Annotated in this window: 56 protein-coding genes, 1 tRNA gene, 1 other RNA gene and 1 riboswitch; of the genes, 37 read left to right on the plus strand and 21 right to left on the minus strand. The window is 57.3% G+C overall.

Annotation, left to right across the window (positions count from 1 at the left end; genetic code table 11):
* Positions 1-30: 30 nt before the first annotated feature.
* The 19 genes from acrH (at position 31) to ascL (ending at position 13,153) form a co-directional block, all read left to right on the plus strand.
* A complete protein-coding gene (gene acrH / locus AB5Y92_RS17455) occupies positions 31-531 on the plus strand; it encodes a SycD/LcrH family type III secretion system chaperone AcrH (protein WP_368227258.1) in 501 nt (166 codons plus the stop codon).
* A complete protein-coding gene (gene aopB, locus AB5Y92_RS17460) occupies positions 515-1,687 on the plus strand; it encodes a type III secretion system translocon subunit AopB (protein ID WP_368227259.1) in 1,173 nt (390 codons plus the stop codon). Before acrH ends, aopB begins: the two co-directional genes overlap by 17 nt.
* A 12-nt stretch (positions 1,688-1,699) precedes the next feature.
* Complete coding sequence (gene aopD / locus AB5Y92_RS17465) at positions 1,700-2,596, plus strand: type III secretion system translocon subunit AopD (protein WP_368227260.1); 897 nt, start codon at positions 1,700-1,702, stop codon at positions 2,594-2,596.
* A gap of 135 nt (positions 2,597-2,731) precedes the next feature.
* Entirely contained in the window at positions 2,732-3,175 is a 444-nt protein-coding gene (locus tag AB5Y92_RS17470; protein ID WP_021229946.1) for a type III secretion system chaperone, read from the plus strand.
* A gap of 2 nt (positions 3,176-3,177) precedes the next feature.
* Positions 3,178-3,411, plus strand: a complete 234-nt coding sequence (locus tag AB5Y92_RS17475; RefSeq protein ID WP_164536377.1) for a T3SS regulon translocated regulator ExsE family protein — start codon at positions 3,178-3,180, stop codon at positions 3,409-3,411.
* Positions 3,408-3,809 (plus strand): YscW family type III secretion system pilotin, encoded by a 402-nt coding sequence (locus AB5Y92_RS17480; RefSeq protein ID WP_164536378.1) that lies wholly within the window; start codon positions 3,408-3,410, stop codon positions 3,807-3,809. The genes AB5Y92_RS17475 and AB5Y92_RS17480 overlap by 4 nt, the downstream gene beginning before the upstream one ends.
* A gap of 344 nt (positions 3,810-4,153) precedes the next feature.
* Positions 4,154-4,969 carry an AraC family transcriptional regulator gene (locus AB5Y92_RS17485; RefSeq protein ID WP_164536379.1) on the plus strand — a complete coding sequence of 272 codons (816 nt, stop codon included), beginning with the start codon at positions 4,154-4,156 and terminating at the stop codon, positions 4,967-4,969.
* 119 nt (positions 4,970-5,088) lie between these two features.
* A complete protein-coding gene (gene exsD, locus AB5Y92_RS17490) occupies positions 5,089-5,904 on the plus strand; it encodes a type III secretion system negative regulator ExsD (RefSeq protein WP_005334544.1) in 816 nt (271 codons plus the stop codon).
* A gap of 15 nt (positions 5,905-5,919) precedes the next feature.
* Positions 5,920-6,345: a YscB family type III secretion system chaperone AscB gene (gene ascB / locus AB5Y92_RS17495; RefSeq protein ID WP_017411838.1), complete on the plus strand. Its 426-nt coding sequence runs from the start codon at positions 5,920-5,922 to the stop codon at positions 6,343-6,345.
* On the plus strand, positions 6,318-8,171 hold the full coding sequence (gene ascC, locus AB5Y92_RS17500) for a SctC family type III secretion system outer membrane ring subunit AscC (RefSeq protein ID WP_368227261.1): 1,854 nt from the start codon (positions 6,318-6,320) through the stop codon (positions 8,169-8,171). The genes ascB and ascC overlap by 28 nt, the downstream gene beginning before the upstream one ends.
* The gene (gene ascD, locus AB5Y92_RS17505) at positions 8,168-9,472 is read left to right on the plus strand and encodes a SctD family type III secretion system inner membrane ring subunit AscD (protein ID WP_111900816.1); all 1,305 of its coding nucleotides are present in this window, start codon (positions 8,168-8,170) and stop codon (positions 9,470-9,472) included. The genes ascC and ascD overlap by 4 nt, the downstream gene beginning before the upstream one ends.
* The gene (locus AB5Y92_RS17510) at positions 9,435-9,647 is read left to right on the plus strand and encodes an EscE/YscE/SsaE family type III secretion system needle protein co-chaperone (RefSeq protein WP_005334536.1); all 213 of its coding nucleotides are present in this window, start codon (positions 9,435-9,437) and stop codon (positions 9,645-9,647) included. Before ascD ends, AB5Y92_RS17510 begins: the two co-directional genes overlap by 38 nt.
* Positions 9,640-9,897 (plus strand): type III secretion system needle filament protein AscF, encoded by a 258-nt coding sequence (gene ascF / locus AB5Y92_RS17515; RefSeq protein ID WP_021229954.1) that lies wholly within the window; start codon positions 9,640-9,642, stop codon positions 9,895-9,897. Before AB5Y92_RS17510 ends, ascF begins: the two co-directional genes overlap by 8 nt.
* Positions 9,897-10,250, plus strand: a complete 354-nt coding sequence (locus AB5Y92_RS17520; RefSeq protein ID WP_164536384.1) for a YscG family type III secretion system chaperone — start codon at positions 9,897-9,899, stop codon at positions 10,248-10,250. The genes ascF and AB5Y92_RS17520 overlap by 1 nt, the downstream gene beginning before the upstream one ends.
* On the plus strand, positions 10,247-10,801 hold the full coding sequence (locus AB5Y92_RS17525) for a YopR family T3SS polymerization control protein (protein WP_040065222.1): 555 nt from the start codon (positions 10,247-10,249) through the stop codon (positions 10,799-10,801). The genes AB5Y92_RS17520 and AB5Y92_RS17525 overlap by 4 nt, the downstream gene beginning before the upstream one ends.
* Positions 10,801-11,139, plus strand: a complete 339-nt coding sequence (gene ascI, locus AB5Y92_RS17530) for a SctI family type III secretion system inner rod subunit AscI (RefSeq protein WP_005334527.1) — start codon at positions 10,801-10,803, stop codon at positions 11,137-11,139. The genes AB5Y92_RS17525 and ascI overlap by 1 nt, the downstream gene beginning before the upstream one ends.
* Positions 11,140-11,145: 6 nt before the next feature.
* A complete protein-coding gene (ascJ, locus tag AB5Y92_RS17535) occupies positions 11,146-11,886 on the plus strand; it encodes a SctJ family type III secretion inner membrane ring lipoprotein AscJ (RefSeq protein ID WP_179831119.1) in 741 nt (246 codons plus the stop codon).
* Positions 11,883-12,509, plus strand: a complete 627-nt coding sequence (locus tag AB5Y92_RS17540) for a Yop proteins translocation protein K (protein ID WP_368227262.1) — start codon at positions 11,883-11,885, stop codon at positions 12,507-12,509. Before ascJ ends, AB5Y92_RS17540 begins: the two co-directional genes overlap by 4 nt.
* Entirely contained in the window at positions 12,488-13,153 is a 666-nt protein-coding gene (ascL, locus tag AB5Y92_RS17545) for a SctL family type III secretion system stator protein AscL (protein ID WP_368227263.1), read from the plus strand. The genes AB5Y92_RS17540 and ascL overlap by 22 nt, the downstream gene beginning before the upstream one ends.
* 151 nt (positions 13,154-13,304) lie before the next feature.
* On the opposite strand, the gene ruvC is transcribed toward ascL, so the two are convergent.
* From ruvC to AB5Y92_RS17570, 5 genes are all read right to left on the minus strand, one after another.
* A complete protein-coding gene (gene ruvC, locus AB5Y92_RS17550) occupies positions 13,305-13,826 on the minus strand; it encodes a crossover junction endodeoxyribonuclease RuvC (RefSeq protein ID WP_005334512.1) in 522 nt (173 codons plus the stop codon).
* A 115-nt stretch (positions 13,827-13,941) separates the two neighbouring features.
* The gene (locus AB5Y92_RS17555) at positions 13,942-14,991 is read right to left on the minus strand and encodes an efflux RND transporter periplasmic adaptor subunit (protein WP_368227264.1); all 1,050 of its coding nucleotides are present in this window, start codon (positions 14,989-14,991) and stop codon (positions 13,942-13,944) included.
* 15 nt (positions 14,992-15,006) lie between these two features.
* Positions 15,007-18,069 carry an efflux RND transporter permease subunit gene (locus tag AB5Y92_RS17560; protein WP_368227265.1) on the minus strand — a complete coding sequence of 1,021 codons (3,063 nt, stop codon included), beginning with the start codon at positions 18,067-18,069 and terminating at the stop codon, positions 15,007-15,009.
* A 167-nt stretch (positions 18,070-18,236) separates the two neighbouring features.
* Positions 18,237-20,564, minus strand: coding sequence for an acyl-CoA dehydrogenase (locus tag AB5Y92_RS17565; RefSeq protein WP_368227266.1), 2,328 nt, complete (start codon positions 20,562-20,564; stop codon positions 18,237-18,239).
* A gap of 48 nt (positions 20,565-20,612) precedes the next feature.
* Positions 20,613-21,266 carry a TetR/AcrR family transcriptional regulator gene (locus AB5Y92_RS17570; RefSeq protein WP_005334507.1) on the minus strand — a complete coding sequence of 218 codons (654 nt, stop codon included), beginning with the start codon at positions 21,264-21,266 and terminating at the stop codon, positions 20,613-20,615.
* Between the two features lie 468 nt (positions 21,267-21,734).
* On the opposite strand from AB5Y92_RS17570, the gene AB5Y92_RS17575 reads away from it, so the two are divergent.
* From AB5Y92_RS17575 to AB5Y92_RS17585, 3 genes are all read left to right on the plus strand, one after another.
* Complete coding sequence (locus AB5Y92_RS17575; protein ID WP_368227285.1) at positions 21,735-22,475, plus strand: phosphatase; 741 nt, start codon at positions 21,735-21,737, stop codon at positions 22,473-22,475.
* A gap of 89 nt (positions 22,476-22,564) precedes the next feature.
* Positions 22,565-22,640 (plus strand) — tRNA-Thr (locus tag AB5Y92_RS17580).
* Positions 22,641-23,329: 689 nt separating this feature from the next.
* A complete protein-coding gene (locus AB5Y92_RS17585) occupies positions 23,330-23,596 on the plus strand; it encodes a superinfection immunity protein (protein ID WP_368227267.1) in 267 nt (88 codons plus the stop codon).
* A 194-nt stretch (positions 23,597-23,790) separates the two neighbouring features.
* Here the strand turns inward: AB5Y92_RS17585 and AB5Y92_RS17590 are convergent, their stop codons facing one another.
* The 6 genes from AB5Y92_RS17590 to AB5Y92_RS17615 form a co-directional block, all read right to left on the minus strand.
* A complete protein-coding gene (locus AB5Y92_RS17590) occupies positions 23,791-24,150 on the minus strand; it encodes a hypothetical protein (RefSeq protein WP_368227268.1) in 360 nt (119 codons plus the stop codon).
* 427 nt (positions 24,151-24,577) lie between these two features.
* A complete protein-coding gene (locus AB5Y92_RS17595) occupies positions 24,578-25,882 on the minus strand; it encodes a VapE domain-containing protein (protein WP_368227269.1) in 1,305 nt (434 codons plus the stop codon).
* The gene (locus tag AB5Y92_RS17600; protein ID WP_368227270.1) at positions 25,879-26,898 is read right to left on the minus strand and encodes a hypothetical protein; all 1,020 of its coding nucleotides are present in this window, start codon (positions 26,896-26,898) and stop codon (positions 25,879-25,881) included. Before AB5Y92_RS17600 ends, AB5Y92_RS17595 begins: the two co-directional genes overlap by 4 nt.
* 35 nt (positions 26,899-26,933) lie before the next feature.
* Positions 26,934-27,137, minus strand: a complete 204-nt coding sequence (locus AB5Y92_RS17605; protein WP_368227271.1) for a helix-turn-helix transcriptional regulator — start codon at positions 27,135-27,137, stop codon at positions 26,934-26,936.
* A gap of 74 nt (positions 27,138-27,211) precedes the next feature.
* Complete coding sequence (locus tag AB5Y92_RS17610) at positions 27,212-27,736, minus strand: hypothetical protein (protein ID WP_368227272.1); 525 nt, start codon at positions 27,734-27,736, stop codon at positions 27,212-27,214.
* Entirely contained in the window at positions 27,733-29,046 is a 1,314-nt protein-coding gene (locus AB5Y92_RS17615; RefSeq protein ID WP_368227273.1) for a tyrosine-type recombinase/integrase, read from the minus strand. The genes AB5Y92_RS17610 and AB5Y92_RS17615 overlap by 4 nt, the downstream gene beginning before the upstream one ends.
* 743 nt (positions 29,047-29,789) lie before the next feature.
* Here AB5Y92_RS17615 and AB5Y92_RS17620 point away from each other — a divergent pair.
* From AB5Y92_RS17620 to AB5Y92_RS17650, 7 genes are all read left to right on the plus strand, one after another.
* Entirely contained in the window at positions 29,790-30,890 is a 1,101-nt protein-coding gene (locus AB5Y92_RS17620; protein ID WP_368227274.1) for a type II toxin-antitoxin system RnlA family toxin, read from the plus strand.
* A gap of 5 nt (positions 30,891-30,895) precedes the next feature.
* Positions 30,896-31,198: a type II toxin-antitoxin system RnlB family antitoxin gene (locus AB5Y92_RS17625; protein WP_368227275.1), complete on the plus strand. Its 303-nt coding sequence runs from the start codon at positions 30,896-30,898 to the stop codon at positions 31,196-31,198.
* Between the two features lie 462 nt (positions 31,199-31,660).
* The gene (locus tag AB5Y92_RS17630; RefSeq protein ID WP_368227276.1) at positions 31,661-32,218 is read left to right on the plus strand and encodes a recombinase family protein; all 558 of its coding nucleotides are present in this window, start codon (positions 31,661-31,663) and stop codon (positions 32,216-32,218) included.
* A gap of 154 nt (positions 32,219-32,372) precedes the next feature.
* Positions 32,373-32,678: a hypothetical protein gene (locus AB5Y92_RS17635; RefSeq protein WP_158654839.1), complete on the plus strand. Its 306-nt coding sequence runs from the start codon at positions 32,373-32,375 to the stop codon at positions 32,676-32,678.
* Entirely contained in the window at positions 32,675-33,166 is a 492-nt protein-coding gene (locus AB5Y92_RS17640) for a hypothetical protein (RefSeq protein ID WP_069651784.1), read from the plus strand. Before AB5Y92_RS17635 ends, AB5Y92_RS17640 begins: the two co-directional genes overlap by 4 nt.
* Before the next feature lie 168 nt (positions 33,167-33,334).
* The gene (locus AB5Y92_RS17645; RefSeq protein WP_167824804.1) at positions 33,335-33,859 is read left to right on the plus strand and encodes a helix-turn-helix domain-containing protein; all 525 of its coding nucleotides are present in this window, start codon (positions 33,335-33,337) and stop codon (positions 33,857-33,859) included.
* 272 nt (positions 33,860-34,131) lie between these two features.
* Positions 34,132-35,463 carry a hypothetical protein gene (locus tag AB5Y92_RS17650; protein WP_368227277.1) on the plus strand — a complete coding sequence of 444 codons (1,332 nt, stop codon included), beginning with the start codon at positions 34,132-34,134 and terminating at the stop codon, positions 35,461-35,463.
* A 227-nt stretch (positions 35,464-35,690) separates the two neighbouring features.
* On the opposite strand, the gene AB5Y92_RS17655 is transcribed toward AB5Y92_RS17650, so the two are convergent.
* The 4 genes from AB5Y92_RS17655 to smpB form a co-directional block, all read right to left on the minus strand.
* Positions 35,691-36,047, minus strand: a complete 357-nt coding sequence (locus AB5Y92_RS17655) for a hypothetical protein (RefSeq protein ID WP_368227278.1) — start codon at positions 36,045-36,047, stop codon at positions 35,691-35,693.
* Positions 36,044-37,777, minus strand: coding sequence for a tyrosine-type recombinase/integrase (locus AB5Y92_RS17660; protein WP_368227279.1), 1,734 nt, complete (start codon positions 37,775-37,777; stop codon positions 36,044-36,046). Before AB5Y92_RS17660 ends, AB5Y92_RS17655 begins: the two co-directional genes overlap by 4 nt.
* Positions 37,778-37,850: 73 nt before the next feature.
* Positions 37,851-38,210: a transfer-messenger RNA gene (gene ssrA, locus AB5Y92_RS17665) on the minus strand.
* Between the two features lie 166 nt (positions 38,211-38,376).
* Complete coding sequence (smpB, locus tag AB5Y92_RS17670) at positions 38,377-38,865, minus strand: SsrA-binding protein SmpB (RefSeq protein WP_005334498.1); 489 nt, start codon at positions 38,863-38,865, stop codon at positions 38,377-38,379.
* Between the two features lie 169 nt (positions 38,866-39,034).
* Here smpB and AB5Y92_RS17675 point away from each other — a divergent pair, with 169 nt between their 5' ends.
* Both AB5Y92_RS17675 and AB5Y92_RS17680 read left to right on the plus strand, forming a co-directional pair.
* On the plus strand, positions 39,035-39,469 hold the full coding sequence (locus AB5Y92_RS17675; RefSeq protein WP_005334496.1) for an SRPBCC family protein: 435 nt from the start codon (positions 39,035-39,037) through the stop codon (positions 39,467-39,469).
* On the plus strand, positions 39,462-39,824 hold the full coding sequence (locus AB5Y92_RS17680) for an RnfH family protein (RefSeq protein WP_368227280.1): 363 nt from the start codon (positions 39,462-39,464) through the stop codon (positions 39,822-39,824). Before AB5Y92_RS17675 ends, AB5Y92_RS17680 begins: the two co-directional genes overlap by 8 nt.
* 97 nt (positions 39,825-39,921) lie before the next feature.
* Here the strand turns inward: AB5Y92_RS17680 and AB5Y92_RS17685 are convergent, their stop codons facing one another.
* Complete coding sequence (locus tag AB5Y92_RS17685) at positions 39,922-41,196, minus strand: amidohydrolase (protein ID WP_368227281.1); 1,275 nt, start codon at positions 41,194-41,196, stop codon at positions 39,922-39,924.
* Between the two features lie 156 nt (positions 41,197-41,352).
* Complete coding sequence (gene fadE, locus AB5Y92_RS17690) at positions 41,353-43,809, minus strand: acyl-CoA dehydrogenase FadE (RefSeq protein ID WP_368227282.1); 2,457 nt, start codon at positions 43,807-43,809, stop codon at positions 41,353-41,355.
* A gap of 256 nt (positions 43,810-44,065) precedes the next feature.
* Between fadE and lpcA the strand changes: the two genes are divergently transcribed.
* The 3 genes from lpcA (at position 44,066) to AB5Y92_RS17705 (ending at position 46,245) form a co-directional block, all read left to right on the plus strand.
* Complete coding sequence (gene lpcA, locus AB5Y92_RS17695) at positions 44,066-44,644, plus strand: D-sedoheptulose 7-phosphate isomerase (RefSeq protein WP_005334485.1); 579 nt, start codon at positions 44,066-44,068, stop codon at positions 44,642-44,644.
* Positions 44,645-44,808: 164 nt separating this feature from the next.
* A complete protein-coding gene (locus AB5Y92_RS17700; RefSeq protein ID WP_245095408.1) occupies positions 44,809-45,618 on the plus strand; it encodes a class II glutamine amidotransferase in 810 nt (269 codons plus the stop codon).
* A 291-nt stretch (positions 45,619-45,909) separates the two neighbouring features.
* Positions 45,910-46,245, plus strand: coding sequence for an Hpt domain-containing protein (locus tag AB5Y92_RS17705; RefSeq protein WP_021229360.1), 336 nt, complete (start codon positions 45,910-45,912; stop codon positions 46,243-46,245).
* A gap of 39 nt (positions 46,246-46,284) precedes the next feature.
* Here AB5Y92_RS17705 and yvcK read toward each other — a convergent pair whose 3' ends face one another.
* Positions 46,285-47,199 carry a uridine diphosphate-N-acetylglucosamine-binding protein YvcK gene (yvcK, locus tag AB5Y92_RS17710; protein ID WP_047438497.1) on the minus strand — a complete coding sequence of 305 codons (915 nt, stop codon included), beginning with the start codon at positions 47,197-47,199 and terminating at the stop codon, positions 46,285-46,287.
* A gap of 113 nt (positions 47,200-47,312) precedes the next feature.
* Here yvcK and AB5Y92_RS17715 point away from each other — a divergent pair, with 113 nt between their 5' ends.
* Complete coding sequence (locus tag AB5Y92_RS17715) at positions 47,313-48,497, plus strand: FIST signal transduction protein (RefSeq protein ID WP_368227283.1); 1,185 nt, start codon at positions 47,313-47,315, stop codon at positions 48,495-48,497.
* 31 nt (positions 48,498-48,528) lie between these two features.
* On the plus strand, positions 48,529-50,625 hold the full coding sequence (locus AB5Y92_RS17720) for an ATP-binding protein (RefSeq protein WP_368227284.1): 2,097 nt from the start codon (positions 48,529-48,531) through the stop codon (positions 50,623-50,625).
* Positions 50,626-50,873: 248 nt separating this feature from the next.
* Here AB5Y92_RS17720 and AB5Y92_RS17725 read toward each other — a convergent pair whose 3' ends face one another.
* From AB5Y92_RS17725 to narQ, 3 genes are all read right to left on the minus strand, one after another.
* Positions 50,874-51,449, minus strand: coding sequence for an LON peptidase substrate-binding domain-containing protein (locus AB5Y92_RS17725; protein WP_005334473.1), 576 nt, complete (start codon positions 51,447-51,449; stop codon positions 50,874-50,876).
* A 103-nt stretch (positions 51,450-51,552) separates the two neighbouring features.
* On the minus strand, positions 51,553-52,191 hold the full coding sequence (gene narL, locus AB5Y92_RS17730; RefSeq protein ID WP_005334471.1) for a two-component system response regulator NarL: 639 nt from the start codon (positions 52,189-52,191) through the stop codon (positions 51,553-51,555).
* Complete coding sequence (gene narQ / locus AB5Y92_RS17735) at positions 52,191-53,903, minus strand: nitrate/nitrite two-component system sensor histidine kinase NarQ (RefSeq protein WP_005334468.1); 1,713 nt, start codon at positions 53,901-53,903, stop codon at positions 52,191-52,193. Before narQ ends, narL begins: the two co-directional genes overlap by 1 nt.
* A gap of 78 nt (positions 53,904-53,981) precedes the next feature.
* A riboswitch (molybdenum cofactor riboswitch) is annotated at positions 53,982-54,122 on the plus strand.
* Between narQ and moaA the strand changes: the two genes are divergently transcribed.
* Positions 54,110-55,105: a GTP 3',8-cyclase MoaA gene (moaA, locus tag AB5Y92_RS17740; protein WP_100653337.1), complete on the plus strand. Its 996-nt coding sequence runs from the start codon at positions 54,110-54,112 to the stop codon at positions 55,103-55,105. (Overlaps the previous riboswitch by 13 nt.)
* The last annotated feature ends 315 nt before the right edge of the window (positions 55,106-55,420 follow it).

A 55,420-nucleotide genomic window follows, 5' to 3' on the forward strand; every position in this document is an offset into this window, starting at 1 on the left:
GACATTCTTGGCGCAATTTGAGGAGAGATCATGCAGACCGACACCACCCTGACCCCGGAATATGAAGCAGAGCTGGAAGCCTTTATGGCTGACGGTGGCACCCTGGCCATGCTGCAGGATATCTCGGGCGACACCCTGGAGCAGCTCTATGCCCTGGCCTTTGGCCAGTATCAGGCCGGCAAGTGGGAGGATGCTCACAAGATCTTCCAGGCCCTCTGCATGCTGGATCACTATGAGCCGCGCTATTTCCTTGGGCTGGGTGCCTGCCGTCAGGCGATGGGGGAGTTTGAAACGGCGGTTCAAAGCTACAGCTTTGGCGCCATGCTCGACCTGAACGATCCCCGTTTCCCGTTTCATGCTGCCGAGTGCCGGCTGCAACAAGGTGATTTGAACGGGGCCGAGAGTGGCTTCCACTCGGCCCGACTGCTGGCGGACACAGATCCCCGGCAGGCAGACCTGGCGGCAAGCGCCAAGGTCATGTTGGAAGCCATCGCAATCAGAAGGGATCTGCAAGATGAACCCGATCAGTAATGAAAGACAGGTTTCCCCGCTGGGAAACACAGGTGATGTTGCGGGCCTGGCGCCCGTAACCCAACCTCGCAGTGAAACACGGCTCGATGCCGCCACGGTGCAAGTCGCCGGTCAGGCCCGCAAGTCAGGGGTCTCGCTAAACGCACCACTGGCGGTAAGCAATAGCCAGGTCAGTGCGCAGCAACTTGGTGAAATCGGCAAGTTGGTGGCTTCGGTGAAAGAGAACACCCGCTTGATTCTGCCGCACACCACCGGGTTGGTGACAGCAGCCTTTACCTCGCCCGAAGCGTTCGAGATTGAGCTGGGCAAGCTCACCAGCGATCTGGAGAAGACCCAGACCAAGCTGAAGCTTGATGATATCCGACAAGCTCGCACGCTGAACGAGAAGAAGATCGGCGAGAACCAGGCGAAGATCAAAGAGGCAGAAGAGAGTGCCCAGGAGGCCAAGAAGGCCGGTATCTTTGGCAAGATTTTTGGCTGGATCAGTGCCATCGCCTCGCTGGTGATCGGTGCCATCATGGTGGCAACCGGGATTGGTGCTGCCGCCGGTGCCCTGATGATCGCAGCTGGCGTCGTTGGCGTGGTCAACATGGCTGTGCAGCAGGCTGCCGCTGATGGCCTTATCTCCAAGGAGGTGATGGAGAAGCTGGGGCCAGCCCTGATGGGGATAGAGATTGCATTGGCAGTGATTTCGGCCGCAGTCAGTTTCGGTGCGACCATTGGCGGTGCGATTGCCAAACTGGGCGCCAAGATTGGTGGCAAGGTTGCGGATGTTACCGCCAAAATCGTTGCCAAAGCGGGTGAAATGGCCGCCAAATTTGGTGCCAGAGCAACCGTTGAGGCGGTGAAGGTGAGTGACAAGGTGGCGAAAGTGGCCAAACTGGCCACCCAGGGTGCCGATATCCTCATTGATGTGAGCAGTGGCGTGGCCAAAACGGTCCAGTCGGCGAAAGAGTCCGAGTCGCTCGATGCCCAAGCTGATCTTGCCTTGAGCAAGAGCGAGATGACCGAACTGCAAGGGGTCATCGACAAGCTCAAGGAGGCGATAGCCCAGATGATCGAGGCGTTCCAGCAGACCATGGAGATGATCTTCCTGATGATCAATGCCAAGGGCGACATGATGAACAACCTGGCCCGCAGACCTGCCGCTATCTAAGGAGTACCGACCATGATTAACAGTGATTATGCAAATGGTGTGACCCGTACCGCCCCGCTGACCGAGGTGCAAGCCGGTGAGCCGCAGCAGGTTCGCAGTGCGACCACTGCCCATGAGGCTGCCGTTTCGACCCGTTCGCAAGGGGCAGAGAACAAGAGCGTTCCTACTCTGCCACGCCCCTCCATCCCCTTCGATACCAAAGGGGTGACCCAGATGGTTGCGCAGCTGGACAGTGCGATGGATATGATGTCCTTGCTGTTCAAGCTGGCCCGCCAGGCCCGTGAGGAGGGGTTGCAGGTTCGGGACATCGAAAACAAGCTGGTCATCAGTAGCCAGCAGGCGCAGGTTGACGAGATGCGCCACGGCGCCAAGCTGATGATCGTCATGGCGGTGGTCTCCGGCGTGATGGCGGGGTTCTCTGCCATTATGGGCGGGATCAGCCTGGGCAAGGGCGCCAAGACTATCAAGCAGCAACAATCCCTTGATGGCAAGATTGCCGGTCGCGAGGCCTTGATTGACGCCAAGGTTGATAGCTTGAGCAAGCAGGGCCAGCAGGTTGACCGTGCTGATGTGGGCAAAGTCTGGAAACAGGATCAAGTTGCAGACAGTAATGCGAGCCGATTGTTGGACAAGAAATTTGCTCGCACTTCCGAACGGGGTCAGGTGTTCAACACCGTAACCCAGTCTGTGGGGCAAATGAGCAACTCTGCGGTGCAGGTGGCGCAGGGTGATAGCCAGGCCAATGCGAAAGAAGACGAGGTCGAGGCGACCATCAGTCAGAGCGAGAAGCAGAAGGCCGAGGACAATATGTCCTTCAATGCCAATTTTATGAAAGATCTGCTGCAACTGATGCAGCAGTATTCCCAGAGCCAGAATCAGGCCTGGAAAGCGGCATTCGGCGTGGCATAAACGTCATGGCAATCAAGGCGCCCACTGGGGCGCCTTTTTGTTTTTCCGACCATTTTTCTTAAAAGTGCCGCCCTTGAGTGACAGCCCGCATGTCGGTGGCAGGCTAACATCTCTTCCTCTCTGCTGGAGGAAATCATGGATGTAACTGTCATCATCAATCGACTGCTCGCTGAATTTGCCACCAAATATGGTTTGCCATCCCTGGCTCTGAATCAGGAGGGGGTTGCGGCGCTCTGCTTTGACGAGCAGTTGCAACTCAGCCTGATCCTGGTGCCAGAGCGGGATCAGCTGGTGTTGCAGGCTGACGTGGCCGAGCTGCATCAGGTGGGCGAGGGGATTTTCCGTCAGTTGGCCAGCTTCAATCGTCACTGGTATCAGTTCAATCTTCACTTCGGTTTCGATGAAGAGAGTCTGACGGTGCAACTCTATCGCCAGATGGCGGCAAGCCGGTTGACCCTGGCGTACCTTGAAGAGAGTCTCGCCAGCATGCTGGAGCATGCCGAGTTCTGGCAGGAGTTGCTGCAACCCGGTACTCGGGAGGCAGGCAGCAGTGATCAGGTGATGGGAGTGCGGGTATAACCATGAAGATTCAGGAATCACAAGGCGCGCTGGCCCTGCATGGGGCAGGGGCGGGCAAGGTAGGGGCATTTGCAGGCAGAACCGTGAGTGCCCGGTCAGCCAGTGCGAGCCAGGTTCCCCTGTCGGCACTGCTGCGACGCTCCATTACCCTCAATCAGGTCCAGGAGCTGGCGTTGCAGCGACTGCAGCAGGGCGAGCACACTCCGCTGAGTGAACGGCGGATCCGGGTGTTATGAGAGGTCTGCTGCTACTGATGCTGTTGGCCATGCTGGCCGGTTGTGTCACCACCCCGGAGCTGAAGCCATCGCAACAGCAACTCAAGGGCGAGGTGCGCTTCCCGCAAGCCTTGCCACGTCCGGCGACGGTGGAGGTGGCGGTGCTCAGCGTGATCGGGGGGCGTCCGTTGCAAGTGGCAGCCACCCGTTATGAGGTGACCATGCTGCCATTGCTGTTTGATCTGCGTTTGACCCCTCTGCAACTGGCGGAAGGGGAGATCTATCTGCGGGCCCGCTTGCGATTTATAGATGGCTCCGCGGTACAGGCTATGAGTCAGCAGAAAGTTTTTAAGATTTTTAATGACAAAAAAATGGTTATTCAATTGCAGCCAAAAGCTTGTTATCCACAATGTCAGTAATGATTGTGTTTAAATAAAAAGCATCAAATCAATCATTTATTAATTTGTCAGTTAAGATTGAAGGTTTCTTTTTGTAACGAAGTATTTTTTGCTGTAAGCACACCATTAAGTATGAGTCGTTGCACTGGATAAATAGTGTGTTAGCTCTAATTTTAGGCTGGTTTTTCTGCTTGTGACTGTTGTAGGATCCCCCTTCATTTCAATGGTGATTAATTTTTGAATTCACCAGCGAATGACTTGATTACAAAATAATAAATAAAAATAACAGCAATAATAAAGCACCCGAGAGCGACCCGCTTCCGGAGGTGTTACTGGTACTACACGCAGATTCAGGAAAATAAAACATGAAAGGCATTACTACCACAGAGAAGGGCGATATGGCCCTGCTCCAGTGGTGCATGTCTGCTTTTAACGTTATCGAACATCCGCAAGAGGGAATTTATATTCTCCTGGAAGGATCGATGAAGTGGCAGGACTGTACCGATACCTATGAATTATCCTCCAACGAACTTCTGTTCGTGCGCCGTGGCAACTACGCGGTCTGTACCGGTGACGGCCCCTGCCGCCTGCTTTGGCTACCTCTGTCAAACTCCTTTTTGCAAGGCTTCTTGCAACGTTTTGGTTCACTATTGAGTGAAGTCCCCCGGCTGGAGGGGATGGCCCCCACGCTGTTGCCGTTTCACTCATCCCCTTTGCTGACCCAATGTATTCAGGGGCTGCGCGGGTTGACCGAACATGAACATCCCCCCGCACTGGCCCAATTACGCACCGAAGAGTTGTTGTTTCTGCTCGCGTTTGGTGAACAGGGGCCTCAACTGATGTCTATTTTGCGCCAGCTGAGCAATCGCCAGGTCGAGCGGTTGCAACAGTTTATGGAAAAGCACTATCTGATGGAGTGGAAGCTCAGCGAATTCGCCAAAGAGTTCGGTATGGGATTGACCACTTTCAAGGAGCTGTTTGGCTCGATATATGGTGTTTCTCCACGCGCCTGGATCAGTGAAAGGCGGATCCTTTTCGCTCATCAGTTATTACTCAATAGTGAAATGAGCATCGTCGATATTGCGATGGAGGCCGGCTTCTCCAGCCAATCCTATTTTACCCAGAGTTATCGTCGTCGTTTTGGCTGTACGCCAAGCCGTGCCCGACACGGCACAGATTAACGCCGGACTAAAATAATCTGACGTTTTTTATAAGCCGCGGAGCGAGGCAATGGATAGAATAGCCAGCATATCGAAACATCATTCCATTATTGCCCGCAGCAAGATGATCAAGGCATAGCATGAGTCAGCAAGATCACCATTCACCTAACCAGGGCCTGTTTGCAGGTCGTCGGGTTACCGTTGTCCAGCCAGATACCCTGAGTCGGGATCGTCTGGTCGGCCAGCTGTCCGTGCTCCGTTATCAGGATGCCGGCGTGATCACCTCGCAGCAGATGGCCCTGTTGCAACGACTGTTGCCAAGAACTCGACTGGAGAGTCTGTTGGGCTCCATCTGGTTTCAGCGCCGTCTCGATGCCGCGCTGGCCGTCTCGCGTGAGGAGCTGCAACAGATCTTGCGTCTGGCAGGCAGTGAGCGTTGTGACTGGATGCAGCAGCTGGGGGACCGCATCAATCTGGCGGATCGTCCCTTGCTGTGGCACTGGGTGCTCTATCCCTTGCACCGCTGGTGGGTTCAGCGTCTTGAACCACTTTACGGCGCCTGGCTTAACGAACTGGAGCAGTTGCAGGTGATGCGCCGCCAGCTCAATGCCCAGGCTGTGTTCTGGCAGACCGTGGTCGATGTACCGGCGGATCTGGAGAGCCGGATCGCCGATCAGCTTGAGCAGTTGAACCAGCGCGAGCAGGAGCTCACCCGGCTGCAGACTGATTGTGAGACACGTCTCCAGCTGGCCTGGCCTGCCTGGTATGCACAAACGAGCAAGGAGGGAGACCCGGTTCACCTGATGCCGGTACCGCTTGAGCTCGGCACATTCTGGCATGCCCTGCAGGCTCTGCCCCATCAGGATGAGGCAGCCCTAACCCTGCATGAGTGGCTGGCTGGCCGGGGCATTGCCCTGGGTCAGGATCACTTCTACTGGCAGCCTCCTGCGCCCTAGATAGCCCGAGGAACTATGCAAACGCTACTGAATCGATTGGCCGCAAACCTTGGCCAAGGGCCTTTTATTGCCGACGCACAGGGAAAGTACCATCTGCGGATCGATGGTTATCCCCTCTTTCTGACCCCCAGAAACGGTGAATTGCTGCTGAGTACCCCGCTTGCAAGCAGCCAGAGGAATGACGCTGAGGCCCATGATCCGGCGCTGCTAAAGCGTCTGTTGCAACAGGTGGTGGCCTGGGGGCGTCATGCCCCCCATGCCCTGGTGCTGGACGATCTTGGCAATTTGCAGCTGGAGGCGCGGCTCGCGCTGGAGTGGCTCGATGAGGCGCTGCTGGCGGAGCGCCTGAGCCAGCACATCGCCCTGCTGGAGCGCTTGGAACCCCAATTGACCGAGGCCGCCTTGGCCCCCCAATGGAGACAGATGATATGGCACCCTTGAGTGTGCAACCCCTGCTGCGTCCCCTGTTGTGGATCTGCCTCGCCGTGATGGCGTGGCAGCGTCCCGCCATGGCACAGGAGCTGGACTGGGTGCCCATGCCTTACAGCTATGTGGCTGAAGGGGAGAGTCTGCGCGACGTGCTGGTCAACTTCGGTGCCAACTACGAGGTCTCCGTGGTGGTCAGCGACAAGGTCAACGATCAGGTCAACGGTCAGTTTGAGCATGACGAGCCGCTCGCCTTTTTGCAGCAGCTCTCCTCCCTCTACAACCTGGTCTGGTACTACGACGGCAATGTGCTCTACGTCTTCAAGAACAGCGAAGTGCAGTCCCGTCTCATCAATCTTGAGCAGACTGGCGCTGCAGAACTCAAGCAGGCGCTGCAACGAGCCGGGATCTGGGAGCCCCGCTTTGGCTGGCGCCCCGATGCGGATAACCGGCTGGTCTATGTCTCCGGCCCGCCCCGTTACCTTGAACTGATCGAGCAGACCGCGCTGGCATTGGAGCAACAGTCTCAGCTGCGCAGCGAGAAGACCGGGCCGCTGGCCATCGAGATCTTCCCCCTCAAGTACGCCTCGGCGACTGACCGATCCATCCAGTACCGCGATACCGATGTGGCGGCGCCCGGTGTGGCGACCATTCTGGCCAAACTGCTGAGCGATGCTGGCGTGCAGATGGTCAACGGCGAGGGCAATAAAGGCGCCGCAGCCACCTCCGGTCAGGCCATCGTGCAGGCCGATCCTTCCCTCAATGCGGTGATCGTGCGCGATGCTCCGGAGCGGATGGCGATGTACGGCAAGCTGATCGCCGCGCTCGACAAACCGGCGGCCCGCATTGAGGTGGCGCTCTCCATCATCGACATCAATGCCGAGGATCTCTCCCAGCTGGGGGTGGATTGGCGAGTGGGGATCCGCACCGGTTCCAACCAGCAGGTGATTATCAAGACCACCGGCGATCGCAAAGGAATTGAAGGGGGCGCTGCGCTCGGCAGTCTGGTGGACTCCAAGGGACTCGACTATCTGCTGGCCCGGGTCAACTTGCTGGAAAACGAAGGCAATGCCCAGGTGGTCTCCCGCCCGACCTTGCTGACCCAGGAAAACACCCAGGCGGTGATCGACCACAGCGAGACCTATTACGTGAAGATCAGCGGCGAGCGGGTGGCCGAGCTGCAGGGGATCACTTACGGCACCATGTTGCGGATGACGCCCCGGGTGATCCAGATGGGTGACAGACCCGAGATCAGCCTGAGCCTCCACATCGAGGATGGCAACCAGAAACCCAACAGTGCGGGGGCCGATGGCATTCCCACCATCAGTCGCACCGTGGTCGATACCATCGCTCGGGTCGGCCATGGCCAGAGTCTGCTGATAGGCGGTATCTACCGCGACGAGATGAGCGAGAACCTGAGCAAGGTGCCCTTCCTTGGTGACATCCCCTATCTGGGGGCGCTGTTCCGTAGCAAGGACACCCAGACCCGTCGTTCGGTGCGGCTCTTTATCATCGAGCCTCGTCTGATTGATGACGGTATTGCCCACTATCTGGCCCTCGGCAATGGTCAGGATCTGCGAGCCGGGGTGCTCGCTGCTGATGAGATCTCCAATCAGAGTCTCTCCCTTGGCAAGGTGCTGGGGGGCGCGCAATGCCAGCCGCTGGCTGCAGCCCGTGATGTGCAGCAACTGCTGCGTCAGGGGGGCAAGAGCTCGTCCCTCACCCAGTGCCGGATGGGCAATGAGCTGGGGTGGCGTCTGGTCGAAATGAACAAGGATCAAAAATGTACACCGGCCGCCAGCTGGTGCGTGCAGGCGGGCAATGAGGGCGCTACCCGATGAGCTGGAAGTGCCGCGTATATCGCGGGCTCAACCGCGGGGTAGAAGTTCCACTGCCGGAGGGGCGTCTGGTCATCGGTTCCGATCCCCTCAAGGCTGATCTGGTGCTGGTGGATGAGGGGATGGCCCCCGAGCATCTGGTACTGCTGGTGAATGGGGAAGGGATCACCCTGCAAGCCTGGGCGGACGGTATTACCCCGACTCAGGACGGTGTCGCCCTGACCGCGGGAGAGACGCTCAGGGCGGGGACTCGACTGGAGGCAGGCCCGCTGCTCTGGAGCTTCTGTGACAACAGTCGTTCGCTACCCGAACAGCTGGAGGCTCTGGCGGCGGTGGTTGCTCCTTCTCGTGCGCCGCGGCGGCGGGCAGCGGGCGCCGACGTCTGGATGGGCGCCCTCTGCCTGAGTCTGGTGGTCGCCGTGGTCTTGCTGCTCGGCACGGGCTGGTGGCATGGCGCCGACGAGAACGAATCCGCCCGCAGTGAGCAGGCATTGAAGCGCTTTCTGGCCGCACCAAACTACCGTCAGGTGGTGCTGAACAGTAGTGACCCCGAGCTGTGGCAGCTCTCGGGTTATGTCGATGAGAACAGCGCGCGTCTTGCTTTGCAACAGTACCTCGACAGCAAAGGTTTCAGCTACCGGCTGGAGCTGCGCACCATGGAAGATCTGCGGCAGGGTGCCGGCTTTATCTTGCAGAAGCTGGGTTATGAACAGCTGCAGATCCGCAATGGCAAGGAGCCCGGCTGGCTCAAGCTCAGCGGTGAAATTCAGGGGCAGGATGGCAAATGGAGCACCATTGAATCTCTGCTCAAGCAGGAGGTCCCCGGCCTGCTGGGGGTTGAGAATCAGGTACAGATTGCCGGGGCTTATCGCAAGCGCCTCGATGCCTTGCTGCAGGAGCAGGGGCTGGCTGGTGCATTACGGGTGCGTGAGGCGGGTGGGCGACTCGAACTCTCCGGCCAGCTGGATGAGCGCCAACTTGGCCAGTTTCAGCAGGTCAATCAGCAGTTTCGCCGGGAGTTCGGTACACACCCGACGCTGGAGCTGATCAACCAGACCAGAACGCCGCGTCAGGATGAGCTGGAGTTCGACGTGCGCAGCGTCTCGTTTGGTCGGGTGCCTTATGTGGTATTGGCAGACAACCAGCGCTATCCGGTTGGGGGCGCAACCTCCAGCGGGGTGCGGGTGCTGGCCATTCGCCCCGATGCGGTGGTGGTGAGCAAAGGCAAGCAGCAATACATCGTCAAATTAAAAGGAGCCGAGCGGCATGATGACCAGTTTGGAAGCGCGACTGTCCGGCGCTGATCCCGCCTTTGCCCGTGAGCTGCATGAGCAGCTTGTTCAGGCGCAGGGTGAAGTGAAACGGCAACTGCTGCGCGGGGGAACCCCGCAACAGTATCGGGAGTGGCAACAACAGGCCGACGCCATTGAGGCGGGGCTCACGATCATTGGCAAGATAAAGGAGCACAACCATGGCTGATTACTTTACCTATACGGACAAGAACAGTAACACCCTCGATCAAGTGGCAGAAAACCTTTCTGGTCAGGCCAACACCGCCAACACCGAGGTCAACAAGGCCATTGAGGCGATGAAAACCAATCCGGATAACCCGGCGCTGTTGGCCGAGTTGCAGCACAAGATCAACAAATGGTCGGTGATCTACAACATCAACTCCACCGTGACTCGGGCCATGAAAGACCTGATGCAGGGTATTTTGCAGAAGATTTGATGATGAACCCTGAACTCAAGCGACAACTGGCCGAACTTGCGCTGGCTGGTACCGGCCACCATTGTCACCAGGAGGCGGCTACTATTGCCGACTGGCTGGCGGGTGCGCCGGAGATGACCGAGTGTGTAACGCTCATTCGCCTCTCCTCCCTGATGAACCGGGGGGATTACCAGGCCGCTTTGCAGCTTGGTGGCGAGCACTGCACACCGGATATCGAACCCTGGCTGGCCCTGTGCGAGTGGCGGCTTGGTCAGCAGGAGGCGCTGACTGCACGGTTGCTCCGACTGGAGCAGAGCGGTCAGCCAACCTTGCAACAGTTTGCCGCCGGCCTGCGTGAGCAGATGGCCTCATGAAAATTGAAGGCAGCGATCAGCTGGGGGGAGAGCAGCCGTTGCGTCAGCCGCCCCCGCCCGAATCCATGGCCCAACGCCAGTTCGAGCGACTGCTGGCCAAGACCCCCGAGCCGGATCTGTTCGAACGCTGGCAACAGGGGACACCCCTTGAGGGTTTGCTGGCCGGTGTAACACCAGCCGCCAAGCGTGAACTGCTCTGGCAGATCTACCAACAGGGCGACAAACCGGCGCCTGAGATTGGCAAGCAGCTGTTTGCCCCGGTCACCGACAAGCTGATCGCGCGGTTTGGCGAGCGTCAGTCGCCGGTGGTGGATGCCATCGATCTGCCGGAGTTGCGAGCCACCATGCGGGAGTTTGACCCCCTAGCGTCGCGGCGGGAGAAGGTGTTGCTGAACTTGTTGAGCGAGCTCAGGGACGGGCAGGGCGCTGTGCCCGCGGGGCATCAATTTCTCGATGCGCTGGCCCGGCGCGAGCTGATGACCCTGATCCCGCTCAACGGCATGGTAGACAATCTGATGCGCAATTCGCACAAACTTGATCTGGAGGCGTGATGGAAATTACACAGTCTGCCCAGGCGGTGGTCACCAGCCTGGATGAGTTGAAAGCGGTGGATCTCTCCTCGCCCCATGTCGCCAGTTTTGAACAGGCGATGGGGAGCACATCCCAGGGGATGGGGAGCTCCCTGCTGGGGGAGCTGGGGGAGTTGAAGCAGCAGTTTGTCGAGGCCAAACAGAGCCTGCAAGCCGAGCTGGCGACCCCGGGGGATGATCCCAACAGCCTGATGCAGATGCAGTGGTCGTTGATGCGGATCACCATGCAGGAGGAGCTGATTGCCAAGACAGTGGGCAAGATGAGCCAGAACGTAGAAACCCTGTTGAAGACCCAGTGAGGTAGTGTGAAGAGATCGATGCTGATGGGGGTGCTCGGCGCCTCGTTGCTGCTCAGTGGCTGCAAAGTGGAGCTCTATACCGGGGTCACTCAGAAAGAGGGCAACGAGATGCTGGCGTTGCTGCAAACCGAGGGGATCGCCTCGGACAAGCAGCCGGACAAGGATGGCCGCATCAAGCTGCTGGTGGAGGAGTCCGACGTGGCGCAGGCCATCGAGACCCTCAAACGCAAGGGCTATCCAAAAGAGAGCTTCTCCACTCTGCAGGATGTGTTTCCCAAGGATGGCCTCATCTCCTCGCCCACCGAGGAGCGGGCTCGCCTCACCTATGCCAAGGCGCAGGAGATCTCCAATACTCTGTCGGAAATAGACGGCGTGCTGGTGGCTCGTGTCCATGTGGTGCTGCCGGAGGGCAATGAGGGGATCAGCAAGAAACCCTCTCCGGCCTCGGCCTCGGTCTTTATCAAGCATGCGGCGGATATCCAGCTCGATACTTACATTCCGCAGATCAAACAACTGGTCAACAACAGTATCGAGGGGCTCGCCTACGACCGGATCAGCGTGGTGCTGGTGCCCTCGGCCGATGTGCGCCAGAGCCCGTTGATGCCGCGCAATACCTCGCTGTTCTCCATTGAAGTGAGCGAAGGTTCAAAATGGCGGCTGGGTGGCTTGATTGCCCTGTTGCTGGCGCTGGTGGTGACCAGCAACCTGGCGCAATACATGTGGCACCGGAGCCGGAGTCGCGGATGACGGTCGGTTTGACCCCCTATCAGCTGCGCTTTTGCCCGGCCAGTTACCTCCATGAGGCGCATCTGCCCTCATCCTGGGCTCAGGTGCCCAAACTCTTGCCCGAGTGGCGGACGCTGCCAGCCAGTAACGGCGCCCTGCTCGAGGCGCTGGCGCTGGGGATTGGCTATGAGATGCCCGCGCCTCTGGGGGGATTGGCGCTCTTTCCCCAAAGTGAGTTGATGCTGTTGTTGCGCCGTCTGGGGGCCGTGCTGCACGGTGAGGCGATCCGCCACTGCTTGCTGGCACCGAAGCTGCGCCAGATCATCGCCCTGCTGGGGGAGGAGGGGCACAGAGCTGTACTCTCCCAGCTCGACTTGTTGATCGGCCCCTGGCCTGCGGGTTGGCAGCGTCCGCTGCCCACTCAGTTTGATGAAGGCTTGCTGGAAGAGGCGGGCTTGCAGTTCTGGCTGGCTGCGGCCGGAGAGGGCCCCCCTGACTGGGCTCGCCGTCTCGCGCTGCGACTTCCCCTAGCGCCACCCGGACCATCATGGCCTTTGGCGGCTGACCAGCTGCCACTGGCCCGGGCGCTTTGTCTCAAGATTGCCAAACAGGTAACCCCCCAATGCTGCCATTTGTTGAAATAAAGAGTGACCATCTGCAACTGGCGCCAAGCCAGCGTATTTTGCGTAGCCAGGATTACCTCTCCTACCTGAGCGCGCAGGAGCTGGTAGAGGCTGCCCGGGCCCAGGCGGCCGATATTGTGGCGGAGGCCCGCGCCGTCTATGAAGAGCAGAAGAGCCTTGGCTGGCAAGCCGGGATTGACGAAGCCCGGCGCGAACAGGCGGTGCTGATCCACCAGACCCAGTTGCAGTGCCAGGGGTACTATCGCACCGTGGAGCAGCAGATGAGCGAGGTGGTGCTGCAGGCGGTGCGCAAGATCCTGCACGATTACGATCAGGTGGCGCTCACCCTCAAGGTGGTGCGGGAGGCGCTCTCGCTGGTGAGCAACCAGAAGCAGGTGACGATACGGGTTCATCCCGAGCAGGTGCAGGCGGTGCGTGACCAGATCGCCCGGGTGCACAAGGATTTCCCCGAAATCGGCTATCTCGAGATCTCCGCCGATGCCCGCCTCGATCAGGGAGGCTGCATTCTCGAGACCGAGGTGGGGATCATCGACGCCAGCCTCGACGGCCAGCTGGAGGCGCTCTCCCTCGCCATGAACTCGGTGCTGGAAAAGCGCGGTGAACAGCAGGCCCGACTCGCCGGGGCGAATGCCGCGGTTGAATAAGGCGGCTGAATATATGGCCGGCTACGTGAGAGAACATTTATCTGACAAGTCCCGCCGGTTGTTACCTGCCCAAAACAAAACCGCCCCGGATATCCGAGGCGGTTTTTTATTTAGCGATACCGAGATGAGCCGTGGGGGGGGGCACAAGGGCTCAGCGATAGCGGCCACGTACCGAGCTGCTGGCGCGGCCGGCCATCTTGATCAGACTCTGGCGGGTGTGCAGGTGGCAGAGCGCGACGCCGAGGGCATCTGCTGCATCCGCCTGCGGGGTGGCGGAGAGTTTCAGCAGATGGGTCACCATATGCTGCACCTGCTCCTTGGCGGCGCCACCGGTGCCGACCACCGCCTGCTTGATCTGGGTGGCGGAGTACTCGCTCACCGGCAGATAGGCGTTGACTGCGGCGACGATGGCGCTGCCACGGGCCTGCCCCAGCTTCAGGGCCGAGTCGGCGTTGCGGGCCATAAAGACCCGCTCGATGGCAAACTCGGTGGGCTTGAACTGGGTGATGATCTCGCATACCCCGTCATAAACCTGCTTGAGGCGCTCCGGCAGCTCGCCGCAATCGGTGCGGATGCAGCCAGAGCCCAAGTATTCGGCCTTGCCGCCCACGACCCGGATAACCCCGTATCCGGTGATCCGCGAACCCGGATCGATGCCCAAAATAATGCTCATGGGTGTTGATTGCTCTAAACACGAGTGATGGCCGCCAAGATAGCAAACTGTGGCCCGTTTGGCTGTATGTCCCGGGTCAAGCGGGCAAAGATTGGACAGCCTGCGTCGGGCGTGGCTACCCCTTGAACAATTCTATGGTGTCGCCATCCTGCAGGCTGCCCGCGCCACGCACCACCACCCGATCCCCCTGCTTGAGGGCGCCGCTCACCGCTACCTGCTGGCTGTCGCCAAACAGCACGGTGACCGGCACCCGATTTACCTTGAGCGCCTTGCCACTCTGCGCCACCTGATAGACCACGCTGCCATCGGTGCCGAGCACCAGGGCATCTCGGGGCAGCAGCATGCTCTGCTGATCCCCCAGTGGCAGGGCAACCCGTACCGGCGAGCCGATGATGAAGGTGCCCGCTTCCGGTTTGAGGCGCAGCTCGATGAGGCGCGACTTGGGATCGGCGCTGGCGGCTCGCTGGTAATAGACGCCATGACCGCTCAGCTGTTCCCCCTCCACCCGCAGCCGGGTTTGCGGCGCCAGCTGCTGGGCCCAGAGAATGGGGGCCTGCAGGCGGATATCCGGCTGATCCGGGTTGACCAGCTCCAGCGCCTGCTCGCCCGCGTCCACATGCTCGCCGGGCTGGATGAAGTGGTTGTTCACCACCCCGTCGAACGGGGCATAGATGTGGCTGCGGCGCAGCTGTTCTTCAATCTGGTTCACTTGTATGGCGGCCAGCCGCTCGGCCAGCGCGGCCTGCTCCACATCGTAACTGGCCTTGTCGTACTGGCTCTGGGAGGCGCTCTTTTGTTGATGCAGCCGGGTGATCCGCTGGGATTCGGCGCGAGCGAAGCGCAAGTTGCTCTGCCATTTCGCCTGCTCGGCGCGGGCCTGCTCCAGCGAGAGGCGCAGTGCCGCGCTGTCGAGGCGCAGCAGATCGTCCCCTTTTTTGACCCGGCTGCCAAATTCGGCGATCCACTCCACCCGGCCGCTCACTTCGGCGCTTAGCGCCGCCTGCTGGCGACTCGCCACCGTGCCGCTGACCCAGATATTGGCGGCCGCATCCCCTTGGGTCACATCCGCCAGGGTCACCATCTTGCCCTGATCGGCTAATACCGGTAGCGCACTGCCTGCAATCAGCACCGCGCCAGCCAACATTCGGGTAATCATATGTGTCATCGATGAGCTCCTTGCTCAGGCCCGCTGGCGCAGGGGTTGTGGGATCGCCACCTGCTCCCCGAGACGCAGGAAGGCAGGCAACAGGATCAGGGTAAACAGGGTGCTGCAACTCATGCCGCCGACAATGACGGTGGCGAGCCCGCGGTAAATTTCACTCCCCTCGCTCGGACTCAGCATCAGCGGCAGCATGCCGAAGATGCTGGTGAGGCTGGTCATGGCGATGGGACGCATCCGGCTTTGCAGGGCATCGGCCACCGCCAGCTGACGGCTCATGCCGTCCCGCTCGGCGGTGCGGGTCTGATGCACCAGCAGGATGGCGTTGTTGACCACCAGTCCCAGCAGGATGACAAAGCCGATGATGGTGAGCAGGTCCATCGGCAGCGGCACCAGCAGCCCGCTCAGTTGCAGCGCCAGCACGCCGCCAACCGAGGCAAGGGGCAGGGTGAGCAACACCAGCAGGGCATCCTTGAGGGAGGCAAACACTCCCCACAGCAGCACCAGCAGGATCACCACGGCGAACAGGAAGATGGTCCCCAGATTGTCGAGCGCCTGTTGCAGGCTGTCGGCGTTGCCGGCAATGCGCAGCTCGCCACCAGCGGGCAGCAGGGGGCGGATGGCGGCAAAACTGCGGTTTTTCAGGGTGTCGAGCACCTGCTCCATGGTCATGCCCGCCGGGGGCGCTATCTGCAGGCTGATGCTGCGCCGCCCATCGGCCCGGAAGATGCTGGCCGGGCCCATGTCATGCTCCACCCGCAGCAGCTCGCCAAGGGGAACGATGCGCCCGGAGGGGGTGGCCAGCGGCACTGCCTTCAGTTCGTCCGGATTGGCGGAGCTCTGCCCCATCAGCATGATGTCGAGCCGATCCTCGCCATCGAAATACTCGCCGACCCGCAAGCCGTCGCCAAAGGTCTGGATGATGGTGGGCAGGGGTGTGCGATCCCAACCCACTTCGGCGAGACGTCGATCTTGCGGCACCAGTTTGAGCTCGGGAGCGGTGAAGTCGAGACTCGGTTCGGGCCGGACCTGTGCTCCCGGCAGGTCCTTGCTGAGGATCCCCATGCTGGTACGGGCCGCCTGATAGAGCTCGGGCAGGTTGCCCCCCTGCAGCAGCAGGGAGACGCCGTTCTCGCTGTCAAAGCCGCCAAACAGCGACCCCTGACCGCCGAACACCCGGGTGTCGGGAATGCCTACCAGCAGCTGTTTCATCAACAGGCTCTCCAGCTCCTTGATGCGGGTCTCGTCCTTGGGGCGCACGCCAATCTGGGCGCCCCCCGGGTAGCGCAAGATGTAGTAGTTCTTGAGGGCAGGCTCTTTCTCCCCCTTCATGTAGGGGGCGAGGCGGGCGATCAGGGTATCGATCACCTCTTCGCGCTGGGCCTTGAGATTGACCCCGGGGGTGAAGTTCATCCAGACATCCACCGCGTCCCGTTTCACGTCCGGCAGATAGTCCATCTTGGGCAGCAGCGCCCAGGTGGCCAGGGCCGGCAGGCTCATCATCAGGGTGATGACCGTCCAGCGCTGGCGTGAGGTCGAGGTCCAGCGGATCACATGACGGGTAGTGCGCTGCCACAGCGACTCATAGGGATCGGTCAGCGTTTCACGCCCCATCCAGCGCGCCGCCACCGCAGGCAGCACGATGACGGCGACCAGCATGGAGACCGTCACGGCGCAGGCGATGGTCAGCGCCAGATCGGCAAACAGCTGACCCTCCACATCGTTGAGCAGCAACACCGGCAGGAAGATAGCAACCGTGGTGAGGGTGGAGGCGACCAGCGCCGTCCACACCTGACGGGTGCCTTCGAGCGCCGCCTCCGCCTTGCTCAAATCCCCCCGCTCGTGGCGCCGATAGATGCTCTCCAGCACCACGATGGCGGCGTCGAGCACCATGCCGACGGCAAAGGCGATGCCCGCCAGCGAGATGATATTGAGGGTGCGATCCATCACCTTGAGCAGGCAGAAGGTGAGCATGATGCTGATGGGGATGGCGAGGGCAATCATCAGGGTCGCCTTGAGCTGGCGCAGGAAGAGCCAGAGGATGGCGCAGGAGAGCAGCACCCCGAGCCCCAGGTTGGCGGTGACCATGCTGACGGCACGATTGATGTAGAGGGAGGCATCGAACGACTGCTCCATGTGCAGCCCGACCGGCTCCAGCACCTCGCGGTTGAGCTCGTTCACCCGGGCCTTGATCGCCTCAAGGGAGGCCAGGGCATTGGCACCGCTCTCCTTGAAGATCTGGGCGGCGATGGCGGTATTGCCGTTCTGGATCCGCAGCACTGGGTTCTCTTCCCTGGCCACCCTTACTTCCGCCACATCCCGCAGATAGATGGGCAGGCCATCGCGCCAGTCCACCACCTTGTCCCCCAGCGTCTCGACATCATAGCGACCGGCGAAGCGCAGCTTGTACTCCCAGCGCCCGATGTCGAGGGTACCGGCCGACACGTCCCAGCCGGTGGTGGCCCGGCTGGCCAGCACCGGGATCTCCACCCCCAGCTCGGCGGCGCGATAGGGGTCGAAGCGGATCTGGATCTGGCGCTCGTTGATCCCCTCGACTGCGACTGTCGAGACCCCTTCGATGCGTTCCAGCTCGGGTTTGACCCGCGCCTCGATCAACGCCTGATGATCATCGATCACCCCTTTGGCGCCGGGCAGCTGCTGGATGAAGAAGAAGGTGAGGGTGTCGTTGCTGCTGTAGTTGTTGACGTAGGGGCCGCCAATCTTGTCCGGCAATCCCGAGACCCGGTTCAGCCGCGAAATCACATCGAGCTGGGCCCGCTGCATGTCGGTGCCGAGGGCAAACTCCATGTCGATTTCGGTAAAGCCGGGATAGCTGTTGCTGACAAGACTCTTGAGCCCCTGAACCCCCTGCATCTCCTGCTCGATGGGGTCAGTGATCTCCGACTCCATCTCTTGGGGCGAGGCTGAACGCCAGCTCACCGAGATGTTGAGGTGTGGACGGTCGATGTCGGGGAACAGCTGGATCGGCAGTCCCCGGATGCTGAGCAGGCCCAGCAGGAAAATCAGCACGATCGAGACCGCCACCCAGATGGGGCGTTCGATCGCCGTTTTGGCGAGGTTCATTCACTCTTCCTGAGTTGTTGTTATCGGCCATTCCGCTGGCCTTGCTTCCAAAGTCCCTGCAACAGGGACTCAAGCATTTAACTGGAATTCTCCCGGCTTGTAAATGCATGGTTAACAAACAAAAAAACCGGCCACGAGGGCCGGTTTGGTACAGGGTTGCCAGGGGATCAGGCGGCGTGTTCGACCTTGTTTGCTTGCTGGGAGAAGCCTTCCAGCTCGCCCGGGGCGAAGTTGTCTACCTGAATCGCTTCGTAGCGCAGGGCATCGGCGGCCAGCAGCTTGTCCGCTTCGTCCTTGCTCAGGATGGAACCGGCTAGTGCGGCGGCAACCAGCTCCGGCAGCGCCAGTTTGCGAGGCAATTTGCCCTCTTTCTGTGCCTGCACCAGCTTCTTCTCGTAGGGCTGCACGGCGATCATGGCCTGGAAGGCACGCTCCATCAGACCGACCGGATCCGCCTCATCCTTGCCCACATAGCAGAGGGCGGTCAGACGGTCGCGGAACTCGCCAGGCTTCATCATGGCCAGACAGATGGCATGGCAGCGATCGTCTGCCGGCATCTTGTAACCGACGCCGAACGGGAACACCACCCGCTTGAGCACGGCACCCACCACCTTGTTCGGGAAGTTCTGGAAGAAGCCCTCGAACGCCTTGCCAATCAGGTAGAGGTTGCGCTCCACCGCGTACTGTACGAACGGCAGATCGGAGACCATACGGCCCTGATCCTCGTAGTGCTTGAGGGTGGCGGAGGCCAGATAGAGGTGGCTCAGCACGTCACCCAAACGGGCGGAGATCATCTCCTTGCGCTTGAGATCTCCGCCCAGCATCAGCATGGAGACGTCGGCGCACAGAGCCAACCCTTTACTCATGCGAGAGAGCTGCTTGTAGTAGCGGGCGGTTTCACCGGCCACCGGCGCACTGTTGAACTGGCCCAGAGTCAGCCCCTGGAACAGGGAGCCGAAGAAGTTGCCGGCGCCGAAGGCGATGTGCTTCATCAGCAGGGCGTCAAACTTCTCGAGACCGCGCTCCACGTCGGTATCAGCCGCCGCTTCCAGCTCGGCAAAGACATACGGGTGGCAGCGGGTGGCACCCTGCCCGAAGATCATCAGGTTGCGGGTCAGGATGTTGGCCCCTTCCACCGTGATGGCCACCGGAATGCCCATGTAGGCGTAGCCGGTGTAGTTCTTGGGCCCGAGCTGGATGGCACGACCGGCGTGGATGTCCATGGAGTCATCCATGATCTGGCGCGCCATTTCGGTCATGTGGTACTTGGAAATCGCGGTGACGATGGCCGGTGCCTGACCCAAATCCAGCGAACCGGCGGTCATGCGACGGGCCCCTTCCAGCTGATAGGTGAGGCCGCCGATGCGGGCCAGCGCTTCCTGCACCCCTTCAAACTTGCCGATGGACATGCCGAACTGCTTGCGTACGTAGGAGTAGGCGCCCACGGTGCGGCTCGCCATGTGACCACAGGCGGTGCCAAGGGCAGGCAGCGAGATGCCGCGACCGGCTGAGAGGCACTCCACCAGCATGCGCCAGCCGCGACCGGCGTAATCCGGGCCGCCGATGATCCAGTCGAGCGGAATGAACACATCCTTGCCGAAGGTCGGGCCGTTCAGGAACGCCAGACCCATGGGGTAGTGGCGATCGCCGACACGCACGCCCGGGTGGCTGGTGGGGATGAGGGCGCAGGTGATGCCGAGCTCTTCCTTGTCACCCAGCAGTTTTTCCGGGTCATAGAGTTTGAACGCCAGCCCCAGCACGGTGGCGCGGGGCGCCAGGGTGATGTAACGCTTGTTCCAGTTGAGGCGAATACCCAGCACCTCTTCACCCTTGTGCATCCCTTTGCAGACGATCCCCTTGTCAGGAATGGCGCCCGCATCGGAGCCCGCTTCCGGCCCGGTCAGGGCGAAGCAGGGCACTTCCTTGCCATTGGCCAGCCCCGGCAGCCAGAAATCTTTCTGGGCCAGGGTGCCGTAGTGCATCAGCAGCTCACCCGGGCCGAGAGAGTTCGGCACCATGACGGTGACCGCCACGCTCAGGCTCTTGGTCGCGATACGGGTGACGATGGTGGAGTTGGCAATCGCCGAGAATTCGCGGCCGCCGTAGGATTTCGGGATGATCAGGGAGAAGAAGCCTTCCTTCTTCAGATAGTCCCACACCGGTTCCGGCAGGTCTTTGGTTTCGTTGACGATCTTGAAGTCGTCAACCATGGCGAGCAGGGTTTCGACCTGATTGTCGATAAAAGCCTGCTCCTCTGCGGTCAGCTCGGCCTTGCCGTAGCCGTGCAGTTTTTTCCAGTCGGGGTTGCCGCGAAACAACTCGCCATCCCACCAGACGGAGCCAGCTTCCATGGCTTCCCGCTCGGTAGTTGACAAGGGCGGCAATATTTTTTTGAAGATGCCGAACACCGGACGGGTTACCACCTTTTTACGGATGGAGGGTACGCCGAGCACAACGGCTATCGCCAGCACCAGCAGGACAAGCAATGTGATCATACCGAAGTTCCTTCTATTTCACTGTTTCCGTTGATTTATTGTTGGTTGTTACACGGCCAGGGAGAGCCTGGTCGACTCCACGGGCGCCCCGACTCCGGACGCCAGATAAGGAATAACGTTGCGCACCAGCCCTTCCACATCGAGCTGCTGGCCAAAGTCGGCCAGGGCGATGTCGCGCAGCGCATCGGCAGAGGCCATGGTGAATACGACGGTGCCCAGGGTGAAGTGCAGGCGCCAGAACAGATCCGCTGGCGACAGGGCCGGATTGGCCTTGGAGATGGCCTGGGTGATCCGCTGCAAAATGGGGCCATAGTGGGCGGTGATAAAGCGGCGCAGGTGGCCCTGGCTGTCGATATAGCCGCGCCCCAGCAGCTGCATGAAGATGGCCGGGCCGTTGGCCCGCACCGCTGATAGCTTCATCAGCGGCTCGACAAAGCTTTCAAACAGTTGCAGCAAGGTCAGCTGCTCCTGCTCCATCAGTACCCGCAGGCGAGCATCGAGATCGGGCATAAACAGGCTCAGATAGCGGTCGAGCACTGCCTGGATCAGCTCCTTCTTGGAGCCGAAGTGATAGTTCACGGAAGCCAGATTGACGTCGGCCTCGCTGGTGATCAGACGCAAAGAGGTATCGGCGAATCCCCGCTCGGCAAACAGCACTTCAGCGGCGTCGAGAATACGGTTTTTGGTATCGATTTTACTCACTGGACACCTCACTTAAACGAATGTTTAAAAAGTACGTTTCATAACGTGAAGTGTCAAGAGAATGTGAATGAGTGTTAGCGGAATGTTTTTCGATGAAAAAAGCAAAGTGGGCGGAACTTAGTCAAAAAGCAGGACTCTATATCTATGCCACTGCAATTAAACATTAAGTCTCGCCCAACCTGCTCCATGCTAGTTGGGCCTTTTTTTGCGCGTTTGTTACCAGTTTGCGGCTTGCAGGCAAAAAAAACCGCCGCAGGGCGCGACGGTGGGGAAAGTGAGTTCGCGTCATCCTGACGGCAAACTGTCGATGCGAGTTCAGGCATGTATCGACGGGGACAGTATGCCAGCCAGAGCCCCTCAGACTATGTCAGCTTCGCGGCATTTTGTGACAAAGTGTGGCAAGCACTGGCGTGGCCCAAGCTGCCGCTCTTTGCTATGCTGCCCTTTCAAAATATGAGGGGAGAGAAGATGAAGTACCCGGTCGATACCCACACTCACACCATTGCCAGCACCCATGCCTACAGCACCATCCACGACTATCTGCCGATAGCCAGGGCCAAGGGGATCAAGCTGTTCGCCACCACGGATCATGGCCCCGAGATGGCCGATGCCCCTCATGTCTGGCACTTTGCCAACTTGCCGATATTGCCAAGAGTGGTGGATGGGGTAGGGATCCTGCGGGGTATCGAGGCAAACATCAAAAACCTGGAGGGGGAGATCGATTTTCCCGAGCGCTATGAGTCGCGCCTCGACATGATCATGGCGGGTTTTCATGAGCAGGTATTCCCTCCCTGCGATCAGGCCACCCACACCCAGGCGATGATCAACGCCATCAAGAGCGGCCGGGTCGACATGATCAGCCACCCTGGCAACCCCGCATTTCCAATCGATATTCAGGCGGTGGTCAAGGCGGCGGCCGACTATCGGGTGGCGCTGGAGGTCAACAACTCCTCCTTCATTCATTCCCGCCCGGGGAGCGAAGGCAACTGCCGTGCCATCATCGAAGCAGCGCGAGATCTGGGGGCCTATCTCACTTTCGGCTCCGATTCCCACGTGGCATTTACTCTTGGCGATTTTGACCATTGCTACCGTCTGGTGACCGAAGCGGGCTTCCCGCAAGAGCGGATCCTGGTGCGCTCCCCCCGCGCCCTGCTCGAATTTCTCGAAAGCCGCGGCCGGGCCCATATCCCCGAGTTTGTCGATCTGTAAATCGGGCTCTAACACCATGAGCTAACTCATAAAATCGAGCTGGCTTAATTGACTTGCCGGTCATTTATTATGAATGTGGAGAGCAACAAGCCGGTATAGCTCAGTTGGTAGAGCAGCGCATTCGTAATGCGAAGGTCAGGAGTTCGATTCCCCTTATCGGCACCATATAAAACAATGGGTTAGCTTCTCATCGAAGCTAACCATTTGTGCTCTTTGGTGAATTGGCCCAACACTGGGCCCAACAGATTGCAACCTATAGCCTGTTAGGGCATATCTCCCAAGGCACAGGATTTGTCAGGATCGCCCCCGTAACCTACCCGTAATCTTGCCGTTCAGATGCCTCGATGTTTGGTGTTACGTTGAGATTGCGACCACTCTGCATTGAGAGACTGGTAGCTAATCGTTTAAACTTCGCACTTTGCAAGGTTCAATGAAATTTTAATGTAGGGTAATAATGGTATGAATCGAGGCATGGAAGATGGTCAAAATTCTCAAATGAAGATATTGCAGTTTATCATCTGTACTTTGTTTGCTCTTCTTTCCGCAGCTGTGATAGCCGCGCCTTCATGTGATGCGTCAAAAGTTAGAGACCTATACAAATCATACGCTGATAATGGACGCATTTGTCTTGATATCGCAAATACATGGGGAGTTCAACGAGCTCAAGAGATTCGCCGTGACGAGTGCCGAGCTATGAATCGTGAGTATACAGAGATATTGAACGAACTACGTCGTTTGGCAAGTGATGGGTGTTACCCCACGAACTGGACGAACGGACCACGTTCTGAAGATTTAAAATACGCTGAGTGGATGCATGGTGAGATTAAGCGTCTCGCAGCGAGGGGGTGGTGAACATGAAAAAAGTTATATTGTTAATGATTCTTCTACCATTCTTATCTTTTGCTGGTGAGTATAGCGGAGGTGCTGGAGGTGGTGCACTACAATTTTTGATGTTCGGAATTATTTTTTTGTGCCTATATTTAATTCCAACAACCGTAGCAGCTAAACGCAATCATCATAATATGCTTGCTATATTTATGCTTAACTTACTGGGAGGGTGGACATTTATTGGTTGGGCTGCCGCTTTAATATGGGCGTGTACAGCGGTGAAAAGTAAGTGATCATTTCTTATTAACTGCTTATTTCTCTATTGAATGGGGGGATATGGCCACCAAATACAGCAAGGCTGTAGCAGGTAAGTAAACCGCTACGCCTTTTTCTTATCTGGCATGTTTGGGGCTTTTAAGGTGAGGCTACCAATTATAACAGGCACAGGATTGCCCCCGTAATGTTGCCGTTCAGATTGTGGCGATCTTCATTTAGTGCCCAGTCGAACCATTTCATCAGCTAGCCATTTAATGTAGCGCATTTGCCCCTCAGTTGGTCCATTTTTTAAGTCATTAAACGTGCACCCTTGCTCTTGTAGCGAAAGCCACTCTACGCTTACCTCTTGCACACCTTTTATCATTGTTAAACACTCGTCGAAATAAGTATCGGAGGCATGGTTCCATCCAAATCTATTTACGATATCTATGCACATCATCCCATTCTTGTTTGTCGTTTGTACTGTATCAGCTAGGTTAGTTCCATCACAGCGGCCCTTAGGACGACCACCAGCAGCTTGCACATAAGCACCATTTACAAGTAACGCGAGAACCACAAGATACTTAATCATCAAATTCCCCAAGTTATGTATATTGCTTCAATGCTAAAAAGACAGGCTTGTAGATAATAGTCTGATATTTATACCAAATCAGAAGTGCGCTAGATAGCCCATTCGAGGCTCGATGAGGTTCCGGTGAGGTGGCAAATTTTTACCTCACCACGCGCAAAGCCAGTACTGGTGCGGCTTTCAGCTATTGGTGAGGATGGTGAGGTAACTTTGCATACTTCTAGGATTTACGGCGAGCGGCTGGAGTTATTAGCCGTTGCTTTGCTGTTCACTGTACTTTGATCTGAATGTTTGAAAGTTACCTCACCAACCTCACCACCTCACCAACCCGCGCCAGCACTGGCTTCAAGTGATGAGGTGAGCAATTTTTCACCTCACCCGCAAAAAAAGCCCTGCACATATTTGGCAGGGCTCATCATCAAAGCAGAGGCTATAGTTTGCTCAGCAAAGCGAGATCGGCAAACGTCACACCGATTTGATATTCTTGGCTCCTTCCTCTCGCCGCACGGCGTTTGATCAATCCCTCATCGGCGATCAGTCTTAGCGCCTTTCCGTATTGCGAAGTCAGCCCAGTTCTTTCGTCGTGCAGCTTACAGACGGCGCTCGGGGTCAACCATACGGTTGTGTGTGCAGGGCGGCTAATGTGACGCTCAACAATCGCCGCATAATATGGCCCCTTGTCGGTGTGGCCTTCATTCACAGTTGCAGCTTGCTGGCTGGTGGCATTATCAAGAAACCAGCTTTCGCCAGCGTCATACAGCGTTTTAACCTGCAACCAAAACTGGCGCAGTTGCTCCGGTTGTTCCAGCGTGATACGGCCAGCTTTCCAGTCCCACCCGAGAAACCAGTTCAAATTATCGATCATGGCTGGTTCGGCCATCTCGATAACAGCAAAGCGAGCGTTCCCAGTTTGATCTTTCAGAAACTCGGTTCCGTTCACGGTTCCGATGAAGCAGGTCTGACGAGGCTTTATTGTAAAGTCACGAGCGTAAGGGACTCTGAATTTGTCCTCATAGCGTGTGATAAACGCTTTGAGGCTTCCCGCTTCATGTCTCGTAGTGCTCTCAAGTTCTGCAAGTTCGTTCACCCAGTGGCTGCAAACCCGCCGCACGTCATCCGCATTTGCAGGGTTTAGGCTGCCATCCCCTACAGCTCCGGCTATTACGCCACAAACCCGATTGATCCACGCCGATTTCCTGAATGATTGGGCACCCTGCAACACAGGAACGAGTTTTGAGCTGAATCGCTTTTCATAAAGCGCCGCCACACACCCCACCAGCCAAGGCTTCATCACCTGCTGGGCATAATGGGGATCACTCGCTCGCAGTGTTTGGATCACCCCCGTTACCCTGTCTTGGCCATCCCATACTTCACCAGCATCCAGCCATTCACGGACAGGGTGATAACTGTGGTTCTCGCAAAGGGCGGTCAGATGATCGTCAATTGCTTGATCCGGTAAGCCGAACCGTTGGCAAGCATCGATCAACATCGAGTGTTGTTGTGCTGCACTGCCGCCTAGCCGTTGCTGATTGTCAGTGCTGCTAACTTCCGGCTCCGCTGTCATCAGGTTGTAGCGGCCTGAATAGTTGCAATACGTCATCAGCGCCTTCAGATTATCGGACGTCCTCAGCACCTTGCCTTTGTCGGGATGGCGGTCGGGAAATCTCGGCCCTTGCAATGTTGTAGGTTCAGGCAGCGATACGATTACAGGGCCTTTTGGCATTGGAACACTCATTTAAACACCTCCGCCGCCCTCTGGTTTGCCTGTGTTGTGCGCCACTCCTTCAGGTTGTGATGGTGGGCCTCTGGGAACACGTCACGAGCGATGGTCTCTAATGCTTTGCGATAATCGCCGCCAAAACTGCGAATGGTGATCAGGTCGAATTTGTCACACAAGCGCCCACCAGCCGGATCGCTTTCATGGTGTGAATAGATCCGCTCCTTGCCATCGGTTGAACTGGTCAGGATATGAACCCCCGTCGTTCCGCTGGTGGACTCCGGCGCTATCCATGCGTTGCGGCCTTTCTGCTTGTAGCCGTAGTCCGCCAACAACTCGGGCCACCAGTAATGAGAGTTCACAAGTTCGATGATCGACACCTGATTACCCATCAACCGTTCGGTAAATGGCCTCGGCGTTGGCGCTATTACAGTGTGAGCCGTAGCACTGGCGTTTGCTTGGTGTCGGGCTGCTGACTCCATCGCGTTCAACCAGAAGGGGCTAGAGGTACTCAATGCTTCACCCTCGCCAACCAAATATTGATAGTGTTCGGCGGTGGCTTCGATCAGCGTGGGCAAAATCATGAATTGGGCTGCCCGATTCACACAGGGATCGGACTCCAACAATTCAGCCAGCGCCAGTTGCAGATCCGCCCACTTGATGAACGAGACAGGGGCGGCGAGTTCCACAAACACCCGATAACGGGGCTCGTTCGGCTGGTGGCTCAGGGTTGAATAGATAGCGAAAGAGCCTACCCCCTGTTCCCGCAAAGCATCGGCTATGGTCTGGGGCGTTTGTCCCTTCGCATCATCCAGATCGGCACGTAGCAAACCGAACCCGCCAGCCTCTGCTTCTGCTTTGATGCGACTCTTAACGTTATGTGCAGCCACCAACGGCGAAAGCTGCTTGGCTGTTTCGGACGTTTTAGCGCGGCACTTGTGCGGGGTACGGCATAGCGCCACCAGTTCCGGCCATGTGATTACGTTAAAAGCAGTGCTCTGCTTGATGTTAGAAATCGTTGAAAAATCGAACATACAAGACTACTCTCCGGCGTGTTTGGTGTTCAGGCTCATCGGTTGACCACCTTGCGAGAGCGGGAGATTAGCCATTGCTCAACCTCTCTTTCATCGAACCGGATTGAATTAGGCCCAATAGGGATGGCCTTTGGAAAGGCATCTTTAGGGGATCTTCTGAGTCTCTCCACGGTTGCGCGGCTGACTGCTAGACGGTTACAGAGCTGTTTAATGGTGATGAGCATGACTTTGATCTCCATGTTGCTAGAGGCATCGCTTCGTGCCACTGGGGATCAAAATATCGACTTGAAACGAACCTTCACTGGTTAGAGGTTCACTTTTCTGTTTCCTTACGAACACGACGAATATGTGTAGCGGATACGCCTAAGCGCCTAGCTAATCTTGCGGCACTATCACGAGTCCAGCTAGGTAATTCCTCTTTAATGGCTGCCACAATGCTCGGCATTTTTGAGTTAGCGGTTCTCTCTTCTCTAGTTCTGCTGCCAGCTTTACTTTGGCGGGCACTGATAACTTCAGTTCCATGCTTTGGAAATAGAACCTCCCGCCTGTATTGAGCGGATAAATCCTGTACCAGCTTGCTAATGCGAAATTGTTCGCGTGCTCGTTCTGTTAAACCCGCAGTAATGAGCATCTCCAAATCTGGCAATAGTGGCCAACTGACGCCATAACGAATCACACATTTGTCTAGCCTAGCGACCATAGCCAACGCTGTTTGTTGATCGGTGTAGAGCGGTTTGTTTTGTCGGTGGACGTCGATCATATCAATATCGTTTTCAGTCCACCCTAGCCCCAAAAAACACGTTCTGATCTCTTGCCACTCCCTGTCTTGAACGATCATCTACGCTCTCCGAAATTTACTGATATCACGTTGGCTGGCTTGGTGTGATCCGGCTGTGTTGTAGTCTCAACAAACTCTCCCCAGCGTAGAAACAGCGTTCGTAACTTCTCGGCCATGCCGCCCACCTGATAGGTGCGGATCAGTCTGTCTTTAGGAACGTGGTTTAGCATCAGCTCTATCAAGCGCTCGGGGGCGTCCAGATATTCCGCCGCACCAGTTGCCACACTGCGGCGCAAATCGTGCGGACTAAATTGGGTAAGCTCGGCTAGATATTTAATGCGCACTCGTTCTAACGCTCTGGTGACGGCATCGCCCGTAATCGGATGTCCTGCCTTGCTGGCTGACTCGAACACATAGGGGCCGCTGGATAAAGTCCTTTGCTGCTCGATGATCTCCAGAGCCAGCGGGCACAGGGTCACAACGTGGGCACGTCCGTTCTTGGTTTCTGGGATTGTCCATCGGTCGCCGTTAATCTGTTCCCAGCGCATCCCAACGGCCTCAGAGCGGCGTACTGCGGTCAGGGTGATCAGACGCAGGCAGTTAGCCACAGCGCGAGAAAGAACCACGTTAGATGCGATCCCACGGCCACCAGCGGCCACAGAGCCACCTCCATCGGTCGCCTTTTCAAGAGCCGCCCATAACAAGCGCAATTCATCACGGGTTAACCAGCGTTCACGGGGAGGGGACATGGATGCGCCAAACATGGCGGGTTTGAGCAGGCGGGCCGGATTGATTTCGATGTGACCTTGTAACACCGCATGATCAAGACATTGATTAAGGACTATCAGCCCCTTCCGTTTGCCCTCTTTGGTTTCAACTCGGCGCAAATGCTCATACAGCATGGCGCGGGACAGGTCGCACACTCGGGTTTTACCTATGCCTGATTCGAGGTGACGGGCATAGGTTCCCTCATAATCGCGCAGAGTTCGCGGGCCTATCGGCTTAGACTTGGCTCTCATTGCCAGCCAATCGCGGTAAACCTCGCAAAGGGTCGGCATCTCAATGTTTTTAGCCTTTGCTTGTTTGGCTGTTTGTCTGGGGTCTATCCCCTGTTTGACTAATGCCAGAGCATCCGCATGAGCAAGACGAGCAGCGGCTAGCGTTACGGCTGGATAATATCCAATCTGAAAATCAATCTGTTTACCGCCCACTCGGGCACGATACACAAAGCGTTTACGGCCATCAGCTCGGATCTCGATATGCAGTCCGCCCCCGTGGCGAGAGTAAACCGATACCCGCTTAACCGCCTTACCTTCATCTACTACTAGTGCAGGGATCTCCCTGTCTTGTCGGATTGCATGCCCACTCATATCCCACCCCAATTTTGGCCCAACACTGGGCCCAACAACTTACATGATATAGGGTGATATTTGACGGAACAAGCTGACACAAGGTTTGGAACTAAGTGGTTGATTTTATAGTGCTTTGTAACAACGACTGAAACAGGCTGAAACAGCCGGAATATGCGAAAATCTGGATTCGTAATGCGAAGGTCAGGAGTTCGATTCCCCTTATCGGCACCATATAAAACAAAGGGTTAGCTTCTAGGTGAAGCTAACCCTTTGTGCTTTTAGGCTGGTGGCGCCCTCTCATTCCCCTCTTTAAATGCGCTCGCAGAGCCAAGGGGGGAAGGGTTGGCAGGCCAGACACCCAGTAGGTGGCCACTCAGGTGTTACCTGTCAAACGTAACACCAAAGACGGTGTTACCAGGGGGGGGGTTACCACGGATGTTACTTTTAGAGCTGGATTAAATCGACGTCCTTGGATTTCTACAGACAACAAAAAACCCGCAAAGCCTTACGCTCTGCGGGTTTCTGTACTTCTTCGTTCCCAGCCGGAACATTATTTGGTGGAGCTGGGAGGAGGTGACAACCAATCTTTAGTTTATCATTTCAGATCAATCTGTTAGATGACCTGTTCCAGCGAATCATTTCTGTGACCCTTCACTATGACACCAAAATTTGGACGCCGGTTCAATTCCCATTTTAGTGTTCTTGTCATCACTTGGAACTCACTGATAGCATACAAACGGTATTTGAATGGGGGATTTACGGTGGCAGAAAGGCAAGAAGAGTATCGCGATTTAAACCTCGACCGGACTTGCATACGGCGTGTGGTTGACGAATTCATTGAGAAACGTAACCTCAACCTCAGAGGAGTGACGGAACGGCAAAATGGGCCGACAACAATCCAGCGCTACGAGTTTGGACAACCTGGTATTGATAATGCGAAGCTTGAAATTTATCTGAACACTAACGGTACGACTACGCTTCATTATCGTTTGGGTCAGAACAGAGATCTTGGGCATCAGCTTGCACAATGTTTGTTTGAAACGATACACCCGGATGAGTTCAAACAAGTGAATATGGCAATCAAGGGAATAGCAAGTGACCAGATCAACGCAATCATTGATGAGATAACAGGTGATAAACCTGCAAAGTTTACTTCTGATATTCGTCGTAATGATGAGCTTCAAAGTCAGTGGTGCCTTACATCTGTTGAACATAATGACCACATTGTTGTTGTTCATCATAAGACTACGCTTAAGCTTCAGATTCAAGGGAGGCCATTGTCAACATATAGGCATCTCATTTACCTGCTATCAGAATTGTTAGATATGGCGGGGCTAGAGAATGTCCTGCATCGCACCGAAGATGGCAAGAACACTGAGATTGTTCGGACAGAGGTTGCTCTTGACTATCTCAGGACGAAGCTGCCTAAGTCTATCGATATCATACCTGATGGCACTAAAAGATTACTTCTGTCAAGCCTATGTGTTAAGCTTTCGGTCCCTCAGCTTCCTGACTATTCCATGCTTTTATACCCTGAGCTCAGGTCTCTTGAAGGGGCGATCAAATCCGTAATGGCTGATAAAGGCTTCGATGTGGACTCGAATGATGTTGGTTCGTTTTACTACTGCCTAGATATCGGACGAGGAGATTTCGTACTACGACGCGAGCATGAAGGCAAAGTACCTTTAGTACCTGAACGTTCCCTGCTTTCTGATGCGTACTCTTTCTTTCGACGACACCGCCACGGTTTGTTTCATATGAATAGCTTGGTTAACGCAAGCCGATTTGTTAGTGATCTTAATGAAGTTAACAAACTCTCCACAAAGATCTATTCTTTAGTGGATGAGCTACACAGTGTGTGAGGAATATGTACTCAATTAGGACAACTGATGATAAACACTTTGCAGCAGTAATTGTTGCGATGGGTTATCAGAGTCCCCTAGAGCATCTCCCTTCAATTGTGAAGGAGTTGCACGAGAAGAGTATCTCTGGTGAGGTACTCTTCGATTTGTTGTGCTCAAATGGTTATGAATGGAATCGCTTTGCTTCAATGAGATTTAACGGTCAAAATTTTGAACGAAAAACTTTTCAAGTAATTGATTCCAATAAAGTATCATGCTCCCTTGCTAGGGAGCATGAAGTGCTTGTCAGGAACCAATGTCCCGTTTAATTTTTCCTCGTATTTTCGGGTGATAACCCCGATCGGTTGATATGTTATATTAGGTTCTTTTGAGGCTTAGGCCTTCATGGTGTCTATAACTGTTCACTGTTTTCATTGCTACCTAGACCGCTTATATATCCATGTCTATCCATGGTAAGGCTCCTGCTGGTCACGTTTGCTATCGCTGCCCTGTCTGCCCCCGCAGAGTCATAAACGCTCTAAAAACTTGCCCGAAGGCAAGTAACCTCCGAAAGTATGTTGTTTCCTATACCTTTGGTCCGCGCAACGTTGAACATTGTGTGTGGTTGTTGTTAATCCGAGACTAATCCCTTTCTTGCTTTGGCTCAAAATGCGTACCTTTTGAGCCACCTAAACACCCCACTGAAAAGAGTGGCTCAAAAGTGTTGATTTCAATATGAGCCATCACTATATTATGAGCTATAGTTTTTGAGCTATCAGTGGGGAATTGTTATGGCGGTTATCGGGTATCTGAGGGTGAGCACTGGCGAGCAAAGCGTAGAGGCTCAGCGACACAGCATTGAGCAGATTCACAAGGTAGAAACGTGGTTCGCAGACGAGGGCATATCTGGCGCAGTGAAGGCATTAGAGCGCCCGGAATTCTCCGATCTGTTCAAGTTTGTGCGGAAGGGGGATACGCTAATTGTTCCCGCTGTTGACCGTCTTGGGCGTGACACCATCGACGTTCTACACACGGTTGAAGCGCTGCAAGCCAAGGGCGTGTCGATTATCAGCTTGCGGGAGGGGTTCGACCTATCCACGCCAATCGGTAAGGCAATGCTGACCATGCTGGCCGCTGTCGCAGAGCTGGAACGCTCAAATATCAAGGCCCGTCAGATGGCCGGGATCGCTAAGGCCAAGGCAGAGGGCAAAGCATTAGGGCGTGAGAAGACCATCGACGATACCGCCGTTGCTATCTGGCGGAAGGAAAACAGCGCAAGCATCCAGGCGACCGCCGAACATTTTGGGATTTCACCCGCCAGTGTGAAGCGAGCCTGCAAAGCAGCGTAATGACGACCCAAGCAGCACGCGAATAAAGCAACAACATACCGGCCAAGCGCCGGTATTTTTTTGTCTCTAATATGGTGATCGGTCATCTGTTTGTGTAACATGAAATCATTGTAACTTATTGAGATTTATAGGCTTATACATGAAGGTTTCAATATTGAAGCGTCAGCTCGCAGAGCGGATGGGTGAGGATGCGCACTATCTGGAAGGTAGGGACAAAGCGTTTTTAGCAGAGCTTGCCGGTATACCGGTTGAGCAGATTGAAGACGACGAGATCATCACTGGTGAAGGGGAAACCGGCTGGATTGAAGAGCGTGAGACCCATCTAGATTTGGCGGACAGGATGCGCATGGAAGTTAAGGAGGAAATCGAGAAGCAGCGTCAGCGCACTATTGAGCGTGGAAGCCTTGGCGGCTCGTATCGTATAGCGGCGGCATTGGCCCGCAATGGAGGTAAAGCATGATCCCGGAAACGCGTTTCGAACAGGCGCATGGTGTGACAGCGGGCAAGCTCTCATACGCTTTGGAACTGATGGATAAGGGGGACGTTGTGGCGGCTCGCGATGTAATCCTTGAGGTTCAAAAGACCAATGAAGAGCAGGCCCGGGTTATTGATACCCGGCTTTATGGGGCTGTTCGTAATCTATGCGAGGCGAGGCGTATGGATAGCCGGAGATTTTTCGCATTGCAGCAGGTGTTAGGGTTGCGCGAGATCGTCCGCTCCTTGCTCGTATCACCTGCCGGGGTGGATCTGATCTCTATGCATGTGCCAGTAGAAAATGATTTCTTCGTCTCCATGCTGTCTAGGATCCCACAATCGGCGGCAGTAGCCCCCATAGCCAATGACAATGAGCGGGCGGCAACCCTGACATATCAAAATGGGAATGCGCGTTTATGGACGATGTTCTGCGAACAGCAGCAGGGTTTGGAGCATGGAGAGGGGAAAGCATGAAGCCGCAAAAAACAGTCCAAGTAATACGGCTATCCCGTCCAGTCGCGGAACGTGTGGCGATATGGGCCAGTGCTCTGAATATGTCGCCTACGCAAATTGTGGAGCTAGCAATCACCCGATGGGAGCAATTGACCCCGTGTGATGCGCTCGGAATAGAGGGGGGCCGCGATGCGTCGCACCTCCCCCGCCCTTGAAGCGCAGGTCGCCGCAGCTCTCGCGGCAGGATGGCCTATTGTTGCTATCGCCGAGCAGACGGGAATCAGCCTATCCACAGTGAAACGGATCCGGGGGCGTTCAGGTGTTCGCCCCGACTCGATGCGGGAGGAGTTGATAGAGGAGGCCCGCGCCGGATTGCGGGCCTCATTATCTTCTGAGTTCGCCGCCTCGGAGGGCGCTCGCCTAGTCCGGTCACAGGTTGCACTTTGCAACCAAATCCATACCAAGACAGCCGAGCTGCTGGAGAGCCTGACAATTGATAGTGAATGTGACAGGCACCAAGCGGCCAAGATCCTTTCAGCGTGTGCCACAGCCAGCAAGCTAGCCGCTGATGGGTTGCGCCGGGTTCTCACACTGGCAGCGGAGCCGGAAGTGGTTGAAGCCCTGCCGGAGCTGGTTGTGAGAGACTATACAGACGAGGAGATATTGGCTATCAGGGCCGAGCGCGATTGCTGGGGCGATGTGCCGCCAGAGTGATGCAGGTTGACGGCGACCCCGCCCATGTCGCAAAGTAACTCCGTAATTTTGGCCGATGAGTCGGCCCTACCTCTTCGCTAACGCCCATTTCGCGGCGTCATTTCGCTGGAATCCCTATGAGTAATAGCACTGACCCTAACCGGTCAGGTCGTTGCTGTACGTGCTTTACAGGCCACTCAGGGGATGGGGCGGGAGACATTTAAAAGAGGGCCTGCCGCTGGCAAGCAAGTAAAAAAAAGCCGCCCAATGAGGCGGCACAAAAGGTTTTAACTATGAAAAGAGTATCATCAGAAAACCCGGCGCTCAATGACCGGTCATCAAAATTAGCGTGGCCACAGTGGTGTGCTATGGCGCAAGCATTTCTCGCAGAGTACCGGCAAGCTCTTGTATCTGGAGAGGCTTTCACGGAGTACAAGTGGCAGGAATGGGATGAGTTCGACACACTAGAACCTGATATTTCAGTCAGTGAGACTAAGAAGCGTGCGCGTGAGGATAAGAAGCGAGGGCGTCAAGCTCGCCCACCATATGCTGATCGCCCCGTTTCCGACGATGAATGGACCGTCATTGAGAGTCGTTCGCGTTGGATTATGGCTGGCGGCTGGTTCTCGGTCAGATCTGCACAAAACCACGGACATCACCCCTATCAATGGGCTGCCAAAAACCAGCTAAAAGCAGCAGGAAAAGACCCCGGAAATTTTCCAGCAATTGCCGCAGATAACGATGCTAGAGATCACCGTGCAACCCTAGAGCTGGCAAGGCTTTGCGCCCTGTCCATGCGTAACGAATCTAGGGGCTTTGTAGTTAACATGGATATATGCTCCAAATACTCCCTCGATGACGTATTCCAAGCAGAGGAATGTCAGCGAGCATTGAAGCCCCTGATTACCTCAAGCTTCGGCAAACTCAGCCCCTCTATGAAACAGCTCTTGAAGCTGGCGAGCATGTATAGCCGGACAGGTATCTACACCGCCGTGTCCCTTAACTTTGGAAAGGGGAAGCTGGACAAGTTCAAGGGCAAGGCGAATGGGCGCATGGCATGGCACAAGCGGATGACGACGGCACTAAACAAAGCTCTGCAAGGATTGCCGTTTAACTTTGTGATGGAGAGAGCACGCTCCGGTTGGCACCTTCACATGATTGTCCACGGTGTCCACTATGAAGCGTTCGAGGAGCAGCACAAAGCCGCACTCTTGCAAATTGGCGGAGCCTATACCCCGGAGGCCGAAGATCACCAGCTCGTGATCGATGGCGGTTATGGTTTCGAGTGGATGCTTGGATGGGTCGGATACATGACCAAGGACAAGGATGCCATTCTCTACGAATCCAATGCGCTGACCGCAGCAGGCAGAGAGCTGTTTGCCTACGTGAAAGCCAAGCTGACTGACTATCACACCCGGAATAGTCAGACCACCAGCCCCACACAAACCAAAGTCCTAGAAAAACCAGCTCCCTACTCATCCCCCAGTGAGAACGTCAGCACTGCAATTTTGAAAATCGAGGCCGAAGACCACACAGGTACACCCGGCATGGCTCCTCTCGATGCAATGCTTGCCGAGCTAGATAAGTGGGTCGCCACTAACCTAGGAAGGGAGGATGATGTCTGACCAGAAAGCATCTGACCCGGTAACGGACGGTTAATGACCCGGTAGTAAAAGTAGATGTGCGGGGTGTGTCAGGTGTAAGGGGGATCGTAAACGTGTGAGACAGTACCGGGACGATTTACAAAAACCGCTTTAGAGCACTTCAGCGAGCATCCGGCACCGTGCCCAATGGCATAGCGACAAAAACGCACAGGGGGCGTTCCAGGCCCCCAGAATCAAACCTTTCGCAGCTATGCCACCACCTGACGAGTAACCCCCAGAACATCACGCCCCAGCATCAGGCACAGATTGAAATCGGCAGCAGACACCGGGAGCGTTCCGTTGTCGCTATCGTCGAGATAATCCAGCACATCAGCGGGTGAAACGTGCTGGATGTCATCGAAGCCACTCTGGATCAGTAGCGTCCAGAGCGCCCTTTTCCCTGCCTGTGATAATTCGCGCTCGCTCCATTGAAACCACTCGCACACGCCTTCGCAATGATGGATATGGCGACCGTTAGACAGGCGGCACCCACAGGGCAGCGACACGCTCAATACCCTAGCCTGTATGGACAGCAGGACGTCCTCGAAGCTGATGTCGGATCTCATTTCAAATTCCCCATTTTCTTGGCTCTTCGCCAGTTCAACCAATTAACCCCGGTCAGGTCACAGCCGAAATCGACACTGTTTATGACGTTGCGCAGCGTTGCACAAGCCTCTTGCATCCGTGGGCTATATTTGACACCCGGTTTGATGTAGGGGGTGGATGACCCCTTATCTTTAGTAGCTGGCAGGCCATAGGTATTGCGCAGGTCTGGTCCGTGGCCGACGATCATCTGCATTAGCTCAAGCTTGATGTCAGTATGATGAGCGGCTGTGATGAAGGTATGCCGCAGGCTGTGAAAGCTGACTTGATGATCGGTTTGCCAAATGTCCAGCTTTGCCAACAACCCGGTTCCCTTGTAATGGTTGAACCACTTGCCCAGCTTGTGTGAGTAGTTTTGTGCCTCTGAGTCGCCGCCAAGCGCCCAGTCCGGGAACAGTCGCGCGTCGCCACTAGACATCCGGGCCCATTCCACCAACTGCATAAAACCCGCATTCAAAGCTACATCCGGGAGCGGTATCAGGCGCTCGGCGTTAGGGGTCTTAGAGCCCGGCGCGTTGAGCATGACTATGCCTCCTACATCAATGACATGGGCCACAGTGAGGCTGCCAATTTCATCGCCGCGCATCCCGGTAGTCAGTCCCAGCAATGGAGCCCAGAAATGCCAGTCTTTCGGCTGTTCGTAGGGAAGCCTACTGTCGGCTCGCCAGAGCCTATTAACTAGTTTCCCCAGTTGTTCCTGAGTGAAGGGTTGTCCGCCTTCTTCATAGTCGGCATCGTTCTTGATGGGGGTCAGCATGTCGCTGAAATCCTCGGCGACAACCCGCTCAGCCTTAAGCCATTTAAGAAAGGGTTTAACGTCATGGAAGTGGGTCATCTGCCCCTGCTCGGACAGGGATGGCAGGCCCTGCTTGCCTAAGCCCAGATACCAGTTACGCCGCAGCAAGGGATCCTCGGGACGCTCTTTCCAAATTGGTTGTTTCGGGAGATTCTTCGGTAGCGTGCGGATAACCTCCCGATAATGGGCAATATCGGCAGCACCAAGCGCCGCGCTGTCCAGCGGGCCGAGCACATCGAGAAAACGCGCAAGATTGCTTTTGCGCTGGCTCAGGGTCTTGGGTTTGAGCTTCTCCACATGTTCGCTGTGCTCGTTGAATCGGGCCACCAGCCATTCCAACGATTGACCGGACGCAGAAGGGGCAACCAAGGCGCCACAGATGGGCACCGGCTCGGCGTTGAGCGTTGTTGGCAAGGTGGCGAGAGCGTCCGCCGTCCGCCGGGCTTCAATGAGCTGGCCTTGTGTCCGTTGGGCAATGCCAACCGCAGTACGGGCCAGTTCCTTCGCCTTCTGAGTCACTGCCTGAGCTGCCGCCAGCTCTTTGCGGGAGCGTAGTGCTTCAAGGCGCTGCTCGTTAATCTCATCTTGCAGTGCGGCCAACTGTTCCCCGAGCCGGATTTGCTCTCTTTTTGCGGCGATCTTCGCCTTCATGATTTCTGAGATTTCAGCCATGTCTACTTCCTGATCGACTTCCTGAACTAATGCCAATAATTCGTCGAGCAGGAGCCTGCCAAGTTGGAAAGCATGGATCCACAATTCTCCCGTTTTAGCGCGACTTTTTGTGCCAAGTGAGAAACGGGTCTCACGAGGAGCGCCGTACTGGCGGAGGGCCGGGGGGAAGATCAGGCGGTAGCAGTAGACACCACAGCGGTTTTTGATGAGACCGGGATAGAGCATATGTGACACCTCAGTGTGTCACTCCCTGACCAGCCATAAAGAAAAAGCCCTGACGAATCAGGGCTTTAGAAGGTGGTGGAGCTGGGGGGATTTGAACCCCCGTCCAAAATTACTACATCCTTGGCACTACATGCTTAGTCACTCTTTACATTCGCCAACCCGCTGCGGAGAGACACGCCACGAATTGACTAGCTCGATTGGTTTTAATGCTTCCGCCCCGAGCAGGACTTCCACACGATCCTGTGAAGGATGACCTTCCGATTCCCTAGGACACAGGCAAGCTAGGGTAGAAGGGCTCTATGCAGGTTATTAAGCTGCTAGTGCGTAGTTTTCGTCGTTTGCGACTATTTTTTTGCGGTTTATTAACGAGGCCTACCGCACCTCGGCATGCACCTTGGGTTTCGTGAATCTTGTCGAATCCAGAATCAGCCCCAAGTTGTTAATTGCGATTGTACGCAAAAATGCTGTCATAGCAAGGCGTTGATACCCATTCCCTCTGGCAGCCAGTCTGTTTGCCGATTTATTGTACGTAGCTGAGCCTGAAGAGCCAGCTGCGCCGGGGGAAGGTGAACCGGCGTCCTGATCCTGCCAGTCGCAGGTTAGCCGCGATGCTTGTTCTTCATGATGCGGGCTTTTTCCCGATCCCACTCGCGGGCCTTGGTATCTTCGCGCTTGTCGTGCTCTTTCTTGCCCTTCACCAGGCCGATCTCGACCTTGACCCAGCACTGTTTCCAGTAGAGGGCGAGGGGAACTATGGTGTAGCCCTGACGGGCAATCAGGCTTTCGAGCTTGTCGAGTTCACGACGGCTCAGCAGCAGTTTGCGGGTGCGGGTCGGGTCACATACCACATGGCTGGAGGCCGCTTGCAGTGGCAGGAAGCTGGAGCCGAACAGATAGGCCTCGCCATCGCGGAAGATGACATAGGCTTCGCTGATGTTGGCCTTGCCCGCCCGCAGGGATTTGACTTCCCACCCTTGCAGGGACAGACCCGCTTCGATCTTCTCTTCGATGAAGTATTCGTGGCGCGCGGTTCTGTTGAGTGCAATGGTGCTGGACCCGGCTTTGTTTTTACTGTTTTTTTTGCTCATGACGGGCGATTTCCGGCAATGACTAGGAGGCTCGTATTATACGTAGGCAGGGGCGGCTGTAAAACGCGCAGCAGGTCAAGTGGTGGCTTTCTGAGCGGTTTGGCTGAGGTTTTACCTCCACAACCCCAAACATGGTGATAAAATCGCGCCGATTGGATGAGGAAAAGCCATGCCCCGAATTACGCGCAGTGCCCTGGTGATGTTCAGTGCAGAACAGATGTTCAAGTTGGTTAACGATGTGGATGCCTATCCGCAGTTTTTGCCCGGCTGTGTCGGCAGCCGTGTCCACGAGGCTGGCGATGACTACATGATGGCGTCGGTCGATGTGGCCAAGGCGGGGATTGCCAAGACCTTTACCACCCGCAATCAGCTGGATGTGAACCGTCAGATCAGGATGGAGCTGGTGGATGGCCCGTTCCGCAAGCTGGCGGGCTGGTGGACCTTTACCCCGCTCGATGTCGACGCCTGCAAGGTGGAGTTTGATCTCGATTTCGAGTTTACCTCCAAGCTTATCGAGGTGGCATTTGGTCAGGTGTTCCGCGATCTGGTGAGCTCCATGGTCTCCGCCTTCTCCAACCGGGCGAAGGAGGTCTACGGTGTCTGACCAGCTCAACATCGAGGTTGTCTATGCCTTGCCGCAGCAGCAGACGGTGATTGCCCTGCAGGTTGCGCCCGAGACCTGCGTGCTGGCGGCCATCGAGCAGTCCGGCATCGTACAAAAACACCCCGAGATTGACTTGTCGGTCAACAAGTTCGGCATCTACAGCCGACCGGTGAAAGGGAGCGAGCCGCTGCACGACGGCGATCGTATCGAGATCTACCGCCCGCTCATCGCCGATCCCCGCGAGATGCGTAAAAAGCGCGCCGAGAAGGCCAAGGAGGAGGGGCGTGCCGATGCTGTGACCGGCGGCCGTCCCAATACCAATCGCAAGCGCGGTGATGGCCAACCGGCTGAGTAACATTGCGCCGCGGCAAGCGGTTAGCAAATAAAAAGGCGCCGATGGGCGCCTTTTTTGATCCTGTTTGCTCAGGTTTCCGAGCTGATAGCCACCGGGTTTATCCCTTGATATGAGCGGAATTCCCCAGTCTGGCATGGGCCCACGCCGCCAGCAGATCGACCCCGCTCTGCATCACCCGCTCGTCGAAATCGAAGGCGTTGTGGTGGTGCGGCGCAGCCAGATCGGCGCCAAGGATCAGGTAAGCTGCTTCGCCCCCCTGCTTTTGCACTCGCTCCATCAGAAAACCGGCATCTTCGCTGGCGCCAAAGCGGCGAGTCTGGATGGTGGCGAGCCCCTGCTTGCGAGCCAGCGCAGCCAGCTCGGCCTGCAGCGCCGGGCTGTTGTCGAGCGCGATGGCCTCACCCTGCTTGATGATGCGGTAGGTGACGCCGTGGGCAAGGGCGGTGCCTTCGACGATGCGTTGCACCTGGCTGAACATGTAGTCGTTGAGGGCGCTGTCGGCGCCGCGGGTTTCACCGTGCAGTTCGGCATGGTCGGGGATGACGTTGCGCCCGCTGCCGGCGTGGAGCTGGCCGATGTTGATGCGGGTCATACCGTCGCGGTGGCGCGGAATGCCGAGCATGGCGGTGGTAGCCATGCAGGCGGCAGCCAGCGCATTGCTGCCGGCATTGGGCTCGAGCCCGGCGTGGGCGGCGGTGCCCATAAAGTGGACGTCGAACTTGGTTGAACAGAGGAACTCGGTGGGGTTGATCACCAGCTCGCCGCTGCCGGCGTGAATGCCGATATGGAGCGAGAGCAGGGCATCCACGTCATCGAGGGCCCCGCCTGCGGCCAGCGCCTTGCCACCGCGGCACCCCTCTTCAGCGGGTTGGAAGAAGAGCTTGATGCGCCCGCACAGCTCCTCTTTCATCGCCATCAGGCGGCTGGCCAGCCCCAGGCCGATGGCAGTATGGCCATCGTGGGCGCAGGCGTGCATCCACCCCTTGTTGTGGGAAGCAAAGCCCTCCTGCTGCGGCAGGTGCTGCTCGGCGGCAGACTCCTCCACCTCCACTGCGTCGATATCGAAGCGAAAGGCCAGAGTCGGGCCGGGGCGGCCGGTATCCAGCTCTCCCATCAGCCCGGTCACGTCGCCAATGCGCTCCAGCCAGTCGGGATGGGCTCCCTGACGGCGGGCGCGGGCTTTCTCGGCGGCCACATCGACATCGCGCCCCATCATCAGATTGCTGGCCAGCAGCTTGTCGCCAAGCACGATTTGATAGCCAAGTTCATTCAGATGGTGGGCAATCAGGCTGGTGGTACGAAACTCTTTCCAGGCCGCTTCCGGCAGGCGGTGCAGGTCGCGGCGCCACTGGATCAGGTGCTCAAGGGTCATCCTGGCTTCCTTTGTGATTCGGTTTGCCGGCTATTGTGCACTGTTTTGCGGACGAGGACACGGGGAAGGAGGCTGGTCGGGGGAGCTGGGCAAGCTGTTGCAGTCATGAAATAAAAAACGCCTCCACAAGGGAGGCGTTGTCAGATTGCCTTGATATCAGGCGGCGCGATGGTAAGCCGAGGCTTCAAACAGCTTCTTGTTGGCTACCAGATCGATGGGGTCAAAGTCATCGACGTTGATGGTGCGCAGGCGACTTACTTCGGCGCGGCGCAGCAGCTCCGCTTCGCTCTGGCTCAGCACGCCAGCGGCCAGGCCGATGTCGGCCACCTTGTCCAGAGCCAGGAAGGGGCGCTTGACGCCGTCAGTTTTGCATACCTTGTCAAACAGCGGCTCGGCAGCCAGCACGTCATCGAGCGCCTGCTCCAGCAGACCGAAGGGGTTACCCTCTTCGCGGGTCAGGTACTGACCCTTGGCCAGGCGGCTGCGGGTCTCGCTCGGGGTTTGCAACAGGCGGGCAACCTGGTTGTCCAGCTTGTCGCTCGGACGCTTCATGTCGCGACCCAGCGGCAACACCACGGCGCGCAGGGCAAGGCCAATCCAGCGGTTCGGGAAGTTGCGCAGCAGCTCGTCGATCGCCTCTTGTGCCTTGAACAGGGCATCTTGCAGTGCCCAGTGCAGCAGCGGCAGGTCGGCCTGCTGGCGTCCCTCGTCCTGATAGCGCTTGAGGGCGCTGGAGGCCAGATAGAGCTGACTTAATACGTCGCCAAGACGGGCGGAGACCCGCTCCTTGCGTTTGAGCTCGCCACCCAGGGTGCCCATCGCCATGTCTGACAGGAACGCCAGGTTGGCCGAGAGGCGAGAGAGCTGCTGGTAGTAGCCCTTGGTCTGATCCTTGTAAGGGGCCGCGGCAAAGCGGGCGCCGGTCACACCCAGCCAGAAGCTGCGCACCAGGTTGCTGATGGCAAAGCCGACGTGGCTGAACACCGCCTTGTCGAAATCCTTCAGCGCCTGCTCCTTGTCGGGGTGGCTGGCGGCCAGCATCTCCGGCAGTACATACGGGTGGCAGCGGATAGCGCCCTGACCGTAGATGATCATGCTGCGGGTCAGGATGTTGGCCCCTTCCACCGTAACGGCGATGGGCGCACCCTGATAGCCGCGGGCCAGATAGTTGTTGGGGCCCATGCAGATGGCCTTGCCGCCGTGGATGTCCATGGCATCGATGATGCACTTCTGGGCACGGTCGGTGAGGTGGTATTTGACGATGGCGGAGATGACCGAGGGTTTCTCGCCAAGGTCAATACCGGTCACGGTCAGGTTGGCTGCGGCGCCCATGATGTAGGCGTTGCCGCCGATGCGGGCCAGCGGCTCTTCAATCCCTTCCATCTTGCCGATGGGCAGCTTGAACTGGCGACGGATGCGGCTGTAGGCGCCGCTCGCCAGGGCCAGCATCTTGACGCCGCCAGTGCTGTTGGAGGGCAAGGTGATGCCGCGACCGACCGACAGACACTCGACCAGCATGCGCCAGCCCTGACCGGCCATAGCCGGGCCACCGATGATGAAATCGAGCGGGACGAATACATCCTTACCCTGGGTCGGGCCGTTCTGGAACGGCACGTTGAGCGGGAAGTGGCGACGGCCAATGCCGACCCCCTTGATGTGAGTGGGAATGAGGGCGCAGGTGATGCCGAGCTCTTCCTCTTCACCCAGCAGGTGCTCGGGGTCACGCAGTTTGAAGGCGAGACCCAGTACGGTGGCGATAGGGGCGAGCGTGATGTAGCGCTTGTTCCAGGTGAGGCGCATACCGAGCACCTCTTTGCCTTCCCACTCGCCTTTGCAGACGATACCGAAGTCGGGGATGGAGCCGGCATCAGAACCCGCTTCCGGGCTGGTCAGGGCGAAGCAGGGGATCTCTTTACCTACCGCCAGGCGGGGCAGGTAGTAATCTTTCTGCTCGTCAGTGCCATAGTGTTGCAGCAGTTCGCCCGGGCCCAGCGAGTTGGGCACGCCAACGGTGGAGGCGAGCACGGCGCTGGCGCCGCACAGCTTTTGCAGGACGCAGGACTGGGCGTAGGCCGAGAACTCCAGACCGCCATATTTCTTCTTGATGATCATGGCGAAGAACTTGTTGTCCTTCAGGTATTGCCACACCTCGGGGGAGAGATCCGCGCGCTCGTGGGTCACTTCCCAGTCGCTCACCATCCGGCACACTTCCTCGACCGGACCATCCATAAAGGCCTGCTCTTCGGCAGAGAGGGCGCTGACCGGGATGGCGTGCAGCTTTTTCCAGTCCGGGTTGCCCGCGAACAGATCGGCTTCCCACCAGGTGGTACCTGCTTCAATCGCCTCTTTCTCGGTGCGGGACATCTCCGGCATGATCGATTTGTAGATCTTGAACAGCGGCTTGGTTATTTGATTGCGGCGAAATTCCACCAGATTGAGCGGGATGGCGATCACCGCGAACAGCGCCCATACCAGCAAGGGCACATGACCATAGATGGCGCCAAGCACCAGGGCGGCGCCGGTGACCAGGGTGGAGATGAACAGGGATGCCCGGCGATAGGCCAGGGCTCCGATAACCAGGATCACCCCGAGCAGAGTGAGGGTCGTCGTCATTGCTTGCTCCTTGCGTGTATAAATGTGCCAACGTGGTGTAACTCATCCAGAGGTCTGACCTGTTGGATATGGCCCCTGTTGTAATTCATACGCACAAAGTTATCAAGCTGTTTACATCTTCATTACCTTCTCTCTGTGATCCCCATAACGCTCACGCGCCGCCAGCGCTGTGGCTCGTAGGGGGGCGACTGTGCGATTCGCTTGTGCGAGAATAGCCGCGATCTACACGCACACTAAAAACAGTGGAAGAGACATCATGTACCAAGAATTGATCCGCAATGAACTGACCGAAGCTGCCAGCGTGCTGCAGGCCTTCCTGGCTGATGAGCAGAACCTGAAAAACATCGAAGCGGCCGCCAAACTGCTGGCCGACTCTTTCAAAGAAGAGGGCAAGGTGCTCTCTTGTGGCAACGGTGGCTCCCACTGTGACGCCATGCACTTCGCCGAAGAGCTGACCGGTCGTTACCGCGAGAACCGCCCGGGTTATGCCGGTATCGCCATCTCTGATCCGAGCCACCTCTCCTGCGTCTCCAACGACTTTGGCTATGACTATGTCTTCTCCCGCTATGTAGAAGCGGTCGGCCGCCGTGGCGACGTGTTGCTCGGCATCTCCACCAGCGGTAACTCCGGCAATATCCTGAAAGCCATCGAGGCTGCCCGCGCCAAAGGCATGAAAGTGATCGCCCTGACCGGCAAGGATGGCGGCAAGATGGCAGGTCTGGCGGATGTCGAGATCCGGGTGCCGCACTTTGGCTATGCCGACCGTATTCAGGAAGTGCACATCAAGGTAATCCACATCCTGATCCAGCTGGTCGAAAAAGAGATGGCCAAGTAATCAGGCCATAACTACCAGATAAGTGCTGCGCCGGTAGCATGGTTCGCCATCGATCGGTTATTGCCAGTCACAGGGGAAGGGATTGCGCCTTCCCCTGCTGTCTGTCGAACCAGCGTGCTGGTCGAACATGACACAAGCCAAATCATGAAAGGAGTCTGCCGGATATGTGCGAACTGCTCGGCATGAGTGCCAATGTGCCGACCGATATCTGCTTCAGCTTTACCGGGTTGATGCTGCGCGGCGGCAAGACCGGGCCCCACAAGGATGGCTGGGGGATCACCTTCTACGAGGGGAAGGGCTTTCGCACCTTCAAGGATCCCGAGCCCAGCGCCCAATCTCCCATCGCCAGACTGGTACAGGCGCTGCCCATCAAGAGCTGCGCAGTGGTCAGCCACATTCGGCAAGCCAACCGTGGCTGCGTGTCGCTGGAAAATACCCACCCCTTTACCCGTGAGTTGTGGGGCCGTTACTGGACCTTCGCCCACAACGGTCAGCTGACCGGCTACAAGAAGCTGCCCACCGGCCGCCACCGGCCGGTGGGGGATACCGACAGCGAGCACGCCTTCTGCTGGCTGCTCGATCGGCTGGAGCAAAAATATCCCAAGCGTCCGGCCAACTTTCCCGCCATGTTTCGCTATCTCGCCACCCTGTGTGATGAGCTCAGAACGTTCGGGGTGTTCAACATGCTGCTCTCGGACGGGGAGTATGTGATGAGCTACTGCAGCAACAACCTGCACTGGCTGACCCGCTGTGCGCCCTTTGGCGAGGCAAGTTTGCTGGATGAGGAGGTGGTGATCGACTTTCAAAGGGAGACCACCCCCAACGATGTGGTGACCCTGATCACCACCCGTCCGCTGACCGGCAATGAGAATTGGGTCAAAATGGCGCCCGGCGAATTCAATCTGTTTCGCATGGGGGAGCGGGTGGCGACCAATCGGGTTGCGCTTGAGCAAGATAAAAAAATACCAGGGTAGATACCTACCCTGGTTCTTCGCAGCAGCCATAAAAGGCAAAAGGGATGAGAGGTGTTGCTGAGCATCATCACTCTGACGGCATTGAGTGTTGATCAATTGTTAATTTGTGGCAATCAAGTTGTTGTCTTGACGGGCGTTTCAGCATCGCTATTTCGATACTGATCACATTTTTTGCCACTTTATTCCCTGAGCCATCCAATCGGGTGCTTCATCACTGCCTGGTCGTGAGCCACGACATCGAAAACTATCTATAGTATGGTCTGTTTGAATACCGTTCTGGAGGAGCCTCGCATGGAGTGGGTGGATCGCAAGGTGTTGCAGCAGCTGGCAGAGGATATCGGTCCGGATATGCTGCCCGTGGTCATCGCAGTCTTTATTGAAGAGGTGGGCGAGCAGCTGAGTCAGCTCAGACCCCTCTATGAACAGGGAGAGTGGGAGGCGCTGGCTCGGGTGGCGCACAGCATGAAATCATCCTGTGGCAGCTATGGCGCCATACCGAGTTATCAGCAGGTGATGGCGCTGGAGATGGCCAGCAAGCAGGCCGATGTGGCCGAGGCAGAGCGCCAGTTGCAACTGCTGGAGGCCTCCTTGCCCCAGGTGCTCGCGTTTCTTGCCGATTATCATTAACGGCGCCATGCAGGGATGCCGGGACGCCGTGACCGTTGCCTAACGCTGGTTGAGCAGTTGCTGGATGATCCGGTCCAGTGCCAGTTTCAGCTTCAACCGATCGTGCCGATGGGGCAGCTCAAGCTCGCCCAGCTCGGCTTCGATCACTCGCCCTTGCCAGTCCCCCGCATCACCCGCGCCTTGTGGGGCCAGGATGGCATCCAGCCGACCCTGACCGACCCGGGATTCCAGCCAGCGACACTGACTCATCAGATCCAGCTGGCTGGCAGGACCGTTCTCCGCCACCAGATTGCAGACGAAAACCAGCATGGCGCTGCTCTCGTTGATGGCCTGTGCGATCTCGGCCAGCAGCAGTGGCGGCATGATGGAGGTGAGAAAACTGCCCGGCCCCAGAATGATCATGTCTGCCTGCTGCAGTGCCAGCACCGCTTCGCGGGTCGCTTGCACCTCCGGCATCAGGCCGAGGGAGAGGGGTGGTGTTGCCAGTTGATCGATGGATACTTCTCCCAGGATCTGGGTGCCACACTCCATATGGGCGCAGAGATCGGTGGGAAATTCAGACATGGGTAGCAATTGTGACTCGATTTTGAGCATGTCACTGATCAGCTTGATAGCATCAAGAGGACGGACACAGAGATTATCGAGCGCCAGCAGCATCAGGTTGCCAAGGTTGTGGCCCGCCAGCTCGCCTTTGCCGGCGAAGCGGTATTCGAACAACAGGCTGCCGATACTGGGATCGGTCACCAGCTGGTTCAGGCAGTTGCGCAGATCGCCCCAGGCGATGCACTCCTGACTCTTGCGCAGGCGTCCGGTCGAGCCACCATCATCTGTGGTGGCGACGATGCCGGTGAGCCGTTGACCGAGAAACGAGAGGGACGAAAGCACTCGTCCCATGCCATGGCCACCACCGATGGCAACGACCCGATCGAAGTCATTGATGTTTTTTTGCCACATATGGGCGTCCTGTCATTGGTCTCAGTTGACCGCTATGTTAGCAAGCGAAGCGAGATAATTGTTTGATAAAGGTATGATTTTTGCTTGAGGCTGCCATTCGATAAAACAAGGAGATGGTGTTGAAATTTCTGACCGTTCACTCCCTCGCCCAGAATTCATCGCTGGCGGCCCAAGATATCTGCGCGCAGCTGCGCCACCATGCCGATAAGGCCCCCTCCCTGCTGTTACTCTATTTTACCCAAGCCCATGAGGGGGCGATACTGCGCGACGCGCTCAAACGCCAGTTCCCGACGACCCGTCTGCTTGGGTGCAGTTCTTGCGGTGGTGTCATGACCGAGATGGGACACCACGCCCGAGACGGATATGGGCTGGCCGTTGCTGCTCTGTACGATGAGAAAGGAGCATTCGGGGTAGCCGGTGCCAGCGGTGACGGGGTGGATGTGCGGCAGTTGCTGCGCCGAGCCATGAGCGACTGTGGTCGGCCGGGCGAGCTGCCCCAGTTGATCCTGTTTCACGCCAGTCCCGGTAAGGAAGAGGGGCTGCTGGCCGGTATCGAGGCCGAACTCGGTGCCTCGGTGCCGGTGGTCGGTGGATCTGCGGCTGATAGCAGCGTCAGCGGTGACTGGCAACTCTGCTGGGATGAGGCGGTGGCCCAGGATGGCATCGGTCTGGCGGTGCTCTATCCTGATTGCCAGCTGGCCTTTCAGTTTCATTCGGGCTATGTGCCTGCCGAATTCAGCGGCGAGATCACCACCTGCAACGGGCGGGAGGTACTCACCATCGATCATCAGCCTGCCGCCGAGGTCTATGCCCGCTGGTGCGGGCGCGAGCAGCCCTGGCCGGTGGGGGCGATTTTGCGGGAGACCACGCTCACCCCGCTAGCTCGTCAGGTGGGAGCACTGGATGGCATTCCTTACTACAAACTCTCCCATCCCGAAGCGGTGACCGAACAGGGCGGGCTGCGGCTCTTTACCGATGTGGTGCAAGGGGAGCGTCTGCTGTTGATGTACAGCAGTCAGGAAGGGTTGTTGCAGCGCAGCCTCAATGCCATGCGCGTTGAGCCAGGGTATGGGGTCGATGTGGAATTGCAGCCTATCGGCGCTCTCATCATCTTTTGTGCTGGTTGCCGTTTGGCGCTAGGTGATATGTTGTGCCAATTTGTCGAGCAGAGCCAGGCTCGCCTCGGCAAGATCCCCTTTATCACCCCCTTTACCTTCGGCGAGCAGGGGCGGCTGCCCAATGGCGAGCTGGCCCACGGCAACCTGATGGTATCGAGCGTGATTTTCCTGACCCGTTGAGTCGGCAGAACATAACAGAGCAGGCAACAAGATGATTGGCAACAGTGAACTGGAAGCCCTCGGCGACAAATTGCAGACCACGCTGGTCGACCTTATGCGTTGCCGCGAGCGCGAGGCCAAGTATCGTCACGAGTCCCAGACCCTGCTGGGCGGGGTTGCCACCCTCGCCGATGCCAAGACGCTGGAGCAGGTGCTGGAGAGCCTTATCCAGGTGCTCAAACCATTTATCGGCTTTGAACACGCGGATGTAGTGGCCTGGGAAGGGGAGCAGGGGAGTACCCACCTCAGTACCGAGCCGATGCTATCAGCCCGCAGCTGGCGTATGACCCCGGCATTTGCCCGCGCCATCTCGGGTGAAACCTTGGTGATTTACGATCCCGCCCAGCTGCCTGAGCTTGCGCCGCTGGCGAGCGAGCCGGGCTGGGCCAGCGTGATGTTGACCGGGCTGCAGGCCCCCGGTTTTACCGCCACCCTCATCTGCCGCCACGCTCGGGCGGGTACCTTCGATCTTACCAGCAAGGCCGCCATGGAGCGTTGCCGTCCGCTTATCGCCCAGGCGCTGGTCAACATCACCTATCGGGCCCGCTTGCAGGAGCAGGTTGCGGTAAAAACCGAAGCGTTGCAGGCCAGCGAACGCCGTTTTCGCAGCTTCGCCGCCATGGCTTCGGACTGGTTCTGGGAGACAGATGCCGAGCATCGCCTTAGTTACGCCTCAGAGCCGGGTTATCTGGATGAGATGACCCCGCAGGCGACCCGGCCGACCCTCTATGACTACGTCTGCAACAAGCAGAGCTGCGATGCCCAGAAATACCTGCAGCTTTTGGAGCTGCGCCAGCCGGTGCGAGGGGTGCGGATGCAGGTTGCGCTGCAACACGGCCCCTGCTGGATGGAGGTGAGTGCCGAGCCCTGCTTTGACCATGATGGCCAGTTTATCGGTTATCGTGGCACTGCCCGGGATATCAGCAACCAGATCCGCCGGGAAGAGGAGCTGGCGCGGGCACGGGATGAGGCTGAAGCGGCCAACCGTGCCAAGTCCCAGTTTCTGGCCATGATGACCCACGAGATCCGTTCGCCCATGAATGCGGTGTTGGGGATGCTCGATCTGGTGCAGCATGCCGAGCTGGCGCCGGAGCAACAGAGCCTGCTGCGCCATGCCACCCACTCGGCCAGATTGCTGCAAACCATCATCGACGACGTGCTCGATTTTTCGAAAATCGAGTCGCAAACCCTGGTGTTTCACTGCGAGACCCTGCAACCCGTCCAGCTTTGCCAATCTCTGGTCGAGCCGCTGCAAACCCGTGCCGCCGCCAAGGGGATTGTGCTGGTTTATCGGGTCGATGAGTCGGTACCCCGGGAGTTGCAGGGGGATCCGATGCGTTTGTCGCAGGTGATGGGCAATCTGCTGGACAACGCCCTCAAATTTACCGAACAGGGGCAGGTGACACTGCATCTGGGTTGGCAGGATGAGAAGCTGCTGATCTCGGTCTCCGACACCGGGATCGGGATCGCCGATGTGGATCAGGCGCTGCTGTTTGAACCCTTCTCCCAGGTCGACAACTCGGCCACCCGGCGTTTTTCCGGTACCGGCCTCGGTCTTGCCATCAGCAAGCGTCTGGTGACGCTTATGGGGGGAGAGATCCACCTGAAGAGCGAGCCGGGCAAGGGAAGCTGCTTCTGGTTCGAGCTGCCCGGTATGGCGCTGCCTTGTCATAGCCAACCGCAGCGGGAGGAGGGGGCTTCGGCACTGCTGCCACTGGATGTGCTGGTGGTGGAGGACAGCCCGGTGAACCAGTTGGTGGTGTCGCTGATGCTGCAAAAACTGGTGGGCAAGGTACGGCTGGCTGCCAATGGCCTGGAGGCGCTGGCGCAGGTGGATGAGCAGCTCCCGGATCTGATCCTGATGGATATGCGGATGCCCCTGATGGACGGACTGGAAGCCACCCGGCGCTTGCGTGAGTTGGGATGTACTATGCCTATCGTCGCCCTGACGGCCAATGCGATGGCGGAGGACAAGGCGTGCTGTCTGGCGCAGGGGATGGATGACTTTCTCGCCAAACCGATCACCTTGTCACGGCTGAGAGAGTGTTTGCAGCGTCACTTTGGTCAGCGGTTGCCGACGCGCGGATAAAAAAAATGGTCAACTTTGTGGGTTGACCAGTTCTTCAGCAAATACTGAAGAGAGCACGGGATAAATCGGGTTGTATCAATCTATATGAAAAATCTGTGCCAACTTTTTTAGACTCTTTTGTGTTCAATTTTGGCCGTTTAGCGCAGCGGCTCTCTCTTGTTATGGCGTTCTGCGTTCCTACTCACTCGCAAAATGCGAATTTCACATTTTCATTGTTGGAATAATTGCATTTTGCAACGCTGTTTTTGTCATTGTGAAATCAGGCGATGCAGGAATTTACGGGCCGCTTCGCTGTTTTGTTTGGCAATCAGCATTTGCTTTTCATAAATCGGCATCGGCAATATCTCGAGCCAGCGTTGGCAGAGCCAGGCGGCATCTTCAAAGCGCTTGTCCGGATAGAGCTCATCAAGCTCCGGATACTGTTCGAACACTTCCCGCAGGCGATTGACCAGCAGCTTGTCGTTGAAATCTGAGTGGGTGCTCGGCCAGTTGGGCAGCATCTCCACCTTGGCCCGGCGCAGGCCCATCTCGTCTGTTTCCATCTCGTGGATACAGAAGCGCTCCAGTCCCAGCACCGTCACCCCCAGCAGGCCATCATTGAGGGTGTAGAAGTCGGTCACTTTGACCCGGGTGCCCACCGGCAGAATGCGGCCGGATTGTCCCGAGGTGGTCGACTCTTCCATCACGATGCCAAAGCCCTGATCGTTGATGAATGACTCCTTGAGCATCTGCAGGTGGCGTGGCTCGAACAGACGCAGAGGAAGCTTGCCGCCCGGCAGTATGTGGGAAGGCAAGGGGAACAGTGCCAAAGGTTGTAGTTTCATGTTCCATCCTCCATTGAGTAGTTGCTGAATATGACAATGCAGCGACTGTGCCAGAGAATGAAAAAAGCCACCGGAGGGTGGCTTTTCGGGCGGTTGAGGGCGCTTAGTTGCGCTGCTCCAGATACATGACAGCCGCTTCCACGCGGCTTTGCGCCTCGAGTTTCTTCAGCAGGCTCTTCACGTGAACCTTGACCGTTCCCTCGGAGATATGGAGTACCGAGGCGACCTGTTTGTTGGAGAGGCCTTTTGCAATTTCGCGCAGGATTTGCATTTCGCGACGCGTTAAGCTTTCCAGCTTCTGCTGCAGGTGATCCAGCTCGTAGATGTTTTCGAGATAGGGGCGCAGCGGTTCGCTCAGGATCTGCTTGCCGGTCATCACGTCGGCCAGCTGGGCTAGCAGCAGATCAGGCTCGGTATCCTTGAGCAGGTAGCCATCAGCACCCGCCTTGAGCAAAGCAACCACATCCTGACGGGCATCGGAGACGGTGAGGATCACCACCCGGGAGGTGATCTCTTCGGCCCGCAGCGCCTTGAGGGTATCGAGGCCGGAGAGCCCCTTCATGTTGAGGTCGAGCAGGATCAGATCCGGCTCGGACTCTTTGGCCAGCGCCACGGCATCTGTGCCGTTGGAGGCTTCACCGGTCACCTCCATGTTCTCTTCCAGAGCCAGCAACTGCACAATCCCTTTGCGCATGAGGGGATGGTCATCTACGACCAGAACTGTGTATTTCATCTCGTCCATCAGGCGTCTCTCGCTAGACTGGTGGGAAAGGTCAGATGCACGCAGGTGCCTTGTGGTTGCTGCTCGTTGATGGTCAGCAGACCGTGCAGTTTGCTGGCGCGCTCGTTCATGATGCTCAAACCGTAATGGTTGATCGCCGAGCTGGCGAGTCCGATCCCGACACCGTCATCTGAAATCTGAACCTCAATGTTACCACTGGCGAGGGTCTCACAGCTAACATCAATCACTTGCGCGTTGGCATGTTTGATGGCATTGAGCACTGCCTCACGGATCAACTGCAAAATGTGGATATGCTGGCCCGCCTCCAGGTCGTTGTCGGCCAGTCCGTAATGGAACCGGATTTCGGCCTGGGTCTGAGGTTGCAGTTGATCGAGCATCACCCGGATCGCTTCCCCCAGATTGGCATCGCCAATGGTGAGACGGAAGGTGCCGAGCAATTCGCGCAACTGTGTATAGGCATTGCTAAGCCCCTCGTCGATCTGCTGCATCGCCTCCTGCGCCTTGTCATGTTGCCCCTTGGCGTAAGAGCGCTTGAGCAGGGTGGACTGGATCTTGAGATAGGAGAGGGCCTGCGCCAGCGAGTCGTGCAGCTCCCGGGCGATCACCGCCCGCTCCTCCATCAGCAGCAGTCGCTGCTGTTGCAGCAGGGTCTGGTCTTTGTGCAGCACCTGAGCCAGCAGCATGGTGAAGTTTTTAATCAACCGCTCATCGATGGGGTGTTGGCTGATGATGTCGAGGCGGCCGAACTCCTGCTCATCCATCTGCAGATAAAAGCTGGCCACCGCATCGAGATCGCCGGGCCAGCCGGTGCGCCCCGAGATGTAGACCGGCATGGCGTTGTGCTCGAAGCGGGTCAGCCGGATATGGTCGATATGCTGGTGGGCGGCGGCGCGGTCCAGCAGTTTGATAAGGGTACGGGTACTGAGCGGGGCGGCGTGCAGCTTCTGGGCGGTCGAGTAGAGAAACGAGAGGGTGTCGTTGGCCTGTTGCAGCTTGGCGGTTTTCTCTTCCACCTTGTTTTCCAGCTCCCGATAGAGCTTGCCCAGCTCGTCTGCCATGGTGACGAAGGCGCGCGAGAGCTCCCCCAGCTCGTTTTCGCCGTGGGCGGGCAGCTTAAGATCGAAATCCTGCCGCTGGATCTGGCGGGCACAGTAGACCAGCTGGTTGAGGGGGGCGACCACCTGCTGACGGGTGAAGCGCACCGTGAACCAGGCGATGGTGATGATGGCCAGCAGGCCGAGCCCCTCCGCCAGTGCCAGCATCCTCACCTTGAATTCCACGTGGTACTGCATCTGATTGACGAAATTGTCGATGGCCGCCACAAACTGCTCGGTGTTATCGGTGTACCGTCTGGGGGTGCGATCCTCGATGTGCTGGCGCATCACCTGCCACTGGCCGAGCACCTCGCCATAGGTGCGACGCAGGGAGGCGGGGGTGATCCAGCGCTGGGTCTCCTGCAGCTCTTCGGCGTGCAGGGTCTCTTCAAACTGGGAGAGGCGCCCCAGCACGCTGTCGCCCCGCTCGATTTCGTAGGCCATCCGGTAGGCCTGCATCCGCAGCGAACCGGAGAGGTTGATCGCCTTGGCATCGGGTACCGAGTAGAAGAGGGTGACCATGGCGACCAGCGCGATCAGGCTGGCCATGAAGAGGATCAACACCATGGCGCGGCCAATGGCACTGCTGACCGAATGGACCCTGAACCGTTTTCCCATACTGATGCGCACCTCTGAATAGTGATAAGGACCCCGCAAGATGCGTGGGAGTGTACTCCAACTTGTGTTAGCATCGAAAAACTAGATGAACTCCGAGCGGTTTTGCCTAAGTCCTAGCGATAGGGGGAAACCAGCCGTCAGCCGACGTTCGAGCTGTAAGGGTCAGGAAAGAAATGCCCTGGCCTCCCGTATTTGGAAAGGTGTTTATGTTGCCACTTGAAGATGGTTTTTCCCGTCGTTTTTACTATTTGCGTCTGTCGGTGACCGATGTGTGCAATTTCCGTTGCACCTATTGCCTGCCTGACGGTTATCGTCCCCCCGAAGGTCACAAAGCGGGGCGTCAACCCTTTCTCTCGATTGACGAGATCCGCCGCGTGGTCAGCGGTTTTGCCGCCATGGGTACCCGTAAGGTGCGCATCACGGGGGGCGAGCCCTCCCTGCGCCGCGATTTCACCGAGATCGTCAAGGTGATTGCCACCACCCCGGGCATCGAGAAAGTTGCCATGACCACCAACGGCTATCGCCTCAAGGAGCGGGCTCAGGAGTGGTTTGATGCCGGACTCAACGCGCTGAATGTCAGTGTCGACAGTCTCGACCCGCGCCAGTTTCACCAGATCACCGGCGAGAACAAGCTGGCCGAGGTGATGGAGGGGATCGAAGCAGCACTGGCCGCCGGTTTCAAATCGGTGAAGATCAATGCGGTGCTGCTCAAGGGGCTCAACGACTACCAGCTTGATGCCTTTCTGGGCTGGATCAGGTACAAGCCCATCGAGCTGCGCTTTATCGAGCTGATGCAGACCGGCGAGATGGATACCCTGTTCCGTGACCACCATGTCAGCGGCGAACAGATCAAACAGCGCTTGCTGGAGAGCGGCTGGGTGCAGCAGTTGCGGGGCACGGATGACGGTCCGGCGCAGGTCTTTATGCACCCCGATTCGCAAGGTGGGGTGGGGCTCATCATGCCCTACAGCAAGGATTTCTGTGCCGGTTGCAACCGGCTGCGGGTCTCCTCGCTGGGGAAGCTGCATCTGTGCCTGTTTGGTGACAACGGCATCGACCTGCGGGATCTGCTCGGCGCAGATGCACAATCCGATGAGCTGCAACAGCGCATTCGCGCGGCACTGGCGGGCAAGAGTGCTACCCATCGTCTCCATGAGGGCAATGCCGGTATCACCCCTCATCTCGCCTCGATCGGCGGATAACCGCAAAAAATCGCCAACGATTAAATAGCAATCCTCACATGGAGGTATTTTAACCGATACCTCCATTTTTATTGCGCTGCAAGGCTTTGATCTGGCGCAAGAATCCCCCCTGTTTATCTCCCTGGTGGTATATCCCTTACCTTGTCAGGGCCGCAATATACACCCACTCTTATAATTGGTATCAAGAATGCCAATCATGGACTCGCACTGTCCCCTTTTTCACCAGAACAGGAGTCAACATGCCGGATGAGATCGATCTTGCCCGCCGCGGCCTGTTCCGGGGGCGGCTGAGAACTGCCGAACCGCCGGTGCAGT

Origin of the sequence: Aeromonas sp. R1-1, from assembly GCF_040908495.1 — a bacterium.
Taxonomy (GTDB): Bacteria; Pseudomonadota; Gammaproteobacteria; order Enterobacterales; family Aeromonadaceae; genus Aeromonas; species Aeromonas veronii.

Coding starts and splice junctions, on each gene's coding strand:
- acrH (WP_368227258.1), top strand. CDS start 31: ATGCAGACCGACACCACCCTGACCCCGGAATATGAAGCAGAGCTGGAA.
- aopB (WP_368227259.1), top strand. CDS start 515: ATGAACCCGATCAGTAATGAAAGACAGGTTTCCCCGCTGGGAAACACA.
- aopD (WP_368227260.1), top strand. CDS start 1,700: ATGATTAACAGTGATTATGCAAATGGTGTGACCCGTACCGCCCCGCTG.
- AB5Y92_RS17470 (WP_021229946.1), top strand. CDS start 2,732: ATGGATGTAACTGTCATCATCAATCGACTGCTCGCTGAATTTGCCACC.
- AB5Y92_RS17475 (WP_164536377.1), top strand. CDS start 3,178: ATGAAGATTCAGGAATCACAAGGCGCGCTGGCCCTGCATGGGGCAGGG.
- AB5Y92_RS17480 (WP_164536378.1), top strand. CDS start 3,408: ATGAGAGGTCTGCTGCTACTGATGCTGTTGGCCATGCTGGCCGGTTGT.
- AB5Y92_RS17485 (WP_164536379.1), top strand. CDS start 4,154: ATGAAAGGCATTACTACCACAGAGAAGGGCGATATGGCCCTGCTCCAG.
- exsD (WP_005334544.1), top strand. CDS start 5,089: ATGAGTCAGCAAGATCACCATTCACCTAACCAGGGCCTGTTTGCAGGT.
- ascB (WP_017411838.1), top strand. CDS start 5,920: ATGCAAACGCTACTGAATCGATTGGCCGCAAACCTTGGCCAAGGGCCT.
- ascC (WP_368227261.1), top strand. CDS start 6,318: ATGGAGACAGATGATATGGCACCCTTGAGTGTGCAACCCCTGCTGCGT.
- ascD (WP_111900816.1), top strand. CDS start 8,168: ATGAGCTGGAAGTGCCGCGTATATCGCGGGCTCAACCGCGGGGTAGAA.
- AB5Y92_RS17510 (WP_005334536.1), top strand. CDS start 9,435: ATGATGACCAGTTTGGAAGCGCGACTGTCCGGCGCTGATCCCGCCTTT.
- ascF (WP_021229954.1), top strand. CDS start 9,640: ATGGCTGATTACTTTACCTATACGGACAAGAACAGTAACACCCTCGAT.
- AB5Y92_RS17520 (WP_164536384.1), top strand. CDS start 9,897: ATGATGAACCCTGAACTCAAGCGACAACTGGCCGAACTTGCGCTGGCT.
- AB5Y92_RS17525 (WP_040065222.1), top strand. CDS start 10,247: ATGAAAATTGAAGGCAGCGATCAGCTGGGGGGAGAGCAGCCGTTGCGT.
- ascI (WP_005334527.1), top strand. CDS start 10,801: ATGGAAATTACACAGTCTGCCCAGGCGGTGGTCACCAGCCTGGATGAG.
- AB5Y92_RS17540 (WP_368227262.1), top strand. CDS start 11,883: ATGACGGTCGGTTTGACCCCCTATCAGCTGCGCTTTTGCCCGGCCAGT.
- ascL (WP_368227263.1), top strand. CDS start 12,488: ATGCTGCCATTTGTTGAAATAAAGAGTGACCATCTGCAACTGGCGCCA.
- ruvC (WP_005334512.1), bottom strand. CDS start 13,826: ATGAGCATTATTTTGGGCATCGATCCGGGTTCGCGGATCACCGGATAC.
- AB5Y92_RS17555 (WP_368227264.1), bottom strand. CDS start 14,991: ATGACACATATGATTACCCGAATGTTGGCTGGCGCGGTGCTGATTGCA.
- AB5Y92_RS17560 (WP_368227265.1), bottom strand. CDS start 18,069: ATGAACCTCGCCAAAACGGCGATCGAACGCCCCATCTGGGTGGCGGTC.
- AB5Y92_RS17565 (WP_368227266.1), bottom strand. CDS start 20,564: ATGATCACATTGCTTGTCCTGCTGGTGCTGGCGATAGCCGTTGTGCTC.
- AB5Y92_RS17575 (WP_368227285.1), top strand. CDS start 21,735: ATGAAGTACCCGGTCGATACCCACACTCACACCATTGCCAGCACCCAT.
- AB5Y92_RS17585 (WP_368227267.1), top strand. CDS start 23,330: ATGAAAAAAGTTATATTGTTAATGATTCTTCTACCATTCTTATCTTTT.
- AB5Y92_RS17590 (WP_368227268.1), bottom strand. CDS start 24,150: ATGATTAAGTATCTTGTGGTTCTCGCGTTACTTGTAAATGGTGCTTAT.
- AB5Y92_RS17595 (WP_368227269.1), bottom strand. CDS start 25,882: ATGAGTGTTCCAATGCCAAAAGGCCCTGTAATCGTATCGCTGCCTGAA.
- AB5Y92_RS17600 (WP_368227270.1), bottom strand. CDS start 26,898: ATGTTCGATTTTTCAACGATTTCTAACATCAAGCAGAGCACTGCTTTT.
- AB5Y92_RS17605 (WP_368227271.1), bottom strand. CDS start 27,137: ATGGAGATCAAAGTCATGCTCATCACCATTAAACAGCTCTGTAACCGT.
- AB5Y92_RS17610 (WP_368227272.1), bottom strand. CDS start 27,736: ATGATCGTTCAAGACAGGGAGTGGCAAGAGATCAGAACGTGTTTTTTG.
- AB5Y92_RS17615 (WP_368227273.1), bottom strand. CDS start 29,046: ATGAGTGGGCATGCAATCCGACAAGACAGGGAGATCCCTGCACTAGTA.
- AB5Y92_RS17625 (WP_368227275.1), top strand. CDS start 30,896: ATGTACTCAATTAGGACAACTGATGATAAACACTTTGCAGCAGTAATT.
- AB5Y92_RS17630 (WP_368227276.1), top strand. CDS start 31,661: ATGGCGGTTATCGGGTATCTGAGGGTGAGCACTGGCGAGCAAAGCGTA.
- AB5Y92_RS17640 (WP_069651784.1), top strand. CDS start 32,675: ATGATCCCGGAAACGCGTTTCGAACAGGCGCATGGTGTGACAGCGGGC.
- AB5Y92_RS17645 (WP_167824804.1), top strand. CDS start 33,335: ATGCGTCGCACCTCCCCCGCCCTTGAAGCGCAGGTCGCCGCAGCTCTC.
- AB5Y92_RS17650 (WP_368227277.1), top strand. CDS start 34,132: ATGAAAAGAGTATCATCAGAAAACCCGGCGCTCAATGACCGGTCATCA.
- AB5Y92_RS17655 (WP_368227278.1), bottom strand. CDS start 36,047: ATGAGATCCGACATCAGCTTCGAGGACGTCCTGCTGTCCATACAGGCT.
- AB5Y92_RS17660 (WP_368227279.1), bottom strand. CDS start 37,777: ATGCTCTATCCCGGTCTCATCAAAAACCGCTGTGGTGTCTACTGCTAC.
- smpB (WP_005334498.1), bottom strand. CDS start 38,865: ATGAGCAAAAAAAACAGTAAAAACAAAGCCGGGTCCAGCACCATTGCA.
- AB5Y92_RS17675 (WP_005334496.1), top strand. CDS start 39,035: ATGCCCCGAATTACGCGCAGTGCCCTGGTGATGTTCAGTGCAGAACAG.
- AB5Y92_RS17685 (WP_368227281.1), bottom strand. CDS start 41,196: ATGACCCTTGAGCACCTGATCCAGTGGCGCCGCGACCTGCACCGCCTG.
- fadE (WP_368227282.1), bottom strand. CDS start 43,809: ATGACGACGACCCTCACTCTGCTCGGGGTGATCCTGGTTATCGGAGCC.
- lpcA (WP_005334485.1), top strand. CDS start 44,066: ATGTACCAAGAATTGATCCGCAATGAACTGACCGAAGCTGCCAGCGTG.
- AB5Y92_RS17700 (WP_245095408.1), top strand. CDS start 44,809: ATGTGCGAACTGCTCGGCATGAGTGCCAATGTGCCGACCGATATCTGC.
- AB5Y92_RS17705 (WP_021229360.1), top strand. CDS start 45,910: ATGGAGTGGGTGGATCGCAAGGTGTTGCAGCAGCTGGCAGAGGATATC.
- yvcK (WP_047438497.1), bottom strand. CDS start 47,199: ATGTGGCAAAAAAACATCAATGACTTCGATCGGGTCGTTGCCATCGGT.
- AB5Y92_RS17715 (WP_368227283.1), top strand. CDS start 47,313: ATGGTGTTGAAATTTCTGACCGTTCACTCCCTCGCCCAGAATTCATCG.
- AB5Y92_RS17720 (WP_368227284.1), top strand. CDS start 48,529: ATGATTGGCAACAGTGAACTGGAAGCCCTCGGCGACAAATTGCAGACC.
- AB5Y92_RS17725 (WP_005334473.1), bottom strand. CDS start 51,449: ATGAAACTACAACCTTTGGCACTGTTCCCCTTGCCTTCCCACATACTG.
- narL (WP_005334471.1), bottom strand. CDS start 52,191: ATGGACGAGATGAAATACACAGTTCTGGTCGTAGATGACCATCCCCTC.
- narQ (WP_005334468.1), bottom strand. CDS start 53,903: ATGGGAAAACGGTTCAGGGTCCATTCGGTCAGCAGTGCCATTGGCCGC.
- moaA (WP_100653337.1), top strand. CDS start 54,110: ATGTTGCCACTTGAAGATGGTTTTTCCCGTCGTTTTTACTATTTGCGT.